Origin of the sequence: Bradyrhizobium sp. 164, assembly GCF_023073715.1 — a bacterium.
GTDB lineage: Bacteria > Pseudomonadota > Alphaproteobacteria > Rhizobiales > Xanthobacteraceae > Bradyrhizobium.
Window position 1 is genome coordinate 173,015 of record NZ_JADPKA010000028.1, and the last position, 47,530, is coordinate 220,544.

Annotated in this window: 36 protein-coding genes and 7 pseudogenes (1 of these 43 only partly in view); 17 read left to right on the top strand and 26 right to left on the bottom strand. The window is 61.6% G+C overall.

Features of this window, described 5'->3' with window-relative positions:
* Both IVB01_RS10865 and IVB01_RS10870 read right to left on the bottom strand, forming a co-directional pair.
* Positions 1-1,187: the 5' portion of an arabinose transporter gene (locus IVB01_RS10865; RefSeq protein WP_247494498.1), read on the bottom strand. 22 nt of this gene lie to the left of the window's left edge; 1,187 of the gene's 1,209 nt are visible here — the first part of the coding sequence; the start codon lies at positions 1,185-1,187; the stop codon falls past the left edge of the window.
* Between the two features lie 3 nt (positions 1,188-1,190).
* The gene (locus tag IVB01_RS10870; RefSeq protein WP_247494499.1) at positions 1,191-1,937 is read right to left on the bottom strand and encodes an SDR family oxidoreductase; all 747 of its coding nucleotides are present in this window, start codon (positions 1,935-1,937) and stop codon (positions 1,191-1,193) included.
* 113 nt (positions 1,938-2,050) lie between these two features.
* On the opposite strand from IVB01_RS10870, the gene IVB01_RS10875 reads away from it, so the two are divergent.
* Positions 2,051-2,950: a LysR family transcriptional regulator gene (locus IVB01_RS10875; RefSeq protein WP_247494500.1), complete on the top strand. Its 900-nt coding sequence runs from the start codon at positions 2,051-2,053 to the stop codon at positions 2,948-2,950.
* A 316-nt stretch (positions 2,951-3,266) separates the two neighbouring features.
* On the opposite strand, the gene IVB01_RS10880 is transcribed toward IVB01_RS10875, so the two are convergent.
* Together IVB01_RS10880 and IVB01_RS10885 are read right to left on the bottom strand one after the other, a co-directional pair.
* Positions 3,267-3,830, bottom strand: a complete 564-nt coding sequence (locus tag IVB01_RS10880) for a hypothetical protein (RefSeq protein WP_247494501.1) — start codon at positions 3,828-3,830, stop codon at positions 3,267-3,269.
* 1,021 nt (positions 3,831-4,851) lie between these two features.
* The gene (locus tag IVB01_RS10885) at positions 4,852-5,397 is read right to left on the bottom strand and encodes a hypothetical protein (protein WP_247494502.1); all 546 of its coding nucleotides are present in this window, start codon (positions 5,395-5,397) and stop codon (positions 4,852-4,854) included.
* Between the two features lie 797 nt (positions 5,398-6,194).
* Here IVB01_RS10885 and IVB01_RS10890 point away from each other — a divergent pair.
* From IVB01_RS10890 to IVB01_RS10900, 3 genes and pseudogenes are all read left to right on the top strand, one after another.
* Positions 6,195-7,730 carry an OpgC domain-containing protein gene (locus tag IVB01_RS10890; protein WP_247494503.1) on the top strand — a complete coding sequence of 512 codons (1,536 nt, stop codon included), beginning with the start codon at positions 6,195-6,197 and terminating at the stop codon, positions 7,728-7,730.
* Positions 7,731-8,158: 428 nt separating this feature from the next.
* Positions 8,159-14,035: an AAA family ATPase gene (locus tag IVB01_RS10895; protein ID WP_247494527.1), complete on the top strand. Its 5,877-nt coding sequence runs from the start codon at positions 8,159-8,161 to the stop codon at positions 14,033-14,035.
* A 66-nt stretch (positions 14,036-14,101) separates the two neighbouring features.
* Positions 14,102-14,618: pseudogene (locus tag IVB01_RS10900) on the top strand (ABC transporter permease); the annotation flags it as partial.
* A gap of 487 nt (positions 14,619-15,105) precedes the next feature.
* Here the strand turns inward: IVB01_RS10900 and IVB01_RS10905 are convergent.
* Both IVB01_RS10905 and IVB01_RS10910 read right to left on the bottom strand, forming a co-directional pair.
* Positions 15,106-15,414, bottom strand: coding sequence for a hypothetical protein (locus IVB01_RS10905; RefSeq protein WP_247494504.1), 309 nt, complete (start codon positions 15,412-15,414; stop codon positions 15,106-15,108).
* A gap of 14 nt (positions 15,415-15,428) precedes the next feature.
* Complete coding sequence (locus tag IVB01_RS10910) at positions 15,429-17,477, bottom strand: adenylate/guanylate cyclase domain-containing protein (protein ID WP_247494505.1); 2,049 nt, start codon at positions 17,475-17,477, stop codon at positions 15,429-15,431.
* Between the two features lie 514 nt (positions 17,478-17,991).
* Here IVB01_RS10910 and IVB01_RS10915 point away from each other — a divergent pair.
* Positions 17,992-18,426 (top strand): nuclear transport factor 2 family protein, encoded by a 435-nt coding sequence (locus tag IVB01_RS10915; RefSeq protein WP_247449097.1) that lies wholly within the window; start codon positions 17,992-17,994, stop codon positions 18,424-18,426.
* 286 nt (positions 18,427-18,712) lie between these two features.
* Here IVB01_RS10915 and IVB01_RS10920 read toward each other — a convergent pair whose 3' ends face one another.
* From IVB01_RS10920 to IVB01_RS10935, 4 genes and pseudogenes are all read right to left on the bottom strand, one after another.
* Complete coding sequence (locus IVB01_RS10920; protein ID WP_247449096.1) at positions 18,713-19,036, bottom strand: hypothetical protein; 324 nt, start codon at positions 19,034-19,036, stop codon at positions 18,713-18,715.
* A gap of 420 nt (positions 19,037-19,456) precedes the next feature.
* Positions 19,457-21,184, bottom strand: coding sequence for a methanol/ethanol family PQQ-dependent dehydrogenase (locus tag IVB01_RS10925; protein WP_247494506.1), 1,728 nt, complete (start codon positions 21,182-21,184; stop codon positions 19,457-19,459).
* 84 nt (positions 21,185-21,268) lie between these two features.
* A pseudogene (locus IVB01_RS10930) lies at positions 21,269-21,849 on the bottom strand (ubiquinol-cytochrome c reductase iron-sulfur subunit).
* 123 nt (positions 21,850-21,972) lie between these two features.
* Positions 21,973-22,251, bottom strand: coding sequence for a hypothetical protein (locus tag IVB01_RS10935; protein WP_247494507.1), 279 nt, complete (start codon positions 22,249-22,251; stop codon positions 21,973-21,975).
* Positions 22,252-23,022: 771 nt separating this feature from the next.
* Between IVB01_RS10935 and IVB01_RS10940 the strand changes: the two genes are divergently transcribed.
* The 5 genes from IVB01_RS10940 (at position 23,023) to IVB01_RS10960 (ending at position 28,263) form a co-directional block, all read left to right on the top strand.
* Positions 23,023-23,403: a hypothetical protein gene (locus IVB01_RS10940; protein WP_247449093.1), complete on the top strand. Its 381-nt coding sequence runs from the start codon at positions 23,023-23,025 to the stop codon at positions 23,401-23,403.
* A 97-nt stretch (positions 23,404-23,500) separates the two neighbouring features.
* Complete coding sequence (locus IVB01_RS10945; RefSeq protein ID WP_247494508.1) at positions 23,501-24,166, top strand: YjbE family putative metal transport protein; 666 nt, start codon at positions 23,501-23,503, stop codon at positions 24,164-24,166.
* 46 nt (positions 24,167-24,212) lie between these two features.
* Complete coding sequence (locus IVB01_RS10950) at positions 24,213-24,626, top strand: cyclophilin-like fold protein (RefSeq protein WP_247494509.1); 414 nt, start codon at positions 24,213-24,215, stop codon at positions 24,624-24,626.
* A 127-nt stretch (positions 24,627-24,753) separates the two neighbouring features.
* On the top strand, positions 24,754-25,176 hold the full coding sequence (locus IVB01_RS10955) for a hypothetical protein (RefSeq protein WP_247494510.1): 423 nt from the start codon (positions 24,754-24,756) through the stop codon (positions 25,174-25,176).
* 924 nt (positions 25,177-26,100) lie between these two features.
* Positions 26,101-28,263: a heavy metal translocating P-type ATPase gene (locus IVB01_RS10960; RefSeq protein ID WP_247494511.1), complete on the top strand. Its 2,163-nt coding sequence runs from the start codon at positions 26,101-26,103 to the stop codon at positions 28,261-28,263.
* Positions 28,264-28,426: 163 nt separating this feature from the next.
* Here the strand turns inward: IVB01_RS10960 and IVB01_RS10965 are convergent, their stop codons facing one another.
* From IVB01_RS10965 to IVB01_RS11015, 12 genes and pseudogenes are all read right to left on the bottom strand, one after another.
* Complete coding sequence (locus tag IVB01_RS10965; RefSeq protein WP_247494512.1) at positions 28,427-28,834, bottom strand: hypothetical protein; 408 nt, start codon at positions 28,832-28,834, stop codon at positions 28,427-28,429.
* Between the two features lie 435 nt (positions 28,835-29,269).
* Positions 29,270-29,833, bottom strand: a complete 564-nt coding sequence (locus IVB01_RS10970; protein WP_247494513.1) for a cytochrome c family protein — start codon at positions 29,831-29,833, stop codon at positions 29,270-29,272.
* 139 nt (positions 29,834-29,972) lie between these two features.
* A complete protein-coding gene (locus tag IVB01_RS35445) occupies positions 29,973-30,098 on the bottom strand; it encodes a hypothetical protein (RefSeq protein ID WP_256464838.1) in 126 nt (41 codons plus the stop codon).
* Between the two features lie 11 nt (positions 30,099-30,109).
* Positions 30,110-33,295, bottom strand: a complete 3,186-nt coding sequence (locus tag IVB01_RS10975) for a CusA/CzcA family heavy metal efflux RND transporter (protein WP_247494514.1) — start codon at positions 33,293-33,295, stop codon at positions 30,110-30,112.
* Positions 33,292-34,731 (bottom strand): efflux RND transporter periplasmic adaptor subunit, encoded by a 1,440-nt coding sequence (locus IVB01_RS10980; protein WP_247494515.1) that lies wholly within the window; start codon positions 34,729-34,731, stop codon positions 33,292-33,294. Before IVB01_RS10980 ends, IVB01_RS10975 begins: the two co-directional genes overlap by 4 nt.
* A complete protein-coding gene (locus IVB01_RS10985; RefSeq protein WP_247494516.1) occupies positions 34,728-35,135 on the bottom strand; it encodes a FixH family protein in 408 nt (135 codons plus the stop codon). The genes IVB01_RS10980 and IVB01_RS10985 overlap by 4 nt, the downstream gene beginning before the upstream one ends.
* A gap of 98 nt (positions 35,136-35,233) precedes the next feature.
* Positions 35,234-35,590, bottom strand: coding sequence for a hypothetical protein (locus IVB01_RS10990; RefSeq protein WP_247494517.1), 357 nt, complete (start codon positions 35,588-35,590; stop codon positions 35,234-35,236).
* A gap of 94 nt (positions 35,591-35,684) precedes the next feature.
* Positions 35,685-36,119, bottom strand: coding sequence for a DUF411 domain-containing protein (locus IVB01_RS10995; protein WP_247494528.1), 435 nt, complete (start codon positions 36,117-36,119; stop codon positions 35,685-35,687).
* A gap of 325 nt (positions 36,120-36,444) precedes the next feature.
* Positions 36,445-36,591 (bottom strand): hypothetical protein, encoded by a 147-nt coding sequence (locus IVB01_RS11000; protein WP_247494518.1) that lies wholly within the window; start codon positions 36,589-36,591, stop codon positions 36,445-36,447.
* Between the two features lie 81 nt (positions 36,592-36,672).
* Entirely contained in the window at positions 36,673-37,314 is a 642-nt protein-coding gene (locus tag IVB01_RS11005) for a DUF1109 domain-containing protein (protein ID WP_247494519.1), read from the bottom strand.
* Positions 37,311-37,868 (bottom strand): sigma-70 family RNA polymerase sigma factor, encoded by a 558-nt coding sequence (locus tag IVB01_RS11010; RefSeq protein ID WP_247494520.1) that lies wholly within the window; start codon positions 37,866-37,868, stop codon positions 37,311-37,313. Before IVB01_RS11010 ends, IVB01_RS11005 begins: the two co-directional genes overlap by 4 nt.
* 193 nt (positions 37,869-38,061) lie before the next feature.
* Positions 38,062-38,958: pseudogene (locus IVB01_RS11015) on the bottom strand (3'-5' exonuclease); the annotation flags it as partial.
* Positions 38,959-39,893: 935 nt separating this feature from the next.
* Between IVB01_RS11015 and IVB01_RS11020 the strand changes: the two are divergent.
* The 3 genes and pseudogenes from IVB01_RS11020 (at position 39,894) to IVB01_RS11030 (ending at position 43,901) form a co-directional block, all read left to right on the top strand.
* Positions 39,894-42,105, top strand: a pseudogene (locus IVB01_RS11020) (PAS domain S-box protein).
* Between the two features lie 939 nt (positions 42,106-43,044).
* The gene (locus IVB01_RS11025) at positions 43,045-43,407 is read left to right on the top strand and encodes a PRC-barrel domain-containing protein (protein ID WP_027574697.1); all 363 of its coding nucleotides are present in this window, start codon (positions 43,045-43,047) and stop codon (positions 43,405-43,407) included.
* Between the two features lie 117 nt (positions 43,408-43,524).
* Positions 43,525-43,901 (top strand): annotated as a pseudogene (locus tag IVB01_RS11030) (response regulator).
* 58 nt (positions 43,902-43,959) lie between these two features.
* Here the strand turns inward: IVB01_RS11030 and IVB01_RS11035 are convergent.
* Together IVB01_RS11035 and IVB01_RS11040 are read right to left on the bottom strand one after the other, a co-directional pair.
* Entirely contained in the window at positions 43,960-44,181 is a 222-nt protein-coding gene (locus IVB01_RS11035; protein WP_247494521.1) for a hypothetical protein, read from the bottom strand.
* Between the two features lie 311 nt (positions 44,182-44,492).
* A complete protein-coding gene (locus IVB01_RS11040) occupies positions 44,493-44,690 on the bottom strand; it encodes a hypothetical protein (RefSeq protein WP_247494522.1) in 198 nt (65 codons plus the stop codon).
* Positions 44,691-44,859: 169 nt separating this feature from the next.
* On the opposite strand from IVB01_RS11040, the gene IVB01_RS35450 reads away from it, so the two are divergent.
* Both IVB01_RS35450 and IVB01_RS11045 read left to right on the top strand, forming a co-directional pair.
* Entirely contained in the window at positions 44,860-44,991 is a 132-nt protein-coding gene (locus IVB01_RS35450) for a hypothetical protein (protein WP_256464839.1), read from the top strand.
* 98 nt (positions 44,992-45,089) lie between these two features.
* A complete protein-coding gene (locus IVB01_RS11045; protein ID WP_247494523.1) occupies positions 45,090-45,257 on the top strand; it encodes a hypothetical protein in 168 nt (55 codons plus the stop codon).
* Between the two features lie 17 nt (positions 45,258-45,274).
* Here the strand turns inward: IVB01_RS11045 and IVB01_RS11050 are convergent.
* Together IVB01_RS11050 and IVB01_RS11055 are read right to left on the bottom strand one after the other, a co-directional pair.
* Positions 45,275-45,522 (bottom strand): annotated as a pseudogene (locus IVB01_RS11050) (hypothetical protein).
* On the bottom strand, positions 45,515-45,745 hold the full coding sequence (locus tag IVB01_RS11055; RefSeq protein WP_247494524.1) for a hypothetical protein: 231 nt from the start codon (positions 45,743-45,745) through the stop codon (positions 45,515-45,517). Before IVB01_RS11055 ends, IVB01_RS11050 begins: the two are co-directional and overlap by 8 nt.
* Before the next feature lie 269 nt (positions 45,746-46,014).
* Between IVB01_RS11055 and IVB01_RS11060 the strand changes: the two are divergent.
* Both IVB01_RS11060 and IVB01_RS11065 read left to right on the top strand, forming a co-directional pair.
* Positions 46,015-46,401 (top strand): annotated as a pseudogene (locus tag IVB01_RS11060) (Ku protein); the annotation flags it as partial.
* A 341-nt stretch (positions 46,402-46,742) separates the two neighbouring features.
* The coding region (locus IVB01_RS11065) for a hypothetical protein (protein ID WP_247494525.1) at positions 46,743-47,530 on the top strand (788 nt) is incomplete at its 3' end.

Consider the following 47,530-nt stretch of genomic DNA (forward strand, 5'->3'; position numbering starts at 1 on the left):
GTTATGGGGTGCGCGATCAGCCAGCAGGCGACGAGGGACGCGCACAACACGATTGCCGAACTGACCAGAAACAAAGCGTTCAAACTTGCACCGACCGCGATCAGTCCAAGCGCGGGACTGGCAAGGCCTTGGGCGAGATCGAGGAACGCGGTGTAGGCGCCCATGGCGAGACCACGGCTCTGCGGCGCGACGCGACGGACCGCTTCGACCCCGAAGCCGGGATAGACCAGTGAAAAGCCGAAGCCCGTGAGCGCGGCGCCGGCGAGCGCCATGTCCGGACGATCAGCCAGCCAGATTAGGGCCTGGCCGGCGGCTTCGATCGCAGCACAGACCAGTGCGACCTTCGCTCCACCGATCTTGTCGGCCAAGTGGCTGAAGAAAAGCCGGGCCAGGATGAAGGCGACCGCATAGGCCGTGTAGGCGGACCATCCGTTCGCCCACCCCCTGGTGAAGAACAGTAAGGCGACGAACGTTGTCACAGCGCCGAAGCCCACCGAGCCGAGCGCCGAGCCTAGCCCCGGCACCCAGACGGCACCGATAACTTCGACGAACGAGGACCGCGCGTGCTTCGCCGGCGCGACCGCCGGAAGAAGACCGACCAGCGGCAGCGCGACGAGCGTAGCCAGCGTGGTCGCCAGCGAAATCGCCACGAAGCCGTGGGCCGCATAAAGAGCGGAGCCAGCCGGCGCACCGATCGCGAAGGCCGCGAACATGGCCGATCCCACCCAGGCGATGACCTTTCCTGTGTTCTGGGAAGGGGCGAGGGCCAATCCCCAGCTAACTGCGGCCGTGATGATGAAGCTCTCCGCTCCGCCGAGCAGGGCCCGGCCCGAAAGGAGGACGGCTACCGAGACCAGCGGGGATCCGCTGAAGCCGAGCGATAGCAGATAGAGCAGTCCCGCGGCGGCCGCCGCCAGCAAGCCGGCGACGACCCCGCGCTTCGCTCCAAGCGCATCGGAGAAGTGCCCCGCCCACGGGCGGGAGATCAACGATGCGGCGAATTGGCTGCCGGCCACCAGACCCACCACGAAGGTGCCAAAACCCAGCCCATCGTGCACATGGAGAGGCAGTACGGGCATCGCCAACCCGATGACGAGGAAGGCGGCGAACACCATGCCCATGATGGGCAGCAGCGTGGCGGTGATGCCGGGGGCAGAGACGGGCTTCTGCATGGCGGCGATCGACATGCCTCAGAGCTCCTGATTCGTCGGTCGGTAGAGGATCTCGTTGATGTCGACTTCCGGAGGTTGGCTCAGCGCGAACGCGACGACCCGTGCGAACGACTCGGCAGGCACGGCGACCTGATCGTAGAACGACCGGATCCCCGCCGCCGCGGTCGGGTCCGTGATGGTGTTCAGGAGCTCGGTTGCCACGGCGCCGGGGGAGATTACCGTCGTACGGATGTTGTAAGGCTTCACCTCCTGTCGCAGGCCTTCCGACAACGCACGTACGGCGAATTTCGTCGCGGCGTAGACGGCGAAGCCCGGCCCGACCTTGTGGCCGGCGACGGACGAAACGTTGATGAAGTGGCCCGACTTCTGCCGCTGCATGTGCGGAAGCGCCGCGGCGATGCCGTACGTCACCCCTTTCAGGTTGACGTCAATCATCCGGTCCCACTCCTCGACTTTCAGTTGGTCGAGGGGCGCCTGAGGCATCAAACCGGCGTTGTTGATGATGACGTCGATACGGCCATAGTTTCGGACCGCCGCGTCGACGAGCGCCTTCACCTGCTCGCGGCGGGTGACGTCCGTCTCAAGAGCCAGTGCCTTGCCGCCGCGCGCCTCGATGTCATTCGCGAGCGCGTGGATACGGTCCGCCCGGCGGGCGCCGAGCACGACGGTGGCCCCCTCCGCAGACAGAAGCCGCGCGGTCGCCTCGCCCAGCCCGCTGCTTGCTCCGGTCACGACGACGATCTTGTCCCTAATTCCTTGCCTCATAGGTTCGTGCCTTCTTCTGGAGCCCGCCGCCCGATGCTGATCAGAACCTAGGCCTTCCTAGCCTTCCCGATTAGGTGATAAATTGTGAATGCAGTCATTAGACAGGCTTATGGATGAAGCGGGACGACGCCAGCGATCTCATCGCCTTCCTCGCGGTCGCGAGAGAGCGCAACTTCACGCGGGCTGCGGCCAAGCTCGGCATGACGCAATCCGCGCTAAGCCAGATCGTGCGGGGTCTCGAGGAGCGCCTCGGAGTTCGATTGTTGAACCGCACGACGCGCAGCGTCACGCCGACCCAGGCCGGTGAACGCCTGTTCTCCAGCGTGGGGCCGAAGTTCACCGCGATGGATGCCGATCTAGCCGAGCTGAGCAAATTGCGCGAGAGACCCGCCGGAACCATTCGGTTGACGGCTACCGAGTACGCCGCCGCCGAGATCCTTCTCGCGGCTCTCGGGCACTTCCTGCCTAAGTACCCCGACGTCCATGTCGAAGTGATCATCGACTACGGGCTCACCAACATCGTCGCGCAGCAGGTCGATGCCGGAATTCGCCCGGGGGAACTCGTCGCGAAGGACATGATCGCAGTGCGCATCAGCCCCGATCTCCGGATGGCCGTCGTCGGATCGCCATCCTACTTCGCCGTCCGCAAACGGCCGAAGACACCGCAGGACCTGACGCAGCATAACTGTCTCAACCTCCGTCTTCCGACGCACGGCGGGAGCCTCTACGCGTGGGAGTTCGAAAAGAACGGACGGGAGCTCAACGTGCGGGTCGACGGGCAGCTCGTTTTCAACAGTGCAGGGCTTCTCCTGGAAGGCGCGCTTAAGGGCTTGGGCATCGCCTACCTGACGGAGGGACACGTGCAGCCGTACGTCTCGGAGGGTCGGCTGGTCCGCGTTCTCGCCGACTGGTGTCCGCCGTTCTCCGGCTATCACCTCTACTACCCCAGCCGCCGGCAGCCCTCGTCGGCCTTCGCCCTCCTGGTCGATGCGTTGAGGCATCGAGCGCGATGATCCGGTAGCTTGCGCGAAGCGCCTCGAAATCGCTCGAGGTTGACGCCCGAATCGGTAGCACCGGTGGTACACAGCGGTGGTCACAAATTCCGGCCGGGCTCTTTTGGAATCCTTGTTTTCTGCGGGTTTTCGCGCATTCGCGGCATAGGGGATGAGAGTCCCACTATCTCAGCCAGCGTCTCTGGTGAGACTGTGTCGCTACGTGATAGCCGCTGATGAGCGCTGGTGTTCGCGTCTTGTACACGATCCATATCCGCAACCGGCCCGACACACGAATCGAGCCAAGTCTCTGTTCCAAAGACTGCGACCATTTTAATTATCGGGCTTGATGGCGCTGCCACTCCTGGCCCTCAAAGAAGCCACATGAGTAAAAGTACAAAGCTGCCGATTGCCAATCGGGTAACGATTTGAGCTTCTCGACCAGGTCCTGATATTCGAAAGGCACCTCCGGACTACTCTCATCCGTAGATAGATCCTTTCCCACCTCGGCTATGTCCGCGTGGCTCTCCTGCTGGCCGGCGAACACTTGGTTGCACACCCAGTCAGTCGTGGGCATGAATGACGGGGGGATAGCTATGCCATTGAGCGCTGACAGCAGTAACTGGACCTGCCGGTTATTCAGCCCCATGTTTTGGATAGAGAATTGAAATCTTTGCAAGTGTCGTCTTTCCGTTAAAGATCGCAACAGTGTTTCCGCTGCACATTCAAATTCTTCGTATATCAGCTGCCGATTGGAGCGCTCCGAGCCTGCGCCATGCGACGCGCTTAACTGAGCTCTTAAATTAGCCGCCGTCGCAGCGACGGCTGCAATTCGCACTTCGGTGAGGGCTGCAATGCGCGAGTCGACGGCGGCTTCAATGCGCCGCTTAAGAGAACTCATTTGAGGATCTCGGGCCAATATAATGGAACTAACGGCAATCAACTCACTCTTCGATGAGTGGCAGTATGCTTCCAAAAGGCCGCGCTCACTGGTCAATAATGCTCATATTTGCAAATATTATATGGAGACGAGTACTCCTCGGTTTACGGGACGGGCGCGGGGCCACTTGGGGTCTTGGTTATAGCTCAGAGGCGGCCGTGGTCGACAACCGTTGCAGGCCGCCGATGTTTTCGTGTCGGTCGTCTAAGTGGCGGCCCAACGTGTTCATACCGACGCGTGGCGGCGCCTTTGGACGGAGTTCCCGGCCGTCAAGTGGCTCGAATGGCTGCAATCAGGCTCGGTTTGGCGACGATGTTCATCACCCGACTTAGGTTATATTCCAGGACGTGCAAGGCCATCTCAACGGCTAGCTTCCGTAGACGCTGCATGAGAAGGTGTTTCGCACCCCTACGGGCGTTGATCGAGCCGAGGGATGCTCGACCTATCTCGCGCCGCGTCCGCATGGCATCGGATGGAATTGAGCCGCTCTCGACCTCCTCCACCACCTGCACATGCTCCCTGCGCGCTATGCCGTCCTCGTTCCCTGCGCGTGGTCCCGGACAGACATCAAACTAAGATCGTGATCATAACCAGTTCAGGCACGTGACGGGGGTCATCCGAGCGGAGGTCCGTTCTGGACGAGCGTCGTTTCAGTACGCCTACAACCCCGATGCTGTAGCGGAGATTAGACCCGTCCACCTTGTCGGCCATTCCCTGCCTTCTTCTTTTTGATAGCATTTCAGCTTGCCGGCCGAATGAAAGAGGCCGCCTGAGATGGCCTAGCACTCGTCCTTGTCGCTGTGATGAAGATTAAAAGTTTTGTCGTACTTGTCGCGGGCTTCGGTACCAACGCTGTATCGGCCGGGCCACCATGAATGTGGCGGATTGTAGTTGTCGTTCTCAGCGTCTGCCTTGGCTTTCTCGCCTAGCTTCTCGGGCGTCCAAAGCGACATTGATTTATCTTTACCCCACATCTTGCTCCTCACTGACCATCCTCGACGATGACTTTGCTGCGGCCTACGGCGCCGGCAGCAATTTGAAACGAAGTGCCTATCGCCCAACAGCATGCCACCATAACGCTGAATCCATCCAGCATGATGTAGTCAAAGACAATGATGCCAACGGAGAGAAACACCGCATTCGCGGCAAAGAAAGTTCCGGCCCCGCTAGCTATCGCCGCCGAGTCGGTGCCAAAGCTCCATTCTCCCGATCTGGTGGATTCTACTGTCTGCGCAAGACGGCTAGGCAGATCGATGCCCACGTAGAAGCCAAAGCCCCCGTAAAGCATCATCAACAAGACGATCCATTCGTTTCGAAAAAAATCATTGTCCATGCGCATCATTCCTACGGCCACGTACAGACCGCCCGCGGCCCCAACCATGGCAAGTCCGATTCTTTCGAGAATGTGCGCCAATTTGATCAGCACGGAGCGGCCGAACCATGCGGTAGTGGCGACGCGGGCGTACTTCGTCAACTTTCTCTCCCCAAACGACAAAGCGCTAAGAACGACTGCAATGCTCATTTTCATGATATTCTCCTTTCTTGCTTTCCAATTGCTCGCCCAACGCACGCAGGCACCACCCGAGCGCATCGTGATGCGATTTGAATATCAATGTTCAGGATGACGTGTGCCTACCGACGGCACTGGGCTGCCATTTGGTGGAAGCGGCGACTTCGGTGCATCGCCGTTTTTGGGGCAGCTCTCTCGGACAAGAAATCCGCTCGGCCGAGCCAACAAGCTACGCCGTTTCCGTTCGAGCACCTAATGAATAACTTCCGCATCGGGGCAATTTCATCGCGATATCAATCGAGGTCGTATGCCAACTCGCAAGACGTCAGTTTGCGCCAATCTCTCGCCGACAGGGTGATCTTCAGGCCCGAAGGCTCTGAATGGAACCCCTGTTTCGCCGTGCAGTGCGGCCAAGCCGTTGAGCTCTGCGTGATGAGAACTGCCTGAGGTCGGCATGATGCTCACGAGCCCAACAGCAAACGCCGTGAGCCGATTGGGATCAGTAATGGGGGCTGCCAGTTCACGGCTGGGTTTGGTCGATGACCCGAATAAAAGAAACAGATAGCTATTCGGACACAAAGAGCGCACCGTTGCGAGTGTTCGATTGTGACGCTGGCGCGGAGCTGTACTCCAGCGGGACGAAGCGTAGAAAAAGAAAAATTGCTTCAGCGCTCTCCACTCACTGTGGAGGCCAATTGAGTTTTCAATCGGAACGCATTCGCCCGAAGAGCTGAATGGCGTCGCTTGCACCCGGCGACATCGCCCCTGTGCTAGTGGTTACGGCGGCACCTCGCGGCCAATCTGCGAGAATGATCATGGTGATGACCCGATCGCGGAGCGAAACGGTAGTGTTCAAGCACCCATTCCGGATCGCAAGCGCTGAACGACTATTACCGGCCGGCTCATATGAGGTTATTACCGAAGAAGAGTCGACGGAAGGCTCGTCATTTCCGTCTTTTCGGCCCGTCGCCACCATGATGAAGGTGCCTGCGCCGCCACCCCGTGGCGCTTCAGTCGAGATGGTGACGATCAGTTCGGTCGATCTTTCGGATGCCCGGGAGCCGATGCGATGGCGTGAAGCGCCTGTCGACCTCGGCAAGCATCGCGATAGCGCCGCGCCGAACAGTGACTTTCGCCGAACGCCGGCGGAGATTGGACCCAGTGCCGAGGTGTTGCTCGGTCGGCTTCTGCACCTCGAACGTGAGTTGCTCGCGACACCCGCGAAGCCAAGGACGAGCGCGCTTCCGGAGCTGAAAGTGCCCGGCCGCGACCTACGGATCGATGTTTGCCGCGGCATCGCGCTCTGGTGCATCTTTCTGAACCATATTCCCAACAACATCGGAAGCTGGCTGACGCTGCGGAATTACGGCTTCAGCGATAGCGCGGAAGTGTTCATGTTCGCCTCGGGTGTGACCTGCGCGATCGCCTACGGCAAGGCGCACGAGCGCGGCGGATGGACCGGCGTGCTCGGCCGTACGCTGCAACGTAGCTGGGACATTTACGCCGCTTTTTTGCTGCTCATTCTTGCTTGCGCCGTGGTGGTTTACCTCGCAGGCGGCGGCCGGCTTGCCGACGAGACCAATACGCGCATTCTCTTGGAACATCCGGGAGCGACGCTCGCGCAAGCGGCAATCCTGCAATACCGTCCTGTCAACACCGACGTCTTGCCTCTCTTCGTGATTTTCCATCTTTTGTTCGCGCCACTGCTGTGGCTGATGCTCCGAGTGCCGAACGTGGCGCTCGGCGCCTCGCTCTTGCTTTATGCGTCGGTGCATCTTTTCGGCTGGACCGTTCCGGCGTGGCCGAACAACGCTTGGTTCTTCAATCCGCTTGCTTGGCAGTTGCTGGTTGTGCTTGGTGCGTGGTGTGTCACGGAGGGCAAGAAGTTCTGGCCGCGGTTGAGCTCACGCTTGGCGCTTGGACTTGCCGTTCTCTATCTGGCTTTCAGCCTGACTATCGCATTGGGTTGGAGCTTCAGACCACCGGAGGTGCTTGTCCCACAGATCCTGGCGAAGTTGCCTTATCTGGCGGGCAAATCGGACCTCGATCCTTTGCGATTGCTGCATTTTATTGCCCTTGCGATTTTGGCGGTATGGCTCGTGCCTCGCAATTGGCGAGGGCTGTCGACGCCGGTGATGCGCGCGGCGATCCGCTGCGGCGAGAACCCCCTAGCAATCTATTGCCTCGGCGTTCTGCTCGCGCTTGCCAGCCACATAGCGCTGGTCAACATCTCAGATGAGCTTGCAATGCAGATCGCACTCAGTTTCTTCGGCATCCTGGTGCTGATCGCGGCCGCAACGATGCTCAGCTCGATTAGGAGCAGAACCAAGGCAACGACAACCCGCTCCTGACATCCGATTTCATTGCAGAGGATGCACGCCGTAACGCATCTCCGGTCCGGCGGCCATTCGATATCGAAGTTATTGCTGGTCAGCGCCGCCGGCTCAAAATGGCCCTCGCGCAATCAAACCGAAGCGAAGTTCGGCACGATGTTGCATTGAAGATGCCTCGGAACAAGCGATGCGCTGTCAGCGGCTGACGCGCCACAGCGCGATCCAGCCCCGTTTCCGATAGCGCTGAGCGGGCATAAACCAATGATTGCGAGAAAACCTCTGCAGATGACCCTCGTCGCTTCTTCCCGGGGCTTTGGCCGCCCCAGCTTAGGCTGGGCACACCTGCGCGGTTGTGGCAGAATCAGAGCTCAGGACAGTACCTCCTCACCCAGCATTGGGCACTTGGAGGCTTCCGGTTGAACCCATCGTTTTTCGGTTCGACGCGCATGGATAACATGTTCCAAGTGCTATGGGAGGACGATGCCCGCATCTTTTGCCGGGCTTTGTGTCCTGATTCCGATGCCACCTGCAGAGCTGTATTGGCGGTACATCCCAAGGCGAAGCACGCTTCGTCCGGCATCCTCGATCGGCTCGCTCACGAGCTCGAACTGAAGGACCAGCTGGATGGCGCGTGGGCAATGCGGCCGCTCGGGCTGGAGTACGACGGTGGTCACCCTGTTCTGCTGCTTGAGTATCCTGGCGGCCAGCCGCTGGAGCAGTTGCTTGGTGAGCCCATGGACATCGAACACTTTTTGCGACTAGCAATCGAGATCGCGAGAGCCTTGAACAAGGTGCATCAGCGCGGCCTCGTTCACAAGGACGTGAAACCGGCGCATATACTGGTAAACTGCGACGACGAACGGATCCGGTTTTTCGGTTTCGGTATCGCTTCGCGTCTGGTCCGGGAGCGACGTGCGCCCGGCCCGCCCGAGTTCATCGTGGGCACGCTGCCCTACATGGCGCCCGAACAGACCGGGTGGATGAATCGCTCGATCGATTTCCGTAGCGACCTCTACTCGCTTGGTGTGACGCTCTATCAAATGCTGACTGGCTCGTTGCCGTTCACCGCGGCACATTCGATGGAGTGGGTACATTGCCATATCGCGAGAAAGCCGGTACCGCCCAGCGAGCGCGTGAGCGCTGTACCGATTGCAATCTCCGCCGTAGTACTCAAGCTGCTCGCCAAGTCCGCCGAGGAACGTTATCAGAGCGCGCTGGGCCTCGAGCATGATCTACGCCGCTGCCTGCATGAATGGGAAACCAGACGTCGGATCGAAGAGTTTGCACTCGGGCAATACGACACGCCCGACCGACTGCTGATCCCCGAAAAGCTCTATGGAAGAGACCGCGAGATTGAAATCTTGCTGGGGGCGTTCGACCGCATGCTCAAGAGCGGCGCGCCGGAATTGGTGCTGGTTTCCGGCTATTCCGGCGTCGGCAAGTCCTCAGTGGTCAATGAGCTCCATCATCGGCTTGTTCCGTCGCAGGGACTGTTCGCATCGGGCAAATTCGATCAGTACAAACGCGATATTCCGTATTCGATGCTGGTCGAGGCCTTTCAGAGCCTGGTGAGGTCTCTTCTGAGCAAGAATGACGTCGAACTCGCGAACTGGCGCCAAGCCTTTCATGATGCGCTGGGCGCAATTGGGCGACTTGTTGTCGACCTAATTCCTGAATTGCGGCTGATCATGGGAGAGCAGCCTGCCGTTCCTGATCTCCCGCCACCGCAGGCACAAACACGCTTTCGTCATGTACTCCAACGCTTCATCACGGTATTCGCACGTTCCGAGCATCCGTTGGTGCTTTTCCTCGACGATCTTCAATGGGTCGACGCCGCCACGTTGGACCTCGTTGAGGATCTGCTGACCCGGACCGATCTGCAATACCTGATGCTGATCGGGTCCTTTCGGGACAACGAGGTCGATGACGACCATCCGCTACGGCGTTGGCTTCAGGCCATACAGAACGCTGGCGCAAACCTCCGCCAGATCGTCCTTACGCCCCTTGCCGGCGAACACATTTCGCACCTGATTTCTGATGCTCTAGGCTGCGATTTGTTGCACGCAGCGCCGCTCGCGCATCTGATCCATGATAAAACGGCCGGCAATCCATTCTTCGTCAATCAATTCCTCCACGTACTCGCCGCAGAAGGCCTCGTCCGCTTTGATCACGACGCGAGGTGCTGGTGCTGGGATCTGGATCGCATTCACGCTAAGGGTCACACAGATAACGTCGTGGATTTGATGATCGCAAAGCTGGCACAGCTGCCGGCTGATACACAGAACACGCTGCAGGAGTTAGCCTGTCTCGGAACTTTCGCCGAAACCACGACACTCTCGATCATCCTCGGGCGCTCCGAGCAGCAGGTTCATGCGGCGCTCTGGGAGGCGGTTCGCCAGGAATTGATCGAGCAACAGGCCGGCGCCTACAGGTTTGTCCACGACCGCGTACACGAAGCCTGCTACTCGCTGATTCCGGAGCATCAACGCGCGGCGCTCCATCTCCGAATCGGGCGGCAGTTGCTGGCGCAGACATTCGGGGAGAAGCGCGAGAAAGCGATCTTCGCAATCGTCAATCAGCTCAACCGCGGCGCGGCCTTGATCACCTCGCAAGATGAACGCGTGCAGCTTGCGGAACTCAATCTGACAGCCAGCCTGCGCGCGAGGGCGTCCGCGGCCTACGCAGCATCGCTCCATTACTCCGAAACAGGTGCGGCATTGTTACCACACGACCATTGGGAGCGCTTCCAGCGGCTGGCTTTTTCGCTCGAATTGCATCGCGCCGAATGCGAGTTCGTGACCGGCGCTGCCGTTGAGGCGGAACAGCGCTTACAGGAGCTGACGACGCGAATCGCGAGTGCAACCGACCTTGCAGTCGTCGCACGCCGGCTGGTGGATTTGTATACGGCGCTCAGCAAGCCGGACCGCGCGGTTGGCGCCGGTCTCAGCTGTTTGGAGCAACTCGGGATTCGATGGCTGGCCCACCCAAGCGATGATCACGTCCGAGAGGAGTACAAGCGCGTGCGATCTCGCCTCGGAGACCGAGCCATCGACGAGGTGTTGGATTTGCCGCTGATGACCGACCCGCTTGCACTGGCCATGTTGGATCTTCTGACGGCCCTCATGCCGCCTGCATTCTTCACCGATACGAACCTTCGCTCGCTCGTCGTCATCAAAGCGGTGGATTTCAGCCTGGAGTGGGGGAACAACGATGCTTCGTGCGTTCCGTACGTCATGTTCGGCGCCATTGCCGGCGCCCGCTTCGACGACTATGAGGCGGGGCTTCGATTGAGCCGTATCGGCACTGAGCTGGTCGAGCGGCGCGGATTTTCGCTCGTTCAAGCGCGGACCTACCTGAACTATGGCAACCTTGTCCTTTCATGGACAAAGCCACTCCAGCATGCGCGAGACGCGTTTCGCCGCGCATTCGAGGCGGCGAGCAACAGTGGCGATATCACTTTCGCGGCTTTCAGCTGCGCCAGCCTGAATACCAATCTGCTTGCAGCGGGCGATCCGCTTGCAGAAGCACAACGCGAAGCCGAGCACGGATTGCGGTTGACCGAGAAAGCGAAATTTGCGCTTATCGGCGACATCATAAAGCCGCAGCTTGGGCTGATCCGGATGCTTCGTGGCCTGACGCGGCCGTTCGGCGCTCTTCACGACAACCAGTCCGACGAGCTTCGGTTCGAGCGACATTTGGCTGCTGATCCGGCACTCGCATTGCCTGAGAGCTGGTACTGGATCCGCAAGCTGCAAGCATGCTTCTTTGCCGGCGACTATATGTCGGCCGTTGCCGCCGCAGCCAGGGCTCGGACGCTACCGTGGTCACCACCTCAGCTATTCGAAACGGCGGAATACGAGTTCTATGCGGCACTGTCCCACGCCGCATGCTGGGATTTGGCGTCCCCCGAAGAACAGGAAGGGCATTTTGAAGCGCTGATGGCTCACCACCAGCAGCTCGAACTGTGGGCGCAGAATTGCCCGGAGAGCTTTGCGAATCGCGCTATCCTTGCCGGCGCAGAAATCGCCCGTCTCCAAGGCAGAGAACTTGACGCGGAGCGTCTCTTTGAACAAGCCATCCGCTCCGCCCGCGGCAACGGCCTCGTCCACCACGAGGGGCTCGCTTACGAATTGGCCGCGCGCTTTTACGGCACGCGTGGCTTCGAAGAGTTTGCGCGCATCTATCTGCAAAGGGCGCGCGATTGCTATGTTCGTTGGGGGGCGGACGGCAAAGTGCGGCAACTTGAGGATATCCATCCAAACCTCAAGGACGTGAGATCAGAGCCCGGCGCGATGAGCACCATCGGGGCGCCGGTTGAGCATCTCGACCTCGCCACCGTGATCAAGATGTCGGAAGCGGTGTCAGGCGAGATGGTCTTGGAAAAGCTCATCGAGACGCTTATGCACACAGCCGTTGAACAAGCAGGCGCCGAACGGGGTCTGTTGATCCTGTCGCGCGAGAACAACGAACCGCGCATCGAGGCGGAAGCCACGACAACCGGCGAGAGAGTGACCGTCGAACTGTGCGATGCAGCGGTGACCGAGGCTCTGGTTCCGGAATCCGTTCTCTATTACGTGATGCGAACCAGAGAGTGGGTTGTTCTCGAGGATGCTGCCTGCCAAGCTCCTTTTGCTACGGACCCCTACGTTGGTCAGCGTAAGCCTCGTTCCATTCTATGCTTGCCTCTGATCAACCATGGGAAGCTTATCGGAGCGCTCTACCTTGAGAATACACTGACGTCCCACGTTTTCGCACCGGCGAGAGTTGCTGTTCTAAAACTGCTTGCCTCACAAGCGGCAACCGCGCTGGAAAATGCGACTCTGTATCGCGATGTCAGAGAACGCGAAGCGAAGATCCGCCGTCTTGTCGACGCAAACATCATTGGGATCATCATCTGGGAGCTTGAAGGTCCCATTCTGGAGGCCAACGACGCGTTTCTGCGCATCGTGGGGTACGACCGTGAGGATCTCGCCTCTGGCCGCCTGCTCTGGACTGCCCTGACACCGCCGGAATGGCTCGACCGCCACGAACGATGGTGGATCCCGGAACTCAAGAAGATGGGGAGCGTACAGCCGTTCGAGAAAGAGTATTTCCGCAAGGACGGAAGCCGCGTGCCCGTCTTAATCGGAATGGCTGCGTTCGACGAGCAAAGGGACCAAGGCGTCTCCTTTGTCGTCGACCTGACGGAGCGTAAACGGTCCGAGGAGGCTCTGCGGGAGAGCGAAGAGCGTTTTCGTACTCTCGTACAGTTCTCTTTTGACGTGTACTGGGAATCAGATGCGAACCATCGCTTCATCCGCCAAGAGTTCGCCGAAACCCTTGCTGACGCTCCCGCCTCGGGCTCTGAAATCGGTAAAACGCGCTGGGAAGTGCCCTACTTGGAGCCCGACGAGGAGGCTTGGCGCAAACATCGGGAGATGCTCGATGCGCACTTGCCGTTCCGCGATTTCGAGCTCGCGCGCCCTACGCCCGACGGCCGCAAGCGCTACGTCTCCGTCTCCGGGATGCCGGTTTTCGACAAGACCGGGCAGTTCATCGGTTATCGCGGCGTCGGGCGGCACATCACCGAACAGAAGCGGGCCACGGAGGCCCTGCACGAGATGCAGACGGAGCTGGCGCATGCCAACCGCCTCGCCACCATGGGCGAACTCACGGCCTCGATCGCCCACGAAGTGAGCCAGCCGATTGCCGCGGCATCCATGAATGCTAGTGCGGCCGCGCGATTCCTTGACAGAGATACGCCTGACCTCGAGCGAGTCCGGGAATCACTGGGTTGGGTTATCGACGACACCGCTAGGGCTGGCGACATCATCCAACGAATTCGCGACCTGATCAAGAAAGCACCGCCCCGGAAGGATCGCTTGGACATCGACGAAGCGATACGGGACGTGATTGAGCTTACCCGCGGTGAAGCGATGAAGAACGGCGTCTCGGTTCAGACGGCACTTGCAGACAGCTTACCGCTTGTGGAGGGCGATCGCGTCCAATTGCAGCAAGTGGTCCTTAATCTGATTGTCAATGCCGTCCAGGCAACGGGCACTGTGGCGGACGACGTCAGAAGGGTGCTTATCACAACCAGTGAGGTCGGCCCTGACCGTGTTCTTGTCGAGGTGCAGGACTCGGGACCGGGGTTGGGGGTGGAAAATCTCGAGCACGTCTTTACCCCCTTTTACACGACGAAGCCGGGCGGGCTCGGGGTGGGACTGTCCATCTGCCGTTCGATTATCGAAGCTCATGCCGGGCGCTTGTGGGTGACCCCTAACCTGCCCCGCGGCGCGACTTTTCACTTCACCGTGCCGGTCCGTCCCGCAGACGCTTCGTGATGATCTCGGGGTTGCCGTTTCCAACTTCTGCGCAAACGGATCGAGGCGCCCTCCGAAATGCATGTCAAGGCGCCCGCCGTGTTGAAGGCGATAATGACCGTGCAGACGCCTATGTCACATTTCCAATCCTTGCAGCAGTCGCGATTGGACTCGTCGTTCACCTTGCGCTCATGACTACAAGCTTTGGCGTGGTCGCGCGCGGCGCCGGTGGTAATCCAAAGGCGCTCGCCCGAGCCGGCTGGTCGAGGCTAGGCACCAGGGTCGTCATGTACATGATCGCCGGCTTGTTTGGTTTGCTGCCCGGACTGGTGTTACTCGGCCTTACGACCACGGCAGATGCCCACGTCGCCGACCGCTATACGCTTTATTCGATCGCCGCGTCATTCTCGGCGGTGGCGAGTTCATCGGAGGCAGGATCACTCCCATTGGTGCCGTGGTCGGCGCCCCGACGCTGGCGCTGGCGGGCGCCTTCCTGATCTTTCTGCGGATTTCCCCGGACTGGCAGATCGGAGCCCAGGGCGCGGTCCTCATCATCGTGCTGGCGCTGCGGGCACTCGCGGTCACCAGGGAGAAAAGCACATGAAAGGCCTTCTCGGCCGACTCGGTAGTCAACCTTGGATTGGCTCCTTCCTTGCCGCCGTTTGGATCTTGGCTGTCGTGTTCGCGGGAGGACACGGCGGCGGTGAAATTCTCTCTTCGGCGCTCGCCTTCGCAACGTTCTGTTGACGTCTTCAATTCGCCTAGTGGCCCATCGCGTCGGCTGGCACAGCGCAGCGGCATGTCCGGACCCCAGCGCAAGCCGGAAGTCACCGGCTGAGGGGCAAACGGACGCGATTGGACCCGGAGCAGAAGCCGCGGACCAAGACGGTCCGAGCCCTGACCGGACACCAGCCTACGAATCCGGGGATCCGAGTTCGAATCTCTTGGGCGCGCGCCACTGCATCGTTCAGGCCATGGGACGGGTCCCATCGGCTGGTAGGTGCATACTTGTCCTGCGATGACGATGACAGGTTTGGGCCTTGCGGATACCTCACCAGTAAACGTCCGATCCGTCGACTAACAGTGCCTTACTAGGCCAACTCAGCAAGTAGCGCGGCGGCTTCTTTGAGGTCGCGCGTATCGAAGCCTCCGGTGAAGCAGCGGAAGATGGGCGAGAGCAGGTCGCGGGCGTCACTGCGCTCGCCTTGATCGCGCCACAGACGGGCCAGGCTGGTTGCGGCGCGCAATTCCCAAAACCTGGCGCCCTGGTGCTGCGCTGTTTGAAGCGCGCGGCACAGCCAGCGTTCGGCATCGTGTCGATCCGACTTGGTGATCAGCGCCTCGGCCATGAGCCGATACAGCTCCGCCTCGTACCACCGCTCGTCGGTTCGCTCGACCACCTCCAGGGCTTCATTTAACAGGCTGATCGCTTCAGCGGATCGGTTCGCTCGCCTGTGCGCTTCCGCCAGAAGACCAAGATAGTAATACGGCCATGCAGTTGCTGCCGTCGGGGACGCAGCAAGGTGCTGTAGGCGGCGTCCTGCACCAGCGCGTGCTTGAAGGTGTACGTGGCATCCGGCGGCGTCCCGCGCCGGAACACCAGCTCGGCGCATATGAGCTGCTCCAAGATGCCCTCCAGCTGCGGTTGCGACATGTCGGCGACCGCACTGATCAGCTCATGGGAAAACTGACGCCCGAGCGTCGCTGCGATCTGCGCCACTTCTCGAGTGGGCGCCAATCGATCAAGACGGGCCAGAAGCGAGGCCTGGAGCGTCGTTGGGATCGCCAAAGGAACCGCCGGCCCGTTCATGGAGTAATGGTCGCCGGCATCGGTCACCCATCCGCTCTCGACGACAGATTTGGTCAATTCCTCGATGAATAGCGGGACGCCATCCGTGCGATCAATGATCTGATTGGCAATCTCCGGGGGCAATGTCTTGCCCCCGGTTACGTGCGCGATCATCTCGGCGCGGTGCCGAGGGGGCAGGCGGTTGAGACTGAGCAATGTCACGTGCGGACGGCCGATCCAGGGCGGCGTGAACTCCGGTCGAAATGTGAGAATTATCAGGACCCGCAGCGTCGCGGCGCGGTCGATGAGCAGATCCAGCGACTCCAGCGTGGTGGGGTCGCTCCAATGGATGTCTTCCCATAGCATCAGCAGCGGCTGCCGTGCCGCGAGCCCTTCGACCTGCGCCACCTGCATTTGAAGCGTTTTCTGTTTGCGCTTCTGCGGCGTGAAATTGAGCGGCGGGTAGCGGTCGGCGATCGGTACGGACAGCAGGTCCGCCAATAGCGGGACGGCTTCGCTCAGCTCCTGGTTTGCCACAGCCAATACCGCCACAAGCTTATCCAAGCGGGTCTCGGCCGTATCCTCGCGTCGAAATCCGGCCGCCTGCTCGAGCTGGGTGATGCTGGGATAAAGCGCACTGTGCTGATGGTGCGGCGAGCAGAAATAACGCAACCGCGTGTGCGGCTCCTCGCCCAACTGCTCCAGTAAGGTTTGTGCGATGCGCGATTTGCCGATGCCCGGCTCGCCCACGATCAGCACGACGGAACCGTCGCCGGCCTTGGCCCGTTCCCAGCGGCGCGTCAACAAAGCGATCTCTTCCTCGCGACCGATCAATGGCGTGCTGGTTGCGCGCAAGGCCTCGAACCGGCTGCCGATCAGGCTCGCACCCAAGACCCGCCAGAGCTGCACCGGATAGTCGATTCCCGCGACTGGCAATGTGCCCAGATCGCAATAATCGAACAGGCCGCCGAGCATGCGGCGCGTACCGTCTGCGATGACAACCGTATTCGGTTCGGCAAGCCCCTGGAGCCGTGCCGCAAGATTAGGGGTTTCACCAATGACCGCTTGTTCCTGGGCGGCGCCCTCGCCGAGCAGATCACCGACGACTACGAGGCCCGTGGCGATACCGACACGCACCTGCAACGAGGTCGCCGGGCCCGCATCGAGCTTGGCCACAACCTCGATCAAGGCAAGGCCCGCGCGCACCGCTTGTTCGGCATCCTCCTCATGGGCCTGCGGGTAACCGAAATAAGCCAGCACGCCGTCACCGAGATACTTGGCAACAAAGCCGCCCGACCCGCTGATCACCTCCGCGCAACGGCGGTGATAAGCGCCGATGATGTCGCGCAGCTCCTCTGGATCGAGCCGCGCAGACAATGCCGTGGATCCGACGAGATCAGCGAACATGACCGTGAGCTGGCGGCGTTCGGCTTCGGGAGCCTTGCCACTCGAGCGGTCCGGGACGACCGAGTGATCGGCCGTGCGAAGTGGCTCGGCTCGCAACCCGGCGATCGCATCGAGGAGAATACGGCGATGTCCAACCGCCGTCACACCGAGGTCTTTGAGGTCCTCGGCGGTCAGCTTGGGCAGGATTGCCTCATCGATCGCGTTGTCCCGGAATGCCTGCTCGTAGCGTTCCAGGCCGAGGCCGCGCAGCCAGGCACAGATATCCACGGCATTCACACACGCACACGTGGCCGAACTCATCCATTGGCTATAGCCGCCGCCACGTCGGCCGCTACGTTAGCCGTGCGCCGTCGGTCGAACCGCTCGCGGACCAAGCCGTCGCACCAGAATGAGATAGCTCAGTTTACCCCACCCCATGGGGCGAGACACGTTTTTTTGGCTCGAGAAGCGCTGGGACCCGCGGACCAACCCCGGAGCGAGCCGTGAGGACTGCCCAGAGAACGACCCTCAACGTGACGATCCCACCGACGCTTCTCGCGCTCGCCGACGGGGTGATCGAGTGAGAAGGCTACTTCCGTTGTGGTCCTTTGCGACTTGCCCGCCTGTTCTGAGAATGGCCGTTCACCGGGGTAGACCGGAAGTCGCCGTGATCCGATCAAACCGACGCGATGGACCCCACGGGGCCTTTCGTCAGGCAATAGAGTCAGTTGTCAGACGTCGGTGCTCCCCATACTCTGGCGCCGGAGAGCGCCATCGAGAATAGTTAGGCAACGGAGGGAACATGGCATTCAGATTAGCGACTCTTGTTGTTTGCTTGCTGCTTGCCATTCCGCGCAACTCGATTGCGGGAGAGACGCTTGATGATGTTGCCATGGATGCGATGCACAAGCATTTTTCAGAAGCGTACAATCGTGGTGATTTGGATAGTATGGCCGTGACATTTGCAGAGAACGCTGTTCGGGTAACGCCCAGCGGCATCTTTCAGGGGCGGGACGCCATTCGCCAGAGTTTCAGCGACGCCCTCAAGCTCGGTCTGCATGACTATTCGGTTCAAAGAACCATCTCGCGTCCCGAAGGCAGCTTCGTTTTCAACGCGGGAACATGGCAGGCCAAGGTAGGAGATCGGTCGTTTCACGGCTATTATTCGTCCATCCTTACTAGCGAAGGTGGACAGCCGAAAATAATCGAAGAAACGGTTGCAGTTGCCGCCCCCTGATCGTCTTGCGTTGATCCCGCAGAAGCGGGACCGCAGCTTACACTCCTGGCCCGTGTGAGACCTACCTACCGTTCCGGTGATCGTCCGCTTCTCGGGCGAGACCTTGCTGAAGCACGGTCACACTGCCAAGACGAGAATGAGCGCTCCAGACATTAAGTCCGTGCGGCTAATTCGCTGGCACTGAGCGGATCCCGGTCGATCCGCTCCGAGGCGACGACGATAATGTCCGGAAAATGGCCGGTAAGGCGACCGTCACGCGGACCTTGGCAGCGGCCGGCGAAGTGCCTCAGCGCTCGAGCCGGGACACCTGCTGACGGTTCAACCGATCCAGGGCGTGCACCAATTCGTCGCCGTCGAGGACGGCCCGCAGCCGCCGCAAGGTCTCGACGGGATCCAGAGAGCCCATTTGGTCCTCGCTGAGGACTCGTCGAGCGTCCACCACCGCGCAGAGGAGGCCATGCGGAAGATCGTCCGCGACCATATTGCCGACTTGCAGCGGCTCGCCAAGGCGCTCCGTAAATAGGTCGGGGCTGTTGGCTCTTTCGGCCTCAACGCTGCCCGGCGATACCCGAAATAATCTTGAGGAGCGCATCCGCTCCGGCGAGCGCATAGCTATATCTCAGATATCGAGTGTCGGCCGAAGTTGGCCGCCTACGGACCCTGCTAATTTAGGCGGCTATCTCAGCCCCTACATCCTTCCCATTTTGATGTCCGGGGTGCCTCGCAAAACAAATCGCGACTGCGGGATGGTCATTCATGATGCATACCTTGGCGCTGATATTTATATCGCGGGCGCCCGCGCCAGGTTTAACAGTCTCTTGGCAAGAAGGGCCAACGCATAAAGATCAAGGACTTTTAACTGCGGAGCGACATTCAACAGCAGCGCAGGTGGTGACGCTGCTTGCCGTTGGCATGGGAGCTGGAGCTTCCGAGAAGCGCATTAAAGCAGCAACCGGTTCGCTTTGGGCGTCAGCACGTAACGCTCGCCTCTTGTCGTACCGCGTCCGCCGCTCATCGCGTCGTGGCGCGGCTATTTCTGCACAGCGAATACCCAAACCACCCCGCCTTGCGGCACGTTGTTTTCAACCCCGACGTTCTGGGTGGCCAGCGCATCCTGGATGCGTTGCGCGTCGACGCCCCAGCCAGACTGGATCGCGATATACTGGGTGCCATCCACCTCATAGGATACCGGCATACCCATGATGCCTGAGTTGGTCTTCAGCTCCCACAAGAGTTCGCCGCTCTTCGCATCGAAAGCGCGGAAGTTGCGATCGTTGGTCCCGCCGACAAAGACGAGATCGCCCGCGGTCGCCAGTACCGAACCGAACAGTTGCGATTTCGGGAACTTGTGAGACCAGACTTTCTTGCCGGTTGCGGGATCCCAAGCCTGCAATTCGCCAATGTGTGTGGCGCCGGGACGGAGCGTCAGACCGATGTCCTCAGGCTTGGTGCCAAGCCATAGTTCGCCAGGCTTCAGCGCAACCTTCTCGCCGGTGAAGCCGCCGCAGGTGCTCTCGTTGGCCGGCACATAGACGTACTTGGTCCTCTGGCTATAGGCCGCCGAAGGCCAGTCCTTGCCGCCCCACAGTGATGGACAGAACTCGACCCGCTTGCCGATCACCGGCTTGTGCGCGGGGTCGACAATCGGCTTGCCGGTCTCGGGCTCGATCCCTTTCCAGACGTCGGTATGAACATAGGGCCAGCCGGCTACGTAGCTGATCTTGTCCGGCTGACGCTCCAGGATCCAGAAGATCGCGTTGCGACCCGGATGAATCAGGCTCTTGACCGTGCGGCCATCTCTTTGCAGGTCCACCAGTATCGGCGCCTCTACTTCGTCCCAGTCCCAGGAGTCGTTCTGATGGTACTGGAAATGTGTCTTGATCTTACCGGTATCGGGATCAAGGCCGAGCACGGAGCTCGTATAGAGATTGTCACCCGGGTGTGCGTCTCCCGGCCACGGCGCAGCATTGCCAATGCCCCAGTAGATGGTCTTGGTGTCCTTGTCGTAATTGCCGGTCATCCAAGCCGATCCGCCGCCGGTCTTCCAGTCGTCGCCCGTCCAGGTTTCGCTGCCGGGTTCACCGGGCGCTGGAATGGTGAAGGTGCGCCACAGCTCCTTGCCGCTATTGGCGTCAAAGGCCACGACGTAACCACGGACGCCGAGCTCACCGCCCGAGCCGCCGACAATGACTTTGCCGTCGACGACGAGAGGCATCAGGGTGAGATACTGACCTTTCTTATAGTCCTGGACTTTGGTGTCCCAGACCACCTTCCCGGTCTTCGCATCGAGGGCAACCACGTGATCATCGGTCGTGGCCAGATAGAGCTTGTCCTGCCACAGACCGACCCCCCGATTGGTCGGATGCAGCTGGAACAAATCATCTGGTAGCTGGCGCTTGTAGCGCCAATACTCTTCGCCAGTCTTGGCGTTCAGCGCGATCACTTGGCCCATCGGGGTGGTGACGAACATCACACCGTTGTTAACGATCGGCGGCGCCTCGTGGCCCTCGATCACACCGGTGGAGAAGGTCCACACCGGCCTGAGATTCTTGACGTTGGAGGTGTTGATCTGCTCGAGCGGACTGTAACCCTGTCCGTCATAGGTCCGCCGATACAGCATCCAGTTGCCGGGTTCGGGATTTTCCAGACGGGCCTGGGTTACCGGGCTGTAATTTTCAATCGGCCCGCCGAATGCGGCGGCCGAGAAAAAGGTCGTGCACGCAACACAACCGGACAATAGCCATTGCCTTTTGGTCATGGACGTCATCTCCCTAAGCTCTTTCTCTTGCAGACCATAAATAATGCGACCAACTGTGGCACGGGAATCCGATGCGACTACTCGTCACCCTGCTTGTTGAGCACCTACCTTTCCAACGAATGTTGCAGCGATGGTGAGCGAGCCGTCGGTTATTGCCAGCGGCAATGCCGCCAGACCTCGAGGCGCGGGCCCGAACAAGACCTGCGCGCTTTCCCGGGGATTGAACTCGGAATTGTGACAAAAACACTTGAGCACGTCGTTGTCGCCTGCCTCGGACTTCAGCCGGTGACAGAACATCCGGCATGAGTACAGATCGCCGAATAGGCTACAATGCCCTCCGCGGAGCGCGAGCGGGTCTCCTCATCCATCTCCCCGGGATCAAGCCTTATGAGGAGGATTTCGTTGAGCCGCGAGCCGTTGCGGACGACCGAAGTCCTTGCGTCCTTTGGCCAGGCATGCAGCGGGGCTCCACCGAGCTTCACGTCATTGGGCACGATGAGGGCGCCGGCGCGGTCACGCTCTGAGACCACAAGAAGATCGCCTTTCCTCGGCCGATCGCTGCTGCCGGGCTGGTCTTCCTGCGCCGCAGCGAACCTCCTCGCCGTCAGCAACGCTCCAAGCGTGGCGAAGAAAAGCGACCGTCGCGTTTGCTTCGGACTTCGCATTGGTCGGTCTCCAGCCCCGCTGGAGAGCCTCGAAGTCAGGCACGTGTGGCTTCTCGGGCGAGGCGCAAGAGCAATGGGCTACAGGGCAGGCGCGCGGTCGCGCCTGCCCTGGCGAGGCTCAGCTCACCGCTGCTTTTCGCCGCTACCTGGCGCCCCCGTGGGGGTGCCACTGGTCGAGCCGGTTGTCGGCGCAGCAGTGTCAGTCTTTCCAGGGGGATGAGCAGAAGCACCTGGCTTTTCCTGCTCACCGACATAGCCGGACTCGCCGGACTGGCGGGTCTTGATGCCCTTGTCCGCCTCCTCCTGCATCTGCGGGTTCGGTGCCGTCGGCTGCTGGGCCAGCCCCGGTAAGGCGAACGTAATTCCAACAGCTACAAGCATCGCAACGATTGTGGTTCGCATAGCAGTCCTCCCCATCGCAGCGCGCACTTTGTACGACAACGAACGCACCGGCCCGCAAAAGTTTCCTCGCTCATCAGCCGTATTTGCGAAAAGGCGATACCGCACAAGGGATGGCGAGCCCGGCTTTAGAGCGACGTTCCGGCGGCGGCATGCGCGATGTCCGAGCTTGGAGGTGTCCGACGTGCCCGGCGGCTTTCTCTTCGGTGGTCGGCATCAGGCAAGGACATTAGCGTAGCGAACAGCGATGCAGCGGCACCTTCAGCCATCGCCGGCGATGCTTTGACGGGCGCGCGTCCTGTGGGTGATCAGGCCGCAACGCTACCGAATTTCTCCGGTTCGAGCGCGTCGAACCACCCACTTGCACTCGCGCCATCAGGGCACGTTCCAATAGAAGGGGGATGTGTGCGTGCTAACGGCTCGCGGTCATCTCGCCGCGCGGTTAAAACGCGCGCGACAATGCGTAGCATTGTCTTCCTGATTGCACTGGTCGTCTTTAGAGAGGCAATTTTATCGATCGTGGGTGCGCTCTTCAGAGGGGCCAGCACATGATTGAGCTTTGGATCAAGTGGCTTGAGTCCCTGGCCTCGGTCGAAGGGCTGGCAGCCATCGTCGTTGTTGCCGTAATGACCGCTGGCGTTCTTACGCTAATTGAGGGGCGGCGCAGTAGGACCAAAAAACATTAGCTGCAAGAACCAAAAGAACGGCCAGCTGGACCAGGGTCGTTCCACAAAGGAAGTGGCCCTATAAGATGCTCGTATGCAGGAGGATCGAATGATCGCTTCTCATGCAAGTTGGAATGCTCCTTGGCGAGAGACATTCTGCATCTTCGTGCTGTTGAGCATGCTAGTCGCGGCTCCGGCCCTTTTGATAATATTCCTGCTGGACTCGCAACTCGTCTTACCAGCGCTGAGTCTTCTGTTTTTCTCGGACGCGATGATCACCGCGCTATTGGCCCTGGCAAAGTCAGGGACTGCAACGGCAGGCAAAATTTCTCTGTGGGATATCGCAGGTGCGTTCACAATGATCGGTTGCGCCGCAGCGATTTTTGGCGAGCCAGATCAAGTAGCACTGCTTTTCGGGCAGACCGCCGGACCACATTCGGACGCCGCTGCCGGAGATAGTTACCTTAGCGATCGAGCCGCGATGGACTAGAACTGGATCTGTATTGGGGCTCTGGAGGTGACTCGAATGGGTCGACCTGGCAGATAAATACGCGCCTCGCTCGGAGCAGAACCTGGGGCCATGACCCTTGATAGACCATCTTGATACGGATGTCCTTAGCGCACTCGTGCAGGTCGTTCTGATTGACCTTGTGCTCGCTGGTGATAACGCCATCGTCATCGGCCTTGCTGCAGCGGGACTTCCTCAAGCGCAACGAGCCAAGGCCATTTTGATCGGGATCGTCGCCGCGACGATACTGCGTCTTCTCTTAGCGGGGATAGCCACCCAAATCCTGCAGATCGTCGGCCTTCTGCTCGCTGGTGGGATCCTGTTGCTGTGGGTATGCTGGAAAATGTGGCGAGAGTTGCGCACGTCTTCCGCAGAGTCCACAGTTTGGAAAGGGGCCATAGGGGCCATTGCAGAAAGCAAACCCCGCAAAACGCTCTTCCAAGCGAGTTGGCAGATTATCGTTGCCGACGCTTCCATGTCTCTCGACAATGTCCTTGCCGTCGCAGGGGCGGCACGCGATCATCCCGTAATCTTGATTTTCGGCTTGGGGCTTTCCATCGCGATGATGGGGCCCATGATGGACCGCTTCACGGAGGGCGACATTCAGAAGGCGATCGACCTAGAACCGGTAGGCCGTCTCGGAAAGCCCGAGGAGATCGCGGGAGCGGTGCTGTGGATGTGCTCGGACCTTGGCGGCTTCGTGACCGGGGCCTCGATAGTGGTCGACGGCGGTTGGTCGCTTTAGGGCTGCGATCGCAAACGATTTCGCTGGGTCAGGAAGGACGACCTCTATGCGCAATTTCCAGATCGCTGCAGCCGCTCTTGCGTTTTCTTCAATGGAGCCCGTCATGGCCCAAGAACGTATCGGGATTTCATCGGAATGGGGGAATGTCACCGCCGAGCTCTCCGACAATAACGCGGCGCGTTCACTTGTGAGCATGCTGCCGTTGACGATCGAAATGAGCGACCACCTGCGTCAGGAGAAGACGGGCAGTCTGCCGTCTCCGCTGCCGGAGGTTTCGCGTCAGCGGGATTTCGAGGTGGGCACACTAGGGCTATGGGGACCCGATCACTTCGTGATCTACTATCGCAAAGGAAGGGTCCCACAGCCCGGGATCGTGATACTCGGCAACGTAATCGGGGATGTCTCCGTTTTCGACCGTCCTGGCCCGATCGCTGTTCGCATCGAGGCCGAGAAGCGGTAAGCTAGGCGGCAATGGGCACCGCATAGCGGCTTTCAAAGGTGAGGTGTCTCCGGATGGGCTTGGGCAGGTTGATCGCGGTGCCCTCTCCTGCACGGCCGCCATGTGGCGCTGATCGGTCGAGGCGGTTGTGAACTTCCAGGTGACGGTCCTCAAAATCCTGGCGAGTTATCCGGATGGCTTTGCCGTCATGGAGGACCTCAAACGCGACATGTCCATCCTGGCGACAAGTGGCCGCGAATGGGCAGACCGGATAAGGCGCCTCGCCGCGCGGGTGCCGGATCTCGATATCTTCTCTCAAGGCCTCGTCGAACGCATCAGCGGGGGCTGGAAGATCACGGCGCGCGGGCGAGAGGTCCTCGAATTCATGGAAGCTCGCCCCGCGGCACCCGCGCTACCCCAACGGACCGCGGTCGATGAAGCTCCCAAAGCGGTATCCGAGACAGCGCCAGTTTCTCCGCTGCGGCAGCCCGCTGACCGCGCCAAGCGGCAGCGCGAACGCCACGAACGTCGTCGCGAGGCGCGCGAACGCGCGAGAGCGAACGCCTCTTGAGCTCATCGAGGCCAAAGAAGAAGCCGCCGGCTGGGCACGGCGGCTTAGTTAGTCCCGGACTGTCGAATGCCTCCCCAGCCGAAAAGCGTACCGCCATTACCTTGTTTGCGGCCATGCCCGTCCGATCTACCGGCTGCATCTCGATTCGACCATGAGGTAGCCGAGTTGTGCACCGGCTCTTACAAGCCGGTAAGGCCTGAAACGGGGAGGACGGGAGCCGAACCCGCGCGGTGTCGCCGGCCGCGACCGGTCTCCGCCGGCCCGAACCACGCCCAACACCCCACATTTGAACGGCGGGCGCGTTTCCTCCGACGAGAGGACCCGCCGTTTGAGGCCCACCCTGAAGCGATCAATGAGGACGCAAGGGATCCGGAGGCCGGTCATCTCGATGATTGCCGTGGGTCCGAGCTCGATGAGCGTGCCGAGCGGCATCCGCTCGAGAGCCAATCCGGCGGTGCTGACGTTCTCGCCGAGGTCGCCGGTGCCGACCTCGAAGCCGGCTATAAGTAGTGTCGCGAAGAGCTCGGATGGAAGCAGGTGAACTTGCCGGAGATTGGGTAGGCGTGGCTGGCGACGGGCCAGCGCGGCGATGTTCGAGTGCGTGCGCTTCTATGCGGCGGCCCACCTGGCCGACACCTGGCAGCTGATCCTCGGCGTGGTCTTGATCGTCATCATTCTCTATGCGCCTAACGGCCTCCAGATCAAGAGGGTTGCCGATATCGACCAGCGCCGTCCCAGGCAGGACCGTCGCCTCGCTGTCCTGGACGATCTTCAGCGCCCGTCCGCTCGCCGGCGCGAGCGCCCGGAACTAGTCGCCTGCCCTTCGACAGACCGGATTTGCCGAGATAGCGTCGCCTTGCCAGGGATTGACGCCGTACTCAGAATGCATGTCGGCTTCACACTCGAGGAGCGCGAGCTAACGTCATGGAACCGTTCGTGCCGAACTCCCCCGGCAGTGCCGAAAAACCGCTTAGAATGCGCGTTGAAGGCATGGACTGCAGCGCTTGTGCGATCAAGGTTGAGAACGCGCTCAAGCGACTGCCCGGCGTCAGCGACATCAGCATGAACTACGCGACTGAGACTTTGTCCGTGCGGCTCGACGAGAACCGTACCTCGCGGGAAATCATCGAGCTCAAGATTCGGGCGCTCGGCTACACACCGACGTCGCCAAACGGGGAAGCTGCCGGCGCGCTCAAGGCCGCAGCGCCGGATGAGCAGTTGGCGGGGGATCAGCCCTGGTGGAAGACCCGCAAAGGTCGATTGGTGGTGAGCCTCGCAGCGCCTCTCGCGCTGGCGTTTATCGTCTCGACTGTGAGACCCGATCTCTCGCTTTGGGCCTACGGTGCGGTGGCACTTATCGGGCTCATACCCGTCGCGCGGCGCTCTTTCATTGGCGCCTTGTCCGGCACGCCTTTCAGTATCGAGACGCTCATGACGGTGGCCACGGCCGGCGCCATCGCGATTGGAGCGGCCGAAGAGGCGGCGGTAGTCATATTTCTGTTTGCGATCGGTGAGTTTCTGGAAACGGTCGCAGCGGGGCGTGCAAGGTCAGGCATCAAAGCTCTGATCAATCTCGTCCCGCGGACCGCTCGGATCGAAGAGGCCGGCCAGATCCGTGAAGTGGCAGTTGAGCGCCTGCGGGTGGGCAACATCGTCATGGTGCGCCCAGGCGACAGAGTGCCGTCGGACGGTCAGGTAGTTGAAGGCCAATCCGAAGTCGATCAGGCGCCGGTCACCGGCGAGTCCGTTCCAGTGTCGAAGGGCCCCAGCGACCCGGTATATGCCGGCAGCATAAATGCGAATGGCGAATTGCGCGTACGGGTTACGCACACCGCTGCTGACAACACGATTGCGCGCATCATTCACCGGGTCGAAGAAGCACAAGGATCGAAGGCTCCGATCGCGCGGTTCATCGATCGGTTCTCGGTTTACTACACTCCGGCCGCCATGGTGGTGGCGGCGCTCATCATGCTCGGGCCCCCGCTCGTCGTCGGCGCTGACTGGTACACCTGGCTTTATCGCGGCTTGGCGACGTTGCTCATCGTGTGCCCCTGCGCCCTGGTGATCTCGACCCCGGCCGCAATCGCCTCGGCGCTCGCATCCGGTGCTCGCCGCGGGCTTCTCATCAAGGGTGGAGCAGCGCTGGAAATCCTCGGCAGAGTCAAGACCGTCGCGTTCGACAAGACCGGTACCCTCACCCTCGGCCGACCCGAGGTGACCGACATCGTTGCTGTCGAAGGCTCAGAGGACAGCCTGCTGGCTAAGGCGGCGGCGGTCGAGCGTGGATCAAGTCACCCGCTGGGTCTTGCGATCATTGCTGCGGCAGAGGCGCGCGAGCTCGCTATCCCACCAGCTTTCGGAGGTGCGACCGCAATCCCGGGTAAGGCAGTAAGCGCACGTCTGCGCGAAGGCTTTGTTTCGGTCGGATCGCCGCGTTATGCCGCCGAGCTGGGACTGCTGCCGAACGAGCTTGCGAGCCGCATCAAGGCGCTTGAAGCTCGAGGGAAGACCGTCCTCCTTGTCCTCGCCGCCAAGCGCATCATTGGCCTGATTGCATTGCGCGACGAGCCGCGTGCCGATGCAATAGCCGGCATTGGGAGACTGAAGGCGCTTGGCATCCGGACCGTCATGCTGACTGGGGACAACCGGTGCGCTGGTGACGCGATCGGACGCGTCCTCGACCTCGAAGTGCAATCCGAGCTCCTGCCAGATGCCAAGCTCGCCGCCATCAACGGCATGAAGACGCGCGGACCAGTCGCGATGATCGGCGACGGCATTAACGACGCCCCGGCCCTTGCGACAGCAAACGTCGGAGTGGCCATGGGCAGCGGTGCGGATGTCGCTTTGGAAACTGCAGATGCCGCGCTGCTCAAGAATCGCGTCCTCGGCGTGGCCGAGTTGGTTGAGCTCTCGCGAGAGACACTGTCCAACATCTGGCAGAACATCACTATCGCGCTCGGTCTCAAGGCTGCTTTTTTCGCCACCACGGTGTTCGGCGTCACTTCGCTGTGGATGGCAATCCTGGCCGACACCGGCGCAACGGTTCTTGTCACCGCAAATGCCTTGCGCCTATTGCGCCGGCGCTAAACTGCCTTGAGCTTGGTGGAGGGTATAGATTCTCGAGTTCCGCATTCGCAGGCGTTCGGCAGGACGATCGCCAACGGGGCGTAGCGTCAATGATTGCTCTGCGGGGCTGGCACCTCGTCCAGCACCGCCATCCGCAACTAGTCGGTCTCCAGCGAGGAGAGCCTTAAGCTTTCAGGTCCGTAATCCTCATAACTGCGACCGCGTTCCCATCATTGAACGCCTGTTCTTTTGTGTCCTTGTTGCAGGTCCAGACAAAATTCTTTTTGGCCGTAAAGGTCTTTCCCTCCTGCTCAAGCCGAAGCTCCCCTTCCGTGATATGGCAGACCATGGCATTCATCATCGGGGGCCCCATGGTTTTTGATCCCGGTTGCATAATGATATCGCGCATGGAGACAATCTTAAAACCGGGGATGATGGATGGAGTCTCGCCCTCATATTCTCTCACCACCACGCCTGGCCACGGCGTTGTATCCTTGTAGCCCGCGGTTTGAGCGACAGCTGGCCTCATCATGGTCGCCGCAGCAGCTGCCAATCCGACTCCCAATGCTGATCTTCGATCGATCTTGCTCATCCCTTTTCTCCTGAGGTTATGGCGACGAGCCGCTGCAAGAACGGCGCGCGCATTTCCTGGACTGTGAATTGTAGCGCGAGACCGAAAAGGGCGGCCTCTTAAGGGTGGGTGCCTGCCGACTGCACTAGCACTGCTCGTTCGTCCCCGAACGGTGATTTCGGCACATCCCGCTGAATCTATACTCTACGCGCTCTGAGGCGGCTGAGAAACAGCGGTCGCGGCCAATTGCTGATTTCAGTCCTCTTCGGAACCAATGTCGCTCCCGAGGTTGTGCAGCGCGAGGATCGCGCTAATTAGAAGAGCTGAATGCGATGCAATGTCACGGCCGTCACGTAAATCCTGAAGCTCCGGCGCTCGTCGCGTTGAAAAAAGAGGCGGCGGCACTCACTTTTCGAAACTGTGAGCATTCCGGCGACGCCCATACGGCCAGCCCGATCAGCACTTTGGCGCGATCATTTTGATTTCCTCCGGTCCAGAGAAGATGACGCCGGCGCGATCTCCCATCATTCCGGCCGGCATGATGGCCGGCGCGCCTTTCTCGGGGCCATCCTTGCTGGAATCCGTTCTGAAACGAAGGTTACGCTCCCAGAAGGAGCGCGTCTTCCCATCGGCGGTGGTCACGCGGTAGGTATCGCGGCAGTACGTGATGGCTTTGACATGCCTCGCTGGCTCGAGGTTCTTCAGGCTCGGATCGCGGTCCCCGCCCATCATGCCTCCCATTCCGCCCATCGGCGCCTGTGCGGTTCGCTGCGGTGCGGCGCCAGGCTTGGTGGCCTCTTTCAGAAATGCAAGCAGGTCCGCCCGATCCTGCGGGTTCTTGATGCCGTTGAACGGCATTTCGTTGTCGAGGACCATGCGGTCCGGATCCGTGAGCCACCCATCGAGCGAGCGATCATCCCACACTATTCCCGACGACTTGAGAGCATCTGAGTAGCGCTCGAAGCTCGGCAGGGAGCCCGCCTTGCGTCCCCACAGGCCGGCGAGGCTCGGCCCCGTCATGTTGCGGTCGGGCTCGAGCGAGTGGCACGGTGCGCAAACACGAAAATCCCGCTCCCCGCGAGCGACGCGGTCTTGCTGCGCGTGAATTGGCGACAAGACGAGGCCAGCCGCGAGCGCCGCAAATAGGGTGCGATGCATATCAATCTCTCCTGTTCGTGAAGAACAGATATTTGATCAGCGCGGCCGCCCCCAACACCAGAACGATGACGACCAGCGCGGCGACGAGACCCATACCGCCCATCATCCCTGACATCATGTCGTTCATCGTGGCTCACCTCATTTGGCAGGCTCCGGGATTCTCAGTTTCGTCACGATCGCTTTCGGCTCGGTCGGTGGTCGTGGTTTGCTTGCAGGAGGCAAACGGAACCCCTTGGCCAGCCCGAAGATGGCCGGGATCACGATCAGCGTGAGCAGGGTCGACGAGACCATGCCGCCGATCATCGGCACCGCGATGCGCTGCATGATTTCGGAGCCGGTACCGGTACTCCACATGATCGGCAGCAGTCCCGCCATGATGGCGACCACGGTCATCATCTTCGGCCGGACGCGCTCGACGGCGCCCTCCATGATCGCCTCGCGGAGATCGGCACGGCTCAGTGTCCATCCTTCCGCGGCGCGGCGCTCCCTGATCTCCGCGAGCGCCTGGTTGAGATAGATCAGCATCACGACGCCGGTCTCGGCGGCGACGCCGGCGAGCGCGATGAAGCCGACGGCGACGGCGACCGAAAGATTGAAACCGAGCCACCACATCAGCCAAAGCCCGCCGACCAGCGCGAACGGCAGCGACAGCATGACGATCATCGTCTCGGTGACCGACCTGAAATTCAGGTACAGCAGCAGGAAGATGATGAGCAGCGTCGCCGGCACGACGATCTTGAGGCGCGCCATGGCCCGCTCCAGATATTCGTACTGCCCGCTCCAGAGCACGTAGTAACCGGCCGGGAACTGGATGCTGGCCTGCACCGCGCGCTGGGCGTCCGCGACGTAGCCGCCGAGGTCGCGGTCGCGGATGTCGACGTAGATGTAGGTCGCAAGCTGTCCGTTTTCGGTCCGGATCGAGGTCGGACCGCGCGTCGATTGAACGGTTGCGACCTCACCCAACGGCACAGCCCCGCCGGCGGGCATCGGGACGAGGATGTCGCTCGCGATGGCCTTCGGATTGTCCCTGAGATCGCGGGGATAGCGCATGTTGACGGTGAAGCGTTGCCGGCCCTCGACCGTGGTGGTGACCGTCTGTCCGCCCAGCGCGGTCGCGATCGCGTCCTGGACATCCTGCACCATGATGCCGTAGCGCGTCAGCGCCGGCCGGTCCGGCGCGATTTCGAGGTAGTAGCCGCCGATGCCGCGCTCCGCGTAGGCGGACGAGGTGCCCGGCACCGCACGCAGGACCTGCTCGATCTGCTTGGCGAGCCTGTCGATCTCGACCAGGTCGGTGCCGATCACCTTGACTCCCACCGGCGTTCGGATGCCGGTCGAGAGCATGTCGATGCGCGCCTTGATCGGCATCGTCCAGGCGTTCGAAACGCCGGGGAACTGCAACGCTTTGTCCATCTCGGCAACGAGACTGTCGATGGTCACTCCGGCGCGCCACTGCTCCTTTGGCTTCAGGTTGACGATGGTCTCGAACATCTCCGTCGGAGCGGGGTCCGTCGCGGTGGCGGCGCGTCCCGCCTTGCCGTAGACCGATGCGACCTCGGGAAAGGACCGGATGATCCTGTCTTCGGTCTGCATCAACTCGGCCGCCTTGGTGATGGAAATGCCCGGCAGCGTCGTCGGCATGTAGAGCAGTGTGCCTTCGTTCAGGTTCGGCATGAATTCAGTACCGAGCTGGCGGGCCGGCCAGACGGTGGCCGCGAGGACGGCGATCGACAGCAGGACGACAAGGGTCTTCGCACGCAGCACGCCATTGATCACGGGCCGGTAGATCCAGATCAGAAATCGATTGATCGGATTGCGGTGCTCGGGGACGATCCTGCCGCGGACGAAGATGACCATGAGCGCCGGCACCAGGGTGACCGACAGCAGGGCCGCCGCCGCCATGGCAAAGGTCTTCGTGAAGGCCAGCGGACTGAACAGCCGTCCTTCCTGCGATTCCAGCGTGAAGATCGGCATGAACGAAACGGTGATGATCAACAGGCTGAAGAACAGCGCCGGCCCCACCTCGGCAGCCGCCTCGATCAGGATGGCGATGCGCGACTTGCCTGGCTCTGCGCGTTCCAGATGCTTGTGGGCGTTCTCGATCATGACGATCGCGGCATCCACCATGGCGCCGATCGCAATGGCGATGCCACCGAGGCTCATGATGTTGGATCCGATTCCGAGCAGCTTCATCGCGCCGAACGCCATCAGGACACCCACCGGCAGCATCAGGATGGCGACCAACGCGCTGCGGACGTGCAGCAGAAAGACGACGCAGACCAGCGCAACGACGAGGCTTTCCTCGAGCAAGGTGTGCTTGAGCGTGTCGATAGCGGCATAGATCAGGTTCGAGCGGTCGTAGACCGGCACGATCTCCACCGATTTCGGCAGGCTGGTCGTAATCTCCTTGAACCGCTTCTTCACGTTTTCGATCACGTTCAGCGCGTTCAAACCGAACCGCTGCAGGATGATGCCGCTGGCGACCTCCCCTTCCCCGTTGAGCTCGGTAACACCGCGCCTTTCGTCGGGTCCAAGCTGGACCCGCGCCACGTCGCGCAGCAGGACGGGCGTGCCCTTGTCGGTCTTCAGCACGATATCGCCGAGATCGTTGATGCTCTTCAGGTAGCCCTTGCCACGGATCACGTATTCGAACTCGGACAGTTCGACCGTGCGGCCGCCGACGTCGGCGTTGCTTGCCCTGATCGCCTCGCGCATCTTCTGCATGGTGATCCCGAGATCGCGCATCCGCTGCGGGTCGAGGATCACGTTGTACTGCTTGACGAAGCCGCCGACGCTCGCAACCTCGGCGACGCCTTCGGCCTTGGCCAGTGCGAATTTGAGATTCCAGTCCTGGATGGTCCGCGTGTCGGCAAGGTTCAGTTCCTTGGACATGATCGCATACTGGTACACCCACCCGACGCCGGTGGCGTCCGGACCGATGCTAGGCGCCACTCCTGCCGGCAATCTCGACGTCGCGGCATTCAGGAATTCGAGCACCCGCGAACGCGCCCAGTAGATGTCGGTGCCGTCTTCGAAGATCACGTAGACGAACGAGACTCCGAAGAACGAGAAGCCGCGCACCACCTTGGATTTCGGCACGGTGAGCATGGCCGTCGCGAGTGGATAAGTGACCTGGTCCTCGATCACCTGCGGCGCCTGGCCGGAGTATTCCGTGTAGACGATCACCTGCGTGTCGGAGAGGTCCGGGATGGCATCGAGCGGCAGATGGACCAGTGCGTAAATTCCGGCCGCAGCCGCGAAGCCCGTACCGAACAGGACCAGAAGCAGATTGCGGGCCGACCAGGCGATCAGGCGGGCAATCATGGCCGCACCCCCGTGGTGCCAGCCGCCTCGGCGGGTTGCGGGCCCTGGGGCTCGGCAAAGCCCTTCAAGGCCGCCTTCAGATTGCTTTCGGCATCGATCAGGAAGTTGGCGGAGGTCACCACCGCTTCACCTTCGGACACGCCTTGCCTGACCTCGACGTATCCGCTGCCGCGCCGGCCGAGCTTCACCTCGCGCGGCTCGAAGCGGCCTTCTCCCTTGTCGACGAGGACGGCCTGGCGCGTGCCGCTGTCGAGCACGGCGCTTTCGGGCACGGCCAGCACCGGGGCCGAAGTGCCCGCTTCGATTTCGGCATCGACGTACATCTCAGGTCGTAGCAGTTCATCTGGATTGGGCACTTCAAGCCGGATCCGCGCTGTGCGGGTCTGGGCATTGAGATGCGGATAGATCAGCGTCACGGCACCAGTGAACGTCTGTCCACCCAGGGCTCGCGGCCTGATCGTGACTTTCGTCCCCACCGCGACTTGAACGAGATCGCGCTCCGCGATGTCCACAAGAACCCAGACGAGGCGGTGGTCGGCTATCCTGAACAGAACGTCGCCGGGCCCGGCTCGCATCCCATTCACCGCGTTGCGCTCAATGATTTCGCCGTCCTGCGGCGCGAGCCAGGGAATGGAAAGCGATATATCCCGCGTGCGCTCCAGCTCCCTGATGGCCGGCTCCGGCGTGCCGAGGTTCTCCAGCCGCCGGCGCGCGCCCTTCAATTCTTTGCCAGTGGCGCCTGCATTGATTGCGGAAAGATACTCGGCGGCGGCACTCGAAAGCGCCGGGCTATACACATTCATCAGCGGTTGACCTTTGTGAACGTGGTCCCCCGTCGTGACGTTCGCGACACTTTCCACGAAGCCCTCGAAGCGCAGCGCGACGACCGAGATGCGCCGCTCGTCCTCCTGGATGACGCCAGGTGCGCGAACGATCGATTTGACGGCTTGGCGCACGACCGGCTCGGATTTCGCGCCGGTGCGCTGAATCTTCCCTGGCGACAGCTTCACGGTTCCGTCGTCGCTGTCCTCGCCTTCGTAGACCGGGATGTAGTCCATGCCCATCGAGTCTTTCTTCGGCACGGGCGAGGTGTCCGGCAGCCCCATCGGGTTGCGATAGTATTTGATCTTGCGCTCGGTCTTCGCCTCGGCCGCTTTGCTTGGTACCGTCGGCTCGCTGGGCTCGTCGAAGCTGACGTCAGCATTCGCCGGCACGGCGCGCCAGGCCCGGCCGTCCGGCGTCTTCTTGGGCTCACGCGAGTAGAACGGCTTCCCGTCCGGATCCTGGTAATAGATCGTCGCGCCGTCCTCGGCTGCGGCGGCGAGCGACACAGCCGGTCGGCCGAATGGGTTCGCGTGCGGCGCGACCGCGAGCAAGCCGGCGCCGGCCGCTGCGCAAAGCGCAACGACCGTGCTGATGGTAACGGCGCGCTTCATTTCTGCGCCGTGACGACGAGCTTACTTTCGACGGTGCCCGTCTCGCCCTGCACTTTGGCACCGAGCGAAAGCTGCCATCGGCCCTCCATGCTGAAGTTGACCTTGAACTTGTAGGTGCCCGGCTCGCCACCCGGCACCGAGGCGACCTTGGTGACCATCTCCTGCATGCCGTCCGGTGCCATATCGAGACGGGTTGCGAAAATGACCGCATCAGGCACCGGCTTGCCGGTCTTCTTGTTCAGCAGCCGAACGGTGACGATCTTGTCAGCGCCGGTCTTGACCGTTTGGTCGACGAGTTTGAATTCGTAGTCCTTGATGTCGGCGAGCGCCGCAGGTGCCGTGCCGAACACGGCCATACCGATGAGCGCAGCCGCGACCGCGCGCGAATAGTCGAACGATTTCATGTTTTCTGATCCTCGATTGCTTTTGGTCTGCCGCTTGCGCGGCGTTGTACGCCCGCGACCTCTAGGCACGGGACGTCAACCGGCGCTTACAGCGCCGCTCAGGCCAAATGCCGAGGAGGATGTTCGGGAGGCGGACGGGTCAGACCGGCGGCAATCACATCATCAAGCGGCCGCAGCAGCTCCCGCGCGGGCACCCTAACGGTTACCGGTGTGATCGACGATCCGGCTTGCAACACCTTCAACATGCAGATCGCAACGAGCGGACAGTCCTGGCATTGCTTGCTGTTCTTCTCGTCCGGGCAGCACGACATGCCGTCCGGCATGTCCTGCGCGTCTGCCATCTGCATGGGGGCCATCGAATGTCCCGCCACCGCCGGTGTTACCAGCGGCGCGACCGTCAGCCCGGCCGTCACGAGGACCGCGAGCAAGAGCCTGAGGAAGCGGCGAACATTCATGGTGCTACACTCTCACAGGGGCGGAATGCTGGAAAGCGCCCCGGTTCACGAATTCGCGAGCCACGCGCCCCTGTTGATTAACCGTCTCACACGGTCAGCCAATGGCTTCCTTGCCGACGAAACGCATGAACGTGGTCCGGCCGGCCGGCCCGAACAACACGACCGCGTACGGCTGGGGATGCCCGCCTTCCATTCCCGGCGATCCTATGGGCATGCCCGGCACCGCGAGCCCCCGAGCCTGCGGGCGGTCCGCCAACAGCCGCTGCACGGCCGAGGCCGGGACATGGCCCTCGAGGATGTAGCCGCTCACCTCTGCCGTATGGCACGCCGCCAGATCGGCCGGGACGCCCAGGCGTTTCCGGACGCTCGGGAGGTCGGCAGCATCGTCGACGTCGACCGTGAAACCCGCGTCGCGCAGATGTTGCACCCAACCTGCGCAACAGCCGCAGTTCGGATCCTTGTGGACCTTGATCACCGGTTCGGCGGCGAAGGCGGGGCGAGCCAGTCGTCCCAAGGCGACCGTGGCCATCAATCCCAGAACGGATCGTCGCGCGAATCCACCCACTTCCTTGGTCATATGCAGCTCCTTCGTTGGCCTACGTTCGCGCCACCGAGGACCGAGATCAAGGGATTGCAGACGTACGCTCGTCTGCAATCCTCCGTGACTGGCCAAGTCTGTAAATGCGGGGCCTCACGCAATCTATTGGGATGACTTGGGTCCGCCATGATAGCGCCAGGTGGAAGCGCCCGGAACGCTCATGGGCTCTACCCAAGACGCTCCCCTGTCATAAGCGAATGCTGACATCGGGGTGCGTTGCGAGGTAGCGACGCCCGCTGAGGTCGCTGCCCTGGCCTCATTGGGCAAATACCTCTTGTGAGAGGTCGTCGCGGCCGCATGGGCGGTGGCCGATGCCACAACGAACGGCACCAAGAACGAAAAAGTAAGAAGGCTTCTGTTGATCGACATAACCCGGCTCCATCATTTTTTCCGTGAAGCGCATTTGCGCCTCTAATGATGAGTTCGGAGCCAATCTTCGGGCGGTTACAGGCTCACGCCGACGTGAGATGCGTCTGCTGCTCAGCTACCATCGCAGCAGCCGCGGTCCCAAAATCGCGCCTGCGAGCGTGCACAGCACAATCGTGCCGCCATACCAGAGCGCGACAAAGGGCAGCGAATCATCGGTGCAATGGAGTGCATAGCCGATCGCGCTCACACCACCGGCAACAAGCCCGCTGAAGGCCCCTGCGCGAACCAGATTGGTCGGAGCGGCCTTTCGCACCGCCCAGATCACGACGGCAAACGGAACCACCGCAATGACCGGAATGGAAATGAGGCATTCGAGCCAATCATCCCCCATCACCATCTTGTCCCAGTGCGAGCTCGGGGCCTGTCCAAGGCTGATGCCCGCGAGCAGCAGGATCGCCACAAAAGGTAGCGCGGCCAATCCAGGGGAAACCCTTCGCTCCCCGGCCGGACGCGCCAATCGCGCCAAATAGACGGCCGCCGCGCCTACGGTGCCGGTCGCGAACGCGAGCTTTAGGAACAGGAAAATCACGGCGCGAGGTGTGGCCAGGTCGGTACGGACGCCCAACACAATGAACGTGATCCCGATCGCAACAACCGCCCCGAACGCGAGCGCAAGGCCCACGTTGCGGTCGACCAGCCGCCGGTTGACCGGTTCGACGTTCATGCTGAGTGCTGTAATCAGTTCGTCCGTTCTCATGTTTGCGTCCTCTGTGCGATCATGGTCGCCAAGGCTTTCAATCCACGATGAATATTGACCTTCACGCTCGATTCCGAAATGCGGCAGTGCCGTGCGGCTTCAGCTATGCTCAGGCCCTCGATTTTCACGGCCTCGATCGCGCATCCCATCTTTTCCGGCAGCCGCTTTAATAGGCGCCGAAGGTCAAAGCTGCTCTCCACGCTAAGGTGATCGTCGTTCGCCGTGACTTCATTGGCTTCATCGATCGGCACGTCGGCAACGGACGTCCTGTTCCGGCGCAGGAAATCGATGAGCTTGTAGCGCGCGATCGCGTGCACCCAGGGCGTAAAGGGCTCCGTCGGATCATAGGTATGACGCTGGATGTGAATGGCCAACAGGGCCTCCTGAAGCAGATCCTCCGCCTCCGCCGCACCTCTTCCGATGTGACCGAGCCTGCGCTTGTAGTAGGCGCGCAAATGTCGGCTCAAGCGCTCAAGAAGCGCACGGTGCGACGCCGCATCGCCTTCCTGGCTGGCGACCATGAGTGCCTTCAGCTCTTTTTCCGTCGTCGTCATGCCTGCCTTATCGGCTAGTTCGGCCACTTACCGAACTTGGTTACAGGCAATCGGGCCCAGGGAGCAAAAAATCTGAGACAGCGGACCCCGCTCGGCGTCCGCCGTGAAGAAGGCGGTCAAGAAGGTCGGCAATTCCCGCGAGGGGGGTGGAGAAGCGCCTGGTCGCTGAGCGCGCCCGACCTGGTCCCGGTCCGATCCGGCCGGAGAAACGCGTGAAGGCAGTCAGCCGCTGCACGCCGGGATCGACGTCACGCATGTAGATCTCGTTTCGCAAGAACACGATCTCGTCGTCTACGGCGGTCTCGCCGACGTCGATGTACCAGCTCTTCGGACGACCATCGCTGCCGTCATTCCAACGGTAACCCCGGCACTTCAAGGAGTCCTTGAGTTCGAATGCGGTCTGCTCAGCCCAGACCCGCAACGTCGGCTTGCGCGCGTTCTCCAGCAGGACGGCCAGCGCCGGCGAGCCCGTGGTCGGAAGCTCGAACGCGAGAACTTCCAGCAGGGCGTGGCAGTCGTCCACCGCCCGGTGCGCCTGGTGGAAGAAGCCCGCGCCGTTCAGCAGGTATCCGAGTTGCGCGCCCGCGAAGCCGTGTTTGCGCCAGTCGATCTCGGTCGCGCTGCAGCCCCAGGCCTTTTGCTCGAACACCGGCCAGTAGCGCTCCGCGAACTTCCTGTCGAAACCGCTGTTGTGTGCGATGACCACGACCACGGAATTGTCGACGAAGGCGTTCACGGCGGCATCGTCGACCTTATGGCCGGCCACCATTTCGTCGGTAATGCAGGTGAGCGCCGTCACTTCGGGCGGTATCGGCGCGGACGGCTCGTTGAAGGCGGAAAACGTGTCGCGGACGCCGACGATGCGGCCATCCTGCAGGTAGTCGAACTTGACCATCCCGAGTTCGATGATCTCGTCCTTGCGGTGGTCGAGGCCGGTGGTTTCGGTGTCGAGCAGAATGCCGACCTTGGTCTCCATCCCGACGGGCGGGAGGGACGTAGGCCGCGGGGCGAGGCGCCGCAGCACCCGGTAATCCTTCGACCGGTTCAAGGCCTCGGCCATGGCGGCCAGATCCGATGGGTCCTGAAACATCTCTGCTCGAAAAGGGCTTCGGGAATCCGGTCAGGCCGGGCACCACACAATAGCGGAGGCGCCAACGACGAGGTACCGAAAAACCGGGCGATTCACGGCGTTTTCGGCTCATGTCGGTTCGATCGAGCCGGGACGCGGGCGTCGGGTCGCGCCTGTCGCTCGTCACCTGTCCGGTGGCGCGGGGCTCGGGACGCTGCGGGATGACGACTGGCTCCGGATCGGAAGTCGTCTCGCAATCTCGTCCTTGTCGTCCATCGCGAGCGCCGGTCTTTTGGGGGTCTCTCGCGCTGACGACTTGAAGCCGGCTCGGATCGACCGAATGGCTGGCGTCGCGCTTTGCGTCTGTTCTTCCCGCCTCGCTCAGCGGGCGCCGTGCGACGGCGACGACTATCCCTTTCAAGAACTAGATCCTGCGTCGACGCCACAAGCCACCCGGGCGAACGAACGCCGCTTCTGGCGAAGGTGCCGCAAGATGTCGTTCAGCGTCATCGCGTTCAGCAGCGTTCATGCGGACTTGATCTAGGGCGGGCGTCCAAAGCAATTCCTTTGGCCGATGCGCCCGGATGGCTCCTAACGTTCGCCGGAGTTTGACCGCGCTCATCCGCGACGCGATCATTTCCCGGCGTCGCGCCGACGTGCCGGGCCGCCTTCGATCCGTAGTGGGAAACCGAAAACGCTGGCGACAAGGAAGGGCCGTGATGCGGTCTTTTGTTCCGCATTGTATCGACGTTTTGAACGAAATTTCGCGGCCCCACCATACCCGCTGCAAAGGGAACTCACCGCTGGCACCCTGCGTTGGCCAAGTGTACTTCTACAGCCGCCGGGGGCCGTCAAGAAAGTCGAGCAACTGACGTCGGCCTGATCGCCGTGTCCTTCGGACGCCATTCCTTGGTTGGTGTCCTCCTTCCGGGATGTGGCATCCGCACATTTGGTCGATGATCGAAGATGACGACCTCGCAAGCGCGCCCGATGAAATCAGCGCGGCCCAGTGGCGTCAGATCGTCAATGGCGCGACTGATACGGCCATCATCAGCACCGATGAACGCGGACTCGTCACCAGCTGGAATACCGGCGCAAGCCGGATCCTTGGCTGGAGCAAACCCGAAATGCTTGGCAAGTCCTTGGAACGGATCTTTGCCGCAGATGCTGGCCAGGCGCAGTTGCGCAAAGAAATGGAAGACGCCACCGCGCACGGCAGGGGCGGCGGCGAGGAAGGCTGGCGCGTGCGAAAAGACGGGAGCCGCTTCTGGGCGGTTGGAGAACTGAGTCCGATCCGCGAGGGCGGAAAGATCGTCGGTTTCGTAAAGATCCTACGCGACCGCACCATCCAGCGAGACACCGAGGAGATGATCCGTGAAGAGCGGCATTCGCTCGAAGTGCTCAATCGCGCCGGATCGGCCCTCGCGCTCGAGACGGATCTCCAGCGCCTGGTGCAAATCGTAACGGATGCGGGCGTCGAACTCAGCGGTGCCGAGTTTAAGGCGTTTTTCTACAACCTCACCAACGAGGCCGGCGAAAGCTACATGCTCTACACGCTTTCGGGAGCGCCGCTGGAGGCATTTTCGAAGTTTCCGATGCCGCGAAATACCGAAGTGTTCGCGCCCACCTTCAACGGCGAGGGCATCGTGCGCTCCGACGATATCACCAAGAATCCCCGCTATGGCAAGAATGCGCCGCGTCGAGGCATGCCTGAAGGCCATCTGCCCGTCCGGAGCTATCTCGCCGTTCCCGTGATTTCGCGGACGGGGGACGTGATCGGAGGCTTGTTCTTTGGCCACGGCAAGCCCGGCGTCTTTTCGGAGCGCTCCGAGCGGAGCCTCTCGGGGCTCGCCGCCGAAGCGGCCGTGGCAATCGACAATGTCCGTCTTTCCCAGGCGTCGCACCGCGAAATCGCAGAACGCAAGCGCGCCCAGGAGGCGCTCGTCGAGTTGAACGCAACGCTGGAAAAGCAGGTGATTGAGCGCACCGAACAGCTCAAGCGCAACGAGGAGGCGCTGCGGCAGTCCCAAAAGATGGAAGCGGTGGGGCAGTTGACGGGCGGGGTCGCTCACGACTTCAACAACCTCCTCCAGGTGATCATGGGAAATCTCGACACGCTGCAGCGTAATGTTCCTTCGGATTCGGCGCATCTGCAGCGCGCCGTGCGTCACGCGATGAATGGCGCCCAGCGGGCGGCCGCGCTTACGCAGCGCCTTCTCGCGTTCTCGCGTCGCCAGCCCCTCGATCCCAAGCCGATCGACGTGAACGTTCTGGTCAACGGGCTTTCCGAGATGGTCCATCGCACGCTCGGCGAGACGATCGCCGTGGAGACCGTGCTCGGCGCCGGGTTGTGGCGCGTGGAAGCCGACCCCAATGAGCTCGAGGCCGCCATCCTCAATCTCGCCGTCAACGCTCGCGATGCCATGCCAAATGGGGGAAGGCTAACACTTGAGACCGGTAACGCTCACATCGACGAGGCCTACGTCGCGGCTCATAGGGAAGTGGTGGCCGGCCAGTACGTCGTCATATCGGTCACCGATACCGGCGTTGGCATGGACCGGCAGACCGTGGCGCAAGCGTTCGAGCCCTTCTTCACGACGAAACCTGTAGGCAAAGGCACGGGACTTGGGGCTCAGCCAAGTGTATGGCTTCGTCAAGCAGTCGGGTGGTCATGTGAAAATCTATTCGGAGCTTGGGCAGGGCACCACCGTCAAAATTTACCTGCCTCGCCTGTTAGGCGACTCGTCGGATGACACCACACCTGATGAGACGCTCAATCCGGAGGCGACCCAAGAAGAGACCATTCTCGTCGTCGAGGATGACGACGACGTCAGAGCCTACTCTGTCGACAGCCTCCGCGAGCTCGGCTATCGCGTGCTGGAGCCCCATGATGGGCCGGCGGCTCTACGGATTCTAGACCGGCAACCCCGAGTGGATCTCCTGTTTACGGACGTCGTCCTACCGGGCGGTATGACGGGCGCGCAGGTCGCCGCTCAAGCCAGAGCCATCCGCCCCTCCTTGAAAGTGCTGTTCACTACCGGATATGCCCGCAACTCGATCATCCATCACGGCCGGCTGGATAAGGGCGTGCAGTTGATCGTCAAGCCCTTCAGCTTCAATGAACTGGCCGCCAAGGTCCGCGACGTGATGGATCAAGTCGAAAACTGAGCGATGGCGCGCAGCAGAACAAGTTGGCTTCTGAACTCCAGCGCTTCCAAAGCCGCCTTCATCGATGACGCCGACGACCTCTGCCGTGACACGACAAGGATGATCATCGGCATCGAGCATTGGCCGCTGCGGCACCGATCGGGTCGCGTCAGCGCGGCGGCCGACGCTCGCGGGCGAGCCAGCCCACCGCATTTGATTTCATGGGATCAACCGCGATCGTAACCTTTTCCGTCCTGCCGCAGGTAGAGCACTCGAACGTGCGCTCTTCGAATCCTCGCTCGCCGGAAGAGATACGCGAGAGCGCGAGCGCGTGCTTGCACACCGGGCACATCGGACGATCGTTTAGGGACTCCATGCGTCTGGCCTCGAAGGCACAACATCGCAGGCGCCCCGGAAGGACGGTTCGACTCTGGCGCCCGGAGGAGGCCGCCGCCTTTGGCTATCCTCGCGGGCGCTGGTTCTTAATAGCGGGTCGTGAGACCTTTGGCTGTCCGCGACAGGCGCCGTAGTTCAACGGCGGGCGACGGTCCCTGCAGTCCAATAGGGTGGCAAGGTTATCGTTCCTTCGATCTGCCCCGCCGCTCGTCGATCTGTGGTTCACGCGGTAGCCGCCGCCCGCCCGGCGTCGGTGATGCGATACTCGATATCTCCGGATGGAAGTGGTTCGGTCCAGGAGACCCAGCTCCACGAGCCGCGCCACGATTTCGTGGTCGAACGTCGGCGGGCTGACCCAGGATTCGCCGAGGAGCTTCCTCAAAAAATCGCGCTCCAGATCGGTCAGCTCCATCCTCGAACTCCGCTCGCCGGCCCGCACGCATTGCGGCGCATCATCCGATCCGGCCGCTCTATCCTGGAGATCAACATTTCGCCGCTGATTGTGCCGGGAACGGAGGCATGGTGGCCTGGTTGACTTCCGAAGGCAACATCCAGGAGGTCAACATGGCCATGGAAGATCGCGAGACGTTCAGCCTGATCGGCAGCGACAAGGTGGAGGGCACGAACGTGTACGGGGCCGACGGGGAAAAGGTCGGCTACATCGAGCGCGTCATGATCGACAAGGTCAGCGGCAAGGTGTCGTACGCGGTGCTCAGCTTCGGTGGTCTGCTCGGCATCGGCGACGATCACTATCCGCTGCCCTGGCAGGCGTTGAAATACGACACCAATCTCGGCGGCTACGTCACCGGCATCACCCAGGACCAGCTCCGCGGCGCCCCGAAATACGCCGACGAGAGCAGTTGGAATTGGAGCGACCCGGCGACCACGCGCTCGGTGAACGCCTATTACGGTGTGCCGGTGGCTTAACACGGCGCACTTTGGTGCCTGGCTGGCTGACGGCGGAGATCGCTCTTCCGCCGGACCCCGGACCAACGCACCGCCGCATGCGAGACGACCCGGCTCGGTCGCCGAGGAGACTTGAAAGTGAGGGATGCCGTTCGTGTTTTAGTGGTGGAGGATGAAGCTCTCATCGCAAGCTTCGTCGAGGACGCCTTGTCCGATGGCGGTTTCGAGACCTGCTCGGTCCATTCGGGGGAGGCGGCACTGTCCACGTTTCGGGACGGCCGCGAGGGATGTCGGGTCCTGCTGACCGACGTCAACCTGGGTGACGGCATAGCGGCTGGGAGTTGGCGCAGCAGATCAGGGAAATCACGCCTGGCTTTCCGGTGGTCTACATGACGAGCGCCAGCGCGCCTGACTGGCAATCGCACGGCGTCGAAGGCAGCGTCCTGATTCAGAAGCCCTTTGCGCCGGCGCAATTGGCTGCCGTCGTCTCGCAGCTACTCGCTGCGGGGGTCTAGCCGGCTGAACCGTGGTTGTTGCGAGCTTCCGATCGTTCGGCCGAGCCCGCAACGGTGGCTATGTCTTGGCCGTGGATGCGGCCGCGGCGCGAGCCGCTGCTACCGCCATCCAGTCCCGCAACAGTCCCTTGTCCTCTTTGGAAAACGACGCCCGCCGCTTGAGGTCCTCGAACGTGTCATCGGGATGGCATCGCTCGAAATCCTCTCTGACCAGCGACTCGAGGTAGGTTCGATCCTCGGTGCTGCCTGAATCCAAATGCTGGCGCGAAGCGATCCTCATGGTTGTCCCCTCGGCGCACGCAGTCGAAGGCTGCCCGGATGCGGCACAACGGCAAGAGCGATCGTTAGTTCACGAACAGATTGGTCCGGATCGACCCAAGGGCCGCTCGGCCATTGTTGCGACCGCGGCCGCCGTGAGGCCGGTCGGCCGCTGAATTCCTGCAGGGCACGCCGGCTTCGGTATCCGCCCCTTGCCGCCGCACTTCGTGCAACGGCCCGGAAAGATCCTGCGACCGGGTTCGGTGTCGCGCGCTGACTGGTGCCCAGCGCCATTGCAGGCGTCGCACTTGACCTCGGCGGAGCCGCCTTTCCTCATGCTTCGCCCGGGCCGGAAAAGTGGGTCGCCGGCGCCGTGGTGCGCGGCGGCGGCAGGGGCCGGGCGCTCGCGCCGGGTTTGCTCTTGGCGTCGTACCTCTTGGCGAGGTCGAGCAGCCGTCTTCGTGTGAACGGGTCCGCTCTTTCCGCAAGATCGCGCGCCCTCTGCGCGAAACCACTGTAGAACTCTTCCATGACGCCACCCCACATCATCACCGAAGCTGGATTTGATTGGGTGGCGCGGCTCGCGTCAAGAGCTCGCTTGTGTCCGCGTGGCCATCGAGAATAGGCTAAGGGCGGCGGGGGAAGCCAGATGTCGCTGCTGCATCAAATCCGGAAGTCGTGCCCTCACTGCGGGCGGCCTATGAAGCTCGTCCGCGACGAGGTCGCCAATGGCGGGGAGCGCTACGTCTGCCCCGATTGCGACGACGATCCGCTGCACGATCCCGCCGCCCGTAAGTGGGTGGACGGGCCGCTGCGGCCGCCGGCGAAATAGTGCCCGGCAGAATCGGCCCGGCCCTCGCAGAGTCGAGACTGGCAGGATCGTCGCGGGCGCACCAACTTGTCTGTAGATGCCAAGCATGGGGAGGCGCGATGTCGACGCTCGCAAAGCTGCTCTCGCGGAAGCAGGCGCTCCTGGAGCGACTGGAGAGCGATCCTGGGCCCAACGAGCGGGAGGAAATCCAGGTATTGCTCGCCCAGATCGAGACCGCGCTGAACTTGCTGGAGCCGAGAGATGCCGCCGGTTCGAGCGACGAATGAAGCGAAGTCGCCGCCCGTCAGAGCGCGCTCAGATCGTCCGGCACGTCGCCGAACTTCCGGATCAGCTTGGCATCGCCGAAGTCGCCGGTGGCGGGATCGCCGGTCCGGCTGAAGGCCACCGCCCCGGCGCAGCCGGGCTTCCGTGAGAGCGCTTCGGCGCGCATGACGGCGGCGTTGGCGCTCAGGCATTCCGTCGCCTCGCCAGGCGCGATGCCGTCGTCGGAAGGGACGAACGCAAAGCGACGTAGTAGGTCACTTCAGACATCGGTCTCGTCCTTGCGCTGGCGCGTCGGCGACAGCCGGCCGCGCGCGTAGCCTGTCGACACTTTCGTCCGGAGCTCTTCGATCTCCGCCTCGAGAAAACCGTTCGCGACGATCAGCGCTTTCACCGCCTCCCGTGCCTCCCCACCGCAGACCTGGATGGCCTGGTCGGCGGCAAGCTCGAGGTCGCGCTCGGCGGGCGCGGCAGGTCCTGGTGCGGCGGGCATGTCGAATGTTCTCTGTTCGTTCGATGGGAGTCAAGGGCCCTCCTGGGCCAAGTCCGCATGCCATCGATCGAATTCGCTCGGCGGAGAAAGCAGGCCGCGCCCCTTTGCGGCAGATCAAGGAAAAGAAGCCTACAGGAACGGATCGCGAATTCGCCAGGGCCCGCGGCGGCCAAGGCTCTCCCTGAAATCTTCCTTGCGAGGGCGGTGATGTCGGAACCGGAGGCGGCCATTCGTCTTGAGTCCGGGCGTCTCGAATCGGAGTTCTGCGTATGGCCCCGCGCGCCAACTGGAAAGGCTTCCTTCGTCTGTCCCTCGTCACCTGTCCGGTCGCGCTCTACCCAGCCACCTCGGAGAGCGAGAAGATCTCGTTCAACCAGCTCAACCGGCAGACCGGCCATCGCATCAAGTACCTGAAGGTGGACAGCGATACGGGCGAGGAGGTGCCGAACGAGGGCATCGTCAAGGGCTACGCCTTGGACAAGGATACCTTCATCGAGGTCTCCAAGGAGGAGCTGGAGAACGTGGCGCTGGAGTCCACGAGCACCATCGAGATCGACGAGTTCGTCGACAGGTCCGAGATCGACCCGCGCTACCTGATCCGCCCCTACTATCTCAGGCCCGACGGCAAGGTCGCCCACGACGCCTTCGCTGTGATCGCGAGGAGATGCTGATGCCGATCGTTGGCAAGAAGGCGGCGAAGGAGACCGCGGGGAAGAAGCCGGCGGCCAGACCGCAGCGGAAATCGGCGTGAGCCTAAAATCTTCGCAAACCGCACGCCGCGATCGATGACTGGCTGACTAAATTGAAGGCAGCGACGTCGCGTCGCGCGCTGTCCCGTGGCGCTGCGGAGACTTTTTCCGCATAATGGCGCCTGCTTTACTTAATCCATCAGTGTCTCAACTGCCATGAGGTTCGACAGTTTGGACCGGCCACCCCTCCGTTCTCGAACACAGCACAGAATCGGCCTGGCCGCCTCGGCCCTGATGCGGCAGCCGAGATGGCGCGTATTTTGGACGAGCCGCCGATGTTGCTGTCTGACGTTCTGCAGGGCGATGCCCGCCTGACGCCGAAGTGGGCGCATGGTGGGCTGAAAGAGGATTACATGCGCGGCGTGACCGGACACATCGCGGTCGGCTGCTACGAAGGACAGCATCAGATATCCTGGCGCATCGAGAACAAACTCCTGAACTCCAGGACCAACCCGAAAGCGTTCACCCTGATTCCGCAAGGCGTGGACGGCCACTGGAATATTGCAGGTCCCGTCGTGGTTTCACACGTCTATCTCACGCAGGAACGCCTTCAGGCGTGCGCCGACGAGGTCGCGGGTGGAAGACGGGTCGAAATTCTGCCGCGCGTGGCTTTCGCCGATCCCGCGGCGGCGGGGCTGCTCGAGATCCTGAGTCATGAGGCGGAGCGGGACAGCGCATCGTCCAGGCTGTTCGTGGAGCGGGCGATCGACCTTCTGTGCTTGCGGCTGGTCCAAGAACATTCCTCGTTTGGCGCTCTGCCTGCTCAGGGCAGGAAAGGTGGGCTTGCCGGTTGGCAAGTGAAGCGTGTGACCGCATTTATGGCCGAAAATCTGAACCGCCACATCGGGCTTGACGAACTCGCCGCCCTTGTCGATCTCAGTCGCTTTCACTTCTGCACGGCGTTTCGGCGGTCGACGTGTCAATCGGCGTTCGACTGGGGCTCTGACTCATATGTGGAACGGCCCGGGCTGCAAGGTCTTTCTCTGATTGAACAAGGAATGGCGGTGCGGTCATATGTTCGGCCTGTGAACGCGGC

Coding starts and splice junctions, on each gene's coding strand:
- IVB01_RS10870 (WP_247494499.1), bottom strand. CDS start 1,937: ATGAGGCAAGGAATTAGGGACAAGATCGTCGTCGTGACCGGAGCAAGC.
- IVB01_RS10880 (WP_247494501.1), bottom strand. CDS start 3,830: ATGAGTTCTCTTAAGCGGCGCATTGAAGCCGCCGTCGACTCGCGCATT.
- IVB01_RS10985 (WP_247494516.1), bottom strand. CDS start 35,135: ATGAAATCGTTCGACTATTCGCGCGCGGTCGCGGCTGCGCTCATCGGT.
- IVB01_RS35445 (WP_256464838.1), bottom strand. CDS start 30,098: ATGAACGACATGATGTCAGGGATGATGGGCGGTATGGGTCTCGTCGCC.
- IVB01_RS11035 (WP_247494521.1), bottom strand. CDS start 44,181: ATGAGGATCGCTTCGCGCCAGCATTTGGATTCAGGCAGCACCGAGGAT.
- IVB01_RS10925 (WP_247494506.1), bottom strand. CDS start 21,184: ATGACCAAAAGGCAATGGCTATTGTCCGGTTGTGTTGCGTGCACGACC.
- IVB01_RS10915 (WP_247449097.1), top strand. CDS start 17,992: ATGGCATTCAGATTAGCGACTCTTGTTGTTTGCTTGCTGCTTGCCATT.
- IVB01_RS10990 (WP_247494517.1), bottom strand. CDS start 35,590: ATGAATGTTCGCCGCTTCCTCAGGCTCTTGCTCGCGGTCCTCGTGACG.
- IVB01_RS35450 (WP_256464839.1), top strand. CDS start 44,860: ATGAAGCTCGTCCGCGACGAGGTCGCCAATGGCGGGGAGCGCTACGTC.
- IVB01_RS10965 (WP_247494512.1), bottom strand. CDS start 28,834: ATGAGCAAGATCGATCGAAGATCAGCATTGGGAGTCGGATTGGCAGCT.
- IVB01_RS10950 (WP_247494509.1), top strand. CDS start 24,213: ATGCGCAATTTCCAGATCGCTGCAGCCGCTCTTGCGTTTTCTTCAATG.
- IVB01_RS10885 (WP_247494502.1), bottom strand. CDS start 5,397: ATGAAAATGAGCATTGCAGTCGTTCTTAGCGCTTTGTCGTTTGGGGAG.
- IVB01_RS10920 (WP_247449096.1), bottom strand. CDS start 19,036: ATGCGCTCGCCGGAGCGGATGCGCTCCTCAAGATTATTTCGGGTATCG.
- IVB01_RS10940 (WP_247449093.1), top strand. CDS start 23,023: ATGATCGCTTCTCATGCAAGTTGGAATGCTCCTTGGCGAGAGACATTC.
- IVB01_RS11025 (WP_027574697.1), top strand. CDS start 43,045: ATGGCCATGGAAGATCGCGAGACGTTCAGCCTGATCGGCAGCGACAAG.
- IVB01_RS11010 (WP_247494520.1), bottom strand. CDS start 37,868: ATGACGACGACGGAAAAAGAGCTGAAGGCACTCATGGTCGCCAGCCAG.
- IVB01_RS11040 (WP_247494522.1), bottom strand. CDS start 44,690: ATGGAAGAGTTCTACAGTGGTTTCGCGCAGAGGGCGCGCGATCTTGCG.
- IVB01_RS11045 (WP_247494523.1), top strand. CDS start 45,090: ATGTCGACGCTCGCAAAGCTGCTCTCGCGGAAGCAGGCGCTCCTGGAG.
- IVB01_RS11000 (WP_247494518.1), bottom strand. CDS start 36,591: ATGCGCTTCACGGAAAAAATGATGGAGCCGGGTTATGTCGATCAACAG.
- IVB01_RS10895 (WP_247494527.1), top strand. CDS start 8,159: ATGGATAACATGTTCCAAGTGCTATGGGAGGACGATGCCCGCATCTTT.
- IVB01_RS11055 (WP_247494524.1), bottom strand. CDS start 45,745: ATGCCCGCCGCACCAGGACCTGCCGCGCCCGCCGAGCGCGACCTCGAG.
- IVB01_RS10970 (WP_247494513.1), bottom strand. CDS start 29,833: ATGACGGGGCCGAGCCTCGCCGGCCTGTGGGGACGCAAGGCGGGCTCC.
- IVB01_RS10935 (WP_247494507.1), bottom strand. CDS start 22,251: ATGCGAACCACAATCGTTGCGATGCTTGTAGCTGTTGGAATTACGTTC.
- IVB01_RS10875 (WP_247494500.1), top strand. CDS start 2,051: ATGAAGCGGGACGACGCCAGCGATCTCATCGCCTTCCTCGCGGTCGCG.
- IVB01_RS10960 (WP_247494511.1), top strand. CDS start 26,101: ATGGAACCGTTCGTGCCGAACTCCCCCGGCAGTGCCGAAAAACCGCTT.
- IVB01_RS10995 (WP_247494528.1), bottom strand. CDS start 36,119: ATGGCCACGGTCGCCTTGGGACGACTGGCTCGCCCCGCCTTCGCCGCC.
- IVB01_RS10975 (WP_247494514.1), bottom strand. CDS start 33,295: ATGATTGCCCGCCTGATCGCCTGGTCGGCCCGCAATCTGCTTCTGGTC.
- IVB01_RS11005 (WP_247494519.1), bottom strand. CDS start 37,314: ATGAGAACGGACGAACTGATTACAGCACTCAGCATGAACGTCGAACCG.
- IVB01_RS10980 (WP_247494515.1), bottom strand. CDS start 34,731: ATGAAGCGCGCCGTTACCATCAGCACGGTCGTTGCGCTTTGCGCAGCG.
- IVB01_RS10890 (WP_247494503.1), top strand. CDS start 6,195: ATGGTGATGACCCGATCGCGGAGCGAAACGGTAGTGTTCAAGCACCCA.